50 protein-coding genes and 1 pseudogene (1 of these 51 cut by a window edge) are annotated in these 57,671 nt (G+C 63.8%); 32 read left to right on the plus strand and 19 right to left on the minus strand.

The genetic code is table 11. The features are described from left to right. Positions 1 to 530 carry the 5' portion of a Maf family protein gene (locus EDD25_RS11785; protein WP_134173440.1) on the minus strand. The gene continues 151 nt to the left of window position 1, outside the view, so the window shows 530 of its 681 coding nt (coding positions 1–530); its start codon is at positions 528 to 530; the stop codon falls past the left edge of the window. A gap of 91 nt (positions 531 to 621) precedes the next feature. On the opposite strand from EDD25_RS11785, the gene EDD25_RS11790 reads away from it, so the two are divergent. The 4 genes from EDD25_RS11790 to EDD25_RS11805 are packed head-to-tail and all read left to right on the plus strand — an operon-like array spanning position 622 to position 5,105. After that, entirely contained in the window at positions 622 to 1,938 is a 1,317-nt protein-coding gene (locus EDD25_RS11790) for a class I SAM-dependent RNA methyltransferase (protein WP_134173441.1), read from the plus strand. 35 nt (positions 1,939 to 1,973) lie between these two features. Further along, complete coding sequence (locus EDD25_RS11795) at positions 1,974 to 2,675, plus strand: response regulator transcription factor (protein WP_134173442.1); 702 nt, start codon at positions 1,974 to 1,976, stop codon at positions 2,673 to 2,675. Then, a complete protein-coding gene (locus EDD25_RS11800; protein ID WP_134173443.1) occupies positions 2,668 to 4,074 on the plus strand; it encodes a sensor histidine kinase in 1,407 nt (468 codons plus the stop codon). Before EDD25_RS11795 ends, EDD25_RS11800 begins: the two co-directional genes overlap by 8 nt. After that, positions 4,071 to 5,105, plus strand: coding sequence for a hypothetical protein (locus tag EDD25_RS11805; protein WP_134173444.1), 1,035 nt, complete (start codon positions 4,071 to 4,073; stop codon positions 5,103 to 5,105). Before EDD25_RS11800 ends, EDD25_RS11805 begins: the two co-directional genes overlap by 4 nt. Positions 5,106 to 5,329: 224 nt before the next feature. Here EDD25_RS11805 and EDD25_RS11810 read toward each other — a convergent pair whose 3' ends face one another. Together EDD25_RS11810 and EDD25_RS11815 are read right to left on the minus strand one after the other, a co-directional pair. Further along, positions 5,330 to 5,614: a hypothetical protein gene (locus tag EDD25_RS11810; protein ID WP_134173445.1), complete on the minus strand. Its 285-nt coding sequence runs from the start codon at positions 5,612 to 5,614 to the stop codon at positions 5,330 to 5,332. 6 nt (positions 5,615 to 5,620) lie between these two features. Beyond that, positions 5,621 to 7,225 (minus strand): acyl-CoA carboxylase subunit beta, encoded by a 1,605-nt coding sequence (locus EDD25_RS11815; RefSeq protein WP_134173446.1) that lies wholly within the window; start codon positions 7,223 to 7,225, stop codon positions 5,621 to 5,623. A gap of 225 nt (positions 7,226 to 7,450) precedes the next feature. On the opposite strand from EDD25_RS11815, the gene EDD25_RS11820 reads away from it, so the two are divergent. After that, positions 7,451 to 8,308 (plus strand): biotin--[acetyl-CoA-carboxylase] ligase, encoded by an 858-nt coding sequence (locus EDD25_RS11820; protein WP_134173447.1) that lies wholly within the window; start codon positions 7,451 to 7,453, stop codon positions 8,306 to 8,308. A 7-nt stretch (positions 8,309 to 8,315) separates the two neighbouring features. Then, positions 8,316 to 8,882 (plus strand): PH domain-containing protein, encoded by a 567-nt coding sequence (locus EDD25_RS11825; RefSeq protein ID WP_241986468.1) that lies wholly within the window; start codon positions 8,316 to 8,318, stop codon positions 8,880 to 8,882. Between the two features lie 16 nt (positions 8,883 to 8,898). Here EDD25_RS11825 and EDD25_RS11830 read toward each other — a convergent pair whose 3' ends face one another. Beyond that, positions 8,899 to 9,462: a GtrA family protein gene (locus tag EDD25_RS11830; protein WP_241986470.1), complete on the minus strand. Its 564-nt coding sequence runs from the start codon at positions 9,460 to 9,462 to the stop codon at positions 8,899 to 8,901. A 129-nt stretch (positions 9,463 to 9,591) separates the two neighbouring features. Here EDD25_RS11830 and EDD25_RS11835 point away from each other — a divergent pair, with 129 nt between their 5' ends. The 3 genes from EDD25_RS11835 (at position 9,592) to EDD25_RS11845 (ending at position 12,646) form a co-directional block, all read left to right on the plus strand. After that, complete coding sequence (locus EDD25_RS11835) at positions 9,592 to 10,728, plus strand: 5-(carboxyamino)imidazole ribonucleotide synthase (protein WP_134173449.1); 1,137 nt, start codon at positions 9,592 to 9,594, stop codon at positions 10,726 to 10,728. 95 nt (positions 10,729 to 10,823) lie between these two features. Continuing rightward, entirely contained in the window at positions 10,824 to 11,291 is a 468-nt protein-coding gene (gene purE, locus EDD25_RS11840; protein ID WP_134175426.1) for a 5-(carboxyamino)imidazole ribonucleotide mutase, read from the plus strand. A gap of 50 nt (positions 11,292 to 11,341) precedes the next feature. After that, complete coding sequence (locus tag EDD25_RS11845; RefSeq protein WP_134173450.1) at positions 11,342 to 12,646, plus strand: LCP family protein; 1,305 nt, start codon at positions 11,342 to 11,344, stop codon at positions 12,644 to 12,646. A 35-nt stretch (positions 12,647 to 12,681) separates the two neighbouring features. Here EDD25_RS11845 and EDD25_RS11850 read toward each other — a convergent pair whose 3' ends face one another. The 3 genes from EDD25_RS11850 to rfbB form a co-directional block, all read right to left on the minus strand. Beyond that, positions 12,682 to 13,824 carry a glycosyltransferase family 4 protein gene (locus EDD25_RS11850; protein ID WP_134173451.1) on the minus strand — a complete coding sequence of 381 codons (1,143 nt, stop codon included), beginning with the start codon at positions 13,822 to 13,824 and terminating at the stop codon, positions 12,682 to 12,684. Then, complete coding sequence (rfbD, locus tag EDD25_RS11855; RefSeq protein WP_134173452.1) at positions 13,821 to 14,672, minus strand: dTDP-4-dehydrorhamnose reductase; 852 nt, start codon at positions 14,670 to 14,672, stop codon at positions 13,821 to 13,823. The genes EDD25_RS11850 and rfbD overlap by 4 nt, the downstream gene beginning before the upstream one ends. A gap of 74 nt (positions 14,673 to 14,746) precedes the next feature. Beyond that, on the minus strand, positions 14,747 to 15,736 hold the full coding sequence (gene rfbB, locus EDD25_RS11860) for a dTDP-glucose 4,6-dehydratase (RefSeq protein ID WP_134173453.1): 990 nt from the start codon (positions 15,734 to 15,736) through the stop codon (positions 14,747 to 14,749). Between the two features lie 70 nt (positions 15,737 to 15,806). On the opposite strand from rfbB, the gene EDD25_RS11865 reads away from it, so the two are divergent. From EDD25_RS11865 to EDD25_RS11880, 4 genes are all read left to right on the plus strand, one after another. Beyond that, entirely contained in the window at positions 15,807 to 16,415 is a 609-nt protein-coding gene (locus EDD25_RS11865; RefSeq protein ID WP_134173454.1) for a dTDP-4-dehydrorhamnose 3,5-epimerase family protein, read from the plus strand. A 4-nt stretch (positions 16,416 to 16,419) separates the two neighbouring features. Continuing rightward, complete coding sequence (gene rfbA / locus EDD25_RS11870; protein WP_134173455.1) at positions 16,420 to 17,280, plus strand: glucose-1-phosphate thymidylyltransferase RfbA; 861 nt, start codon at positions 16,420 to 16,422, stop codon at positions 17,278 to 17,280. A gap of 126 nt (positions 17,281 to 17,406) precedes the next feature. Then, positions 17,407 to 18,573 carry a polysaccharide pyruvyl transferase family protein gene (locus tag EDD25_RS11875; protein WP_166671288.1) on the plus strand — a complete coding sequence of 389 codons (1,167 nt, stop codon included), beginning with the start codon at positions 17,407 to 17,409 and terminating at the stop codon, positions 18,571 to 18,573. Continuing rightward, complete coding sequence (locus tag EDD25_RS11880) at positions 18,570 to 18,881, plus strand: hypothetical protein (RefSeq protein WP_134173457.1); 312 nt, start codon at positions 18,570 to 18,572, stop codon at positions 18,879 to 18,881. The genes EDD25_RS11875 and EDD25_RS11880 overlap by 4 nt, the downstream gene beginning before the upstream one ends. A 13-nt stretch (positions 18,882 to 18,894) precedes the next feature. On the opposite strand, the gene EDD25_RS11885 is transcribed toward EDD25_RS11880, so the two are convergent. After that, entirely contained in the window at positions 18,895 to 19,779 is an 885-nt protein-coding gene (locus tag EDD25_RS11885; protein ID WP_134173458.1) for a glycosyltransferase family 2 protein, read from the minus strand. Between the two features lie 203 nt (positions 19,780 to 19,982). On the opposite strand from EDD25_RS11885, the gene EDD25_RS11890 reads away from it, so the two are divergent. Genes EDD25_RS11890 through EDD25_RS11900 form a run of 3 tightly spaced genes read left to right on the plus strand, consistent with a single transcriptional unit; the run spans position 19,983 to position 23,164 of the window. Next, positions 19,983 to 21,272 carry a rhamnosyltransferase WsaF family glycosyltransferase gene (locus EDD25_RS11890; RefSeq protein WP_134173459.1) on the plus strand — a complete coding sequence of 430 codons (1,290 nt, stop codon included), beginning with the start codon at positions 19,983 to 19,985 and terminating at the stop codon, positions 21,270 to 21,272. Continuing rightward, a complete protein-coding gene (locus EDD25_RS11895; RefSeq protein ID WP_134173460.1) occupies positions 21,265 to 22,194 on the plus strand; it encodes an NAD-dependent epimerase/dehydratase family protein in 930 nt (309 codons plus the stop codon). Before EDD25_RS11890 ends, EDD25_RS11895 begins: the two co-directional genes overlap by 8 nt. Beyond that, a complete protein-coding gene (locus EDD25_RS11900) occupies positions 22,187 to 23,164 on the plus strand; it encodes a glycosyltransferase family 2 protein (protein ID WP_166671289.1) in 978 nt (325 codons plus the stop codon). The genes EDD25_RS11895 and EDD25_RS11900 overlap by 8 nt, the downstream gene beginning before the upstream one ends. Positions 23,165 to 23,239: 75 nt before the next feature. On the opposite strand, the gene EDD25_RS11905 is transcribed toward EDD25_RS11900, so the two are convergent. Both EDD25_RS11905 and EDD25_RS11910 read right to left on the minus strand, forming a co-directional pair. Next, complete coding sequence (locus EDD25_RS11905; protein WP_134173461.1) at positions 23,240 to 24,433, minus strand: ABC transporter ATP-binding protein; 1,194 nt, start codon at positions 24,431 to 24,433, stop codon at positions 23,240 to 23,242. A gap of 6 nt (positions 24,434 to 24,439) precedes the next feature. Next, entirely contained in the window at positions 24,440 to 25,360 is a 921-nt protein-coding gene (locus EDD25_RS11910) for an ABC transporter permease (RefSeq protein ID WP_134173462.1), read from the minus strand. A gap of 601 nt (positions 25,361 to 25,961) precedes the next feature. Between EDD25_RS11910 and EDD25_RS11915 the strand changes: the two genes are divergently transcribed. Continuing rightward, positions 25,962 to 28,244 (plus strand): hypothetical protein, encoded by a 2,283-nt coding sequence (locus tag EDD25_RS11915; RefSeq protein WP_134173463.1) that lies wholly within the window; start codon positions 25,962 to 25,964, stop codon positions 28,242 to 28,244. A gap of 67 nt (positions 28,245 to 28,311) precedes the next feature. Here the strand turns inward: EDD25_RS11915 and EDD25_RS11920 are convergent. Next, positions 28,312 to 29,259, minus strand: a pseudogene (locus tag EDD25_RS11920) (transposase); the annotation flags it as partial. A 237-nt stretch (positions 29,260 to 29,496) separates the two neighbouring features. Between EDD25_RS11920 and istA the strand changes: the two are divergent. After that, positions 29,497 to 31,086, plus strand: coding sequence for an IS21 family transposase (gene istA / locus EDD25_RS11925; protein WP_134173465.1), 1,590 nt, complete (start codon positions 29,497 to 29,499; stop codon positions 31,084 to 31,086). Beyond that, positions 31,083 to 31,853, plus strand: a complete 771-nt coding sequence (locus EDD25_RS11930; RefSeq protein WP_134172691.1) for an ATP-binding protein — start codon at positions 31,083 to 31,085, stop codon at positions 31,851 to 31,853. Before istA ends, EDD25_RS11930 begins: the two co-directional genes overlap by 4 nt. Positions 31,854 to 32,182: 329 nt before the next feature. On the opposite strand, the gene EDD25_RS11935 is transcribed toward EDD25_RS11930, so the two are convergent. The 3 genes from EDD25_RS11935 to EDD25_RS11945 all read right to left on the minus strand — a co-directional run bounded on the left by EDD25_RS11935 (position 32,183) and on the right by EDD25_RS11945 (position 34,994). Continuing rightward, positions 32,183 to 33,754, minus strand: a complete 1,572-nt coding sequence (locus EDD25_RS11935; RefSeq protein WP_134173466.1) for a DUF2142 domain-containing protein — start codon at positions 33,752 to 33,754, stop codon at positions 32,183 to 32,185. Positions 33,755 to 33,885: 131 nt separating this feature from the next. Continuing rightward, positions 33,886 to 34,260 carry a DUF2304 domain-containing protein gene (locus EDD25_RS11940; protein ID WP_134173467.1) on the minus strand — a complete coding sequence of 125 codons (375 nt, stop codon included), beginning with the start codon at positions 34,258 to 34,260 and terminating at the stop codon, positions 33,886 to 33,888. Further along, the gene (locus EDD25_RS11945; RefSeq protein WP_134173468.1) at positions 34,257 to 34,994 is read right to left on the minus strand and encodes a glycosyltransferase family 2 protein; all 738 of its coding nucleotides are present in this window, start codon (positions 34,992 to 34,994) and stop codon (positions 34,257 to 34,259) included. Before EDD25_RS11945 ends, EDD25_RS11940 begins: the two co-directional genes overlap by 4 nt. Positions 34,995 to 35,050: 56 nt before the next feature. On the opposite strand from EDD25_RS11945, the gene EDD25_RS11950 reads away from it, so the two are divergent. The 6 genes from EDD25_RS11950 (at position 35,051) to EDD25_RS11975 (ending at position 41,076) form a co-directional block, all read left to right on the plus strand. After that, entirely contained in the window at positions 35,051 to 36,049 is a 999-nt protein-coding gene (locus EDD25_RS11950; protein WP_241986500.1) for a glycosyltransferase family 2 protein, read from the plus strand. Between the two features lie 59 nt (positions 36,050 to 36,108). Next, a complete protein-coding gene (locus EDD25_RS11955; protein WP_134173469.1) occupies positions 36,109 to 37,374 on the plus strand; it encodes a lipopolysaccharide biosynthesis protein in 1,266 nt (421 codons plus the stop codon). A 123-nt stretch (positions 37,375 to 37,497) separates the two neighbouring features. Continuing rightward, positions 37,498 to 38,268 carry a glycosyltransferase gene (locus EDD25_RS11960; RefSeq protein WP_134173470.1) on the plus strand — a complete coding sequence of 257 codons (771 nt, stop codon included), beginning with the start codon at positions 37,498 to 37,500 and terminating at the stop codon, positions 38,266 to 38,268. Positions 38,269 to 38,788: 520 nt separating this feature from the next. After that, positions 38,789 to 39,820 (plus strand): GDP-mannose 4,6-dehydratase, encoded by a 1,032-nt coding sequence (gene gmd / locus EDD25_RS11965; RefSeq protein WP_134173471.1) that lies wholly within the window; start codon positions 38,789 to 38,791, stop codon positions 39,818 to 39,820. A gap of 2 nt (positions 39,821 to 39,822) precedes the next feature. Next, positions 39,823 to 40,812, plus strand: a complete 990-nt coding sequence (locus EDD25_RS11970; RefSeq protein ID WP_134173472.1) for a GDP-L-fucose synthase family protein — start codon at positions 39,823 to 39,825, stop codon at positions 40,810 to 40,812. Positions 40,813 to 40,842: 30 nt separating this feature from the next. Beyond that, positions 40,843 to 41,076 carry a hypothetical protein gene (locus EDD25_RS11975; protein WP_134173473.1) on the plus strand — a complete coding sequence of 78 codons (234 nt, stop codon included), beginning with the start codon at positions 40,843 to 40,845 and terminating at the stop codon, positions 41,074 to 41,076. Positions 41,077 to 41,141: 65 nt separating this feature from the next. Here the strand turns inward: EDD25_RS11975 and EDD25_RS11980 are convergent, their stop codons facing one another. From EDD25_RS11980 to EDD25_RS11995, 4 genes are all read right to left on the minus strand, one after another. After that, the gene (locus tag EDD25_RS11980) at positions 41,142 to 42,440 is read right to left on the minus strand and encodes an O-antigen ligase family protein (protein ID WP_134173474.1); all 1,299 of its coding nucleotides are present in this window, start codon (positions 42,438 to 42,440) and stop codon (positions 41,142 to 41,144) included. A gap of 30 nt (positions 42,441 to 42,470) precedes the next feature. Then, on the minus strand, positions 42,471 to 43,772 hold the full coding sequence (locus tag EDD25_RS11985) for an O-antigen ligase family protein (RefSeq protein WP_166671290.1): 1,302 nt from the start codon (positions 43,770 to 43,772) through the stop codon (positions 42,471 to 42,473). A 104-nt stretch (positions 43,773 to 43,876) separates the two neighbouring features. Further along, positions 43,877 to 45,349 carry a phytoene desaturase family protein gene (locus EDD25_RS11990; RefSeq protein ID WP_134173476.1) on the minus strand — a complete coding sequence of 491 codons (1,473 nt, stop codon included), beginning with the start codon at positions 45,347 to 45,349 and terminating at the stop codon, positions 43,877 to 43,879. Between the two features lie 256 nt (positions 45,350 to 45,605). Continuing rightward, positions 45,606 to 46,772, minus strand: a complete 1,167-nt coding sequence (locus EDD25_RS11995) for an acyl-CoA dehydrogenase family protein (protein WP_134173477.1) — start codon at positions 46,770 to 46,772, stop codon at positions 45,606 to 45,608. 143 nt (positions 46,773 to 46,915) lie between these two features. Between EDD25_RS11995 and manA the strand changes: the two genes are divergently transcribed. From manA to EDD25_RS12030, 7 genes are all read left to right on the plus strand, one after another. Then, positions 46,916 to 48,250, plus strand: a complete 1,335-nt coding sequence (manA, locus tag EDD25_RS12000) for a mannose-6-phosphate isomerase, class I (protein WP_134173478.1) — start codon at positions 46,916 to 46,918, stop codon at positions 48,248 to 48,250. A gap of 100 nt (positions 48,251 to 48,350) precedes the next feature. After that, on the plus strand, positions 48,351 to 49,373 hold the full coding sequence (gene galE / locus EDD25_RS12005; RefSeq protein ID WP_134173479.1) for a UDP-glucose 4-epimerase GalE: 1,023 nt from the start codon (positions 48,351 to 48,353) through the stop codon (positions 49,371 to 49,373). Positions 49,374 to 49,527: 154 nt separating this feature from the next. After that, positions 49,528 to 49,845 carry a WhiB family transcriptional regulator gene (locus tag EDD25_RS12010; RefSeq protein ID WP_134175432.1) on the plus strand — a complete coding sequence of 106 codons (318 nt, stop codon included), beginning with the start codon at positions 49,528 to 49,530 and terminating at the stop codon, positions 49,843 to 49,845. A 93-nt stretch (positions 49,846 to 49,938) separates the two neighbouring features. Further along, positions 49,939 to 53,532 carry a glycosyltransferase gene (locus EDD25_RS12015; protein ID WP_134173480.1) on the plus strand — a complete coding sequence of 1,198 codons (3,594 nt, stop codon included), beginning with the start codon at positions 49,939 to 49,941 and terminating at the stop codon, positions 53,530 to 53,532. Beyond that, positions 53,522 to 54,991 carry a DUF5719 family protein gene (locus tag EDD25_RS12020; protein ID WP_134173481.1) on the plus strand — a complete coding sequence of 490 codons (1,470 nt, stop codon included), beginning with the start codon at positions 53,522 to 53,524 and terminating at the stop codon, positions 54,989 to 54,991. The genes EDD25_RS12015 and EDD25_RS12020 overlap by 11 nt, the downstream gene beginning before the upstream one ends. Positions 54,992 to 55,262: 271 nt before the next feature. Next, entirely contained in the window at positions 55,263 to 55,829 is a 567-nt protein-coding gene (locus EDD25_RS12025) for a hypothetical protein (RefSeq protein ID WP_134173482.1), read from the plus strand. Positions 55,830 to 56,212: 383 nt separating this feature from the next. After that, entirely contained in the window at positions 56,213 to 56,686 is a 474-nt protein-coding gene (locus tag EDD25_RS12030; RefSeq protein ID WP_134173483.1) for a hypothetical protein, read from the plus strand. Positions 56,687 to 56,689: 3 nt separating this feature from the next. Here the strand turns inward: EDD25_RS12030 and EDD25_RS12035 are convergent, their stop codons facing one another. Beyond that, complete coding sequence (locus EDD25_RS12035) at positions 56,690 to 57,643, minus strand: DNA-3-methyladenine glycosylase family protein (RefSeq protein ID WP_241986497.1); 954 nt, start codon at positions 57,641 to 57,643, stop codon at positions 56,690 to 56,692. Positions 57,644 to 57,671: the final 28 nt, after the last annotated feature.

Consider the following 57,671-nt stretch of genomic DNA (forward strand, 5'->3'; position numbering starts at 1 on the left):
AAGGCGCCCGCAACGAAGAGCGGCTCGCCAGTGCCGATATAGGCGTCGAGTTCGGCATCCGTGATGTCGTCAGCGAAGCTCACCTCTGACACCGCCACCGCGCCAACGGCCCGACCGGGCACGCCGTCCACGAGTTCAATCAGCCAGTGCCCGGAGTACAACATGCCCGTGCGGCCGCGCTGCAGCTGCCAGCGCTCGCGTGCCTTCTGGGCGGTGTGCGGCTTGCCATAGATCACGCCGTCGAGCACGAAGACCGAGTCGCCACCGAGAATCAAGGAGGTAACGGATGCCCCGGTGTCGGCTGTACCCGCGTCGGTCGCCGCCACGTGGAGCGCTGCCGCAGCTTCGGCCTTGGCCCTGGCCAGAAGCTCCACGACGTCGTGCGCGCCGAGGGGCGCCCCGGCGCGGGCGTTCGCCTCGGCGGTAACGGCATCTTCATCGACGCCGGGGGACACGAGAGCCGGCTCGATTCCGGCCGCCCGCAGCAGTGCCAGTCGGGCAGGCGAGGTGGAAGCCAAAATGAGGTGCATGGTTCACTTTCTCATCCGTAAGTGAGTGCCGCCCGTTACAGAGTCCGGCGAGAAGGCCTCACTTTGGGGGGTGATGTGGGATTATCGAGGAATGGGCATCAGTAATCACACGCAGTCGGACAACCGCAGCACGGCAGAGGCACCGGTGGGCACCGAGATCGAGCTCGACATCACCAACGTAGCTCACGGTGGAATCTTCGTGGCCCGACACGAGGGCCGCGTGGTCTTCGTCAGCGACACCCTGCCGGGCGAACGCGTCCGCGCCCGCCTCACCGAGGCCAACCACAAGAGCTTCTGGCGCGCAGAAACGGTCGCCGTTATCAACGAGGCGCCCGAGCGTCAGCCGCATGTGTGGGCATCCGCTGCCCTCGATCGGGCCCCGGCAGACCGCGCGGGCGGCGCCGAATTCGGCCACATCGACCTGACTTTCCAGCGTGAACTCAAGCGCCGCGTACTCGCCGACGCCCTGCAGCGCATGGCCGGCATTGAAAGCCCCGTCACGGTCGAGGCGGTGGCTGCTGGGGAGAACGCGAGCCCCGGAGACTCCATGGACGGCACCGGCTGGCGCACGCGAATCAGCCTGCACGTTGACGAGCATGGAACGGTCGGGCCCTACGCCGCCCGCTCGCACCGCGTGATCCCGGTGAACGATCTCCCGCTCGCCGTGCATGCGATCGAGGAAGTCGCGCCCCTCGACACGCTGTTCCACAACGCCGCGACCGTGAATCTCGTCGCGCCCTCCGAAGGGCCTGTGCGCGTGCTCGTCGCAGAGAAGGACAAGGTCGGCAAGCCGCGCCGGGCGGAGCGCAGCGTCATTCGTGAGCGCGTGGGTGATCGTGAGTTCGAGCTGGACGTCTCCGGGTTCTGGCAGGTGCATTCCCGTGCCGCAGAAACGCTGTTCACGGCCGTGCAGGATGCCATTGACCCCGAACTCTTCGACCCGCGCGCCACCAACCTCGACCTCTACGGCGGTGTCGGCCTGCTCGCCGCGGCCGTGGGTGATCGTTTCGGCAGGACCGTGCGCATCACCTCGGTGGAGAGCGACCCGGAGGCCGTCAACTTCGCCGCCACCAACCTCAAGGAGTGGGTCGGCGCGACGGCTGAAACCGACCGCGTCGACCGTTACCTGCAGCGCGTCATCAGGGAAGCGGATGCCGCTCAGCGCTCCCGTCTGCAGGCCGCCACGGTCGTGCTCGACCCGCCGCGTTCGGGAGCCGGTAAGGTCGTTGTCGACCAGCTCGGTGCCCTCTCGCCGGCCCAGATCGTTTACGTGGCCTGCGATCCCGTGGCGCTCGCCCGCGACGTGGCCCTGTTTGCCGGGTATGGCTACGAGCTCAAGGAGCTTCGCGCATTTGACCTCTTCCCGAATACTCACCATGTCGAAGCCGTCGCCGTGCTGGCCAAATAGCTGTCGTTGAATTCAGACCCAGGAAAGCAGAAACCGTGACGCAGGAAGCAACCGAGACACCGGCATCCGATCAGAAGCAGATTCGTGTCGCCATCGTGGACGACCATGAATCGGTTCAACTGGGCCTCAAGGGGGCCTGCGAGAACTCCGGATACACCGTGATTTTCACCGCGGCAACCGTGCGCGACCTGGTGACGGGGCTCGCCGGCCGCGTGTGCGACGTGATCGTGCTCGACCTCGCCCTCGGTGATGGCTCGGTCGTGACCGACAACGTGAAGCTCGCCCAGAGCACCGGTTCCGCCGTGCTCGTGCACAGCATCGCCGACCGCGTCGCGTCCGTGAGGGAGGCGCTCGCGGCCGGGGCTGCCGGAGTCATCCCCAAGTCCTCGCCCACGGCCACAGTGATGGCTGCTGTGGCCGCTGTGGCGCATGGCGACGTGCTCAACAACCTTGAGTGGGCAACGGCGATCGATGCTGACCGGGACTTTGCCAAGGCTCAGCTCGGCCGCCGTGAACGCGACGTGCTGCACCTCTACGCCTCGGGGCTTCCCTTGAAGATGGTTGCGCTGCAGCTCGGCATCGCTCACTCGACCGCCAGGGAATACCTCGACCGCATTCGGGTGAAATACGTGGAGGTCGGCCGCCCGGCTCCCACGAAGGTTGATCTCCTGCGCCGCGCGGTCGAAGATGGCATTCTGCCCGGACTCGATACCGACGCGGCTGACGGCCGTGTCTAAACGCACGGCGGCCGACGCCCGCCCCAGCCTGGTCACACTGCGCCCACGCCAGACGAATGCGGCGAGCGAGAACCTGCTCGGGGAGGGATCACGTCCCCGTAACCCGCTGAGCCGGGCCCAGATCGAAACCGTGCTCTCCCGCTCCGTGGCCGGGATCTCCGTGATCTTCGCGCTACAGAGCATGCCGACGGTGCTGCAGCAGTACGACGAACATCAGGCTGTGGGCGCGGCGGCGATGGCGATAGCCCTTGGCCTCGCGATCGCGTTCGTGGTCGTGGCGACCGTGTGCAAGGTCTGGGTGCGCGTCAGTACGAGCATCGTCGCGGTGTTCTACCTGATCGCGATCGCAGTCTGGCCAGTGGCGATCGGGCATGTTCCGGTGGACGTGAGCGACAAACCATGGCTCTGGTATCTCTGCACGGTCGCCACGTCGTGCGCCGCGATCGGCTTCCGCCTGCGCTGGGCCGCCATCTATACGGTCGTCGCACCGGTCGCGTACGGCGTCGTGCGCATGCACCCCTCCGGGGGCGGAGCCGACCTTTTACTCGCGTCGCTCGATGTGCTCTACGCCGTGCTGCTCGGGCAGGTGGTGCTCATCATCATCACCATGCTGCGCACCGCGTCGAGCAATGTCGATCTGGCCCAGAGCAACGCCCTCACGCAATACCTGTACTCGGTACGCCAGCACGCCACCGAGGTTGAGCGCGTCGAGGTGGACTCGATCGTTCACGACAGCGTGCTCGCGACGCTTCTGTCGGCCGCTGGCGCGCGCACCGACAAGGGTGCAGAACTGGCAGCCACGATGGCCGCGAACGCCGTCGCCCGTCTGCTGGAAGCCAGCACGGCACGGCCCGACGACGAGGCGCTCGTCCCGTTCGCCCGCCTCTGCGAGCGCCTGCGGCATGAGGTTGCGGCGTCCCCTGTCCCGTTTTCGTTCGTCGACCGCAGCGAACCCAGGTTCACCTTGCCGGAGCAGGTCAGTGAGGCCCTGTTCGCTGCCGCACTGCAGGCCATGGTCAACAGTGTGCAGCACGCTGGCGGAACGGAGTCCCGCGTGTCACGGGCCCTCGCCCTCACCGCGTCGGCGGCAGACGGGTGTCGCGTCGAGATCGCCGATTCGGGCGTGGGCTTTGACGCCAGCCTCGTGCCGGAGGAACGGCTCGGGCTGCGCGTCTCGATTCAGGAGCGGGTAGCGAGCGTTGGCGGATTCGTGTGCGTGCGCACGAATGTCGGCCAGGGCACGATCATCACACTGAGCTGGCCGCGCCCCGCAGAGCAGCTGCCCATTGAGGTTGAAGCGGCCGCGGGTTTCCCGTCACTCGGTCTGCAGGACGACCCACCTCCGCCTGCCGTGCAAAACGACCCGGCGCAGCCAGCGGTATCGGGAGACGCCTCATGATGAGCCATTCTCGCCCGCTCATCCTCGGGCTGGCCGCCCTCTTCTCCGGCTATCACATTCTGCTCGGGATTTATTCGATCAACGTGCCGCGGTCTGCGGCGCCCATTATCGCGGCGATGATGCTGTATGGCGTGGCGAGTATTGCGAGCCTGTGGCCGACGAGCCCGACGAGGATGTCACTGGGCCTCGCGCTTTTCAACGTGGCTGTGTGTGGGGCGCTGCCGCTCGTCGTGGGCAGTCAGCTCGATGGGTCCCTCAATAATGGTTACGCCACGTGGTACGTGGCAGCGGTGGGCACCCTGCTGACGATCACGGCCACCCGCAAGCGGCCGCTCCTGGCCTGGATAGGGGCCGGTGTGCTCGTGGTGCACACGGTGCTCTGGGCCGGCCCGGGGGCTCTCGGATCGATGGGCGTGATCGGAAGCGTTGTCTGGGTCGCCGCGGCGGCACTGTTGTCGCGGGCCCTGGCGAAGGCGGCTCGGGATGCCCAGCAATTCTCCCGAGCCGAAAGGGAAGCCGCCCGCTGGCAGGCCGCCCAGGAGGCACACCTCGACGAGCGCCAGGTGCGACTCAGGGTCACCAACCGGCTCGCCCTCGACATGCTGCACCGTATCGTGCAGCGCGGCGGCATGCTTGACGAGGAGCAGCGCCAGGAGTGCCGCTACCTCGAGGCGGCGATTCGCGACGAGATTCGTGGGCGACGCCTGCTCAACGACGCCGTGCGTGAGCAAGTCATGCTGGCCCGTCGGAGGGGCGCCATCGTGACGCTGCTCGATGAGGGGGCCATGGACGACGTCGGGGGCGACGAACTCGAGCGGGTGCTCAATCGCCTCGCCGCGGCGATAGCCGGCACCTCAGCCGACAAGATCATCGTGCGCACCGCTGCGGATGGGTCGGACACCGCCGTCACCGTGGTGGGCCTTCGCAACCCCAATCCCACGCACGCGCACTTCGGGGAAGACGACACCGACGACGAGGTCGACCTCTGGCTGGAGATTCCCCGGTCGACCGCAGCGCTGCATCGGCCCTGACCGAAACGTGCGGGAATGCGAAAGGGACCAGCCGAGGCCGGTCCCTTTCAACATTCCGAGCAGAGGTGGCAACCCGAATGCCACCGTACTCGCCCCCACATTCTCGCCTCAATACCCTAGTCGGCGAAAACGCGGTGGTGTGACTCTTTGAGCAACACCGAGCAATTACTATTGTGTACTTTCGAAAAGAAATGCACAGTCGGCATTTAGGGGGACAGTGCCGGTCACCCGGAAAAACTGCGCCAGCGGCCCGGTCCTGGAGTGATCGGCGTGCGAATGGATCGCTGGTCCATCTGCCAGGCGCTCTGGCCGTGACCCGGTGCGGTGCGACGTTCGTCCGATTCCTCACGCAGCAGGCCGCGCAGGAGCGCGATCACCGCCGAGGCTTCGGCGGCAGTGACGCCCTGGGTGATGAAAACGATCTCCGACGGGTCGAACTCCGACGCGGGCGGCGCTGTCTGCGCCGGTTCGCGGGAACTCATGCCGTTTGCTGACTGTGTGTGTGTCATGGCGCCCTACAGCGGGATGTTCCCGTGCTTCTTGGCCGGAAGCGTCGCGCGCTTGGTGCGCAGGGCACGCAGGGCCTTGGTGACGGACACGCGGGTGGCGGCCGGTTCGATTATTCCGTCGAGCTCACCACGTTCCGCGGCAAGGAACGGGCTTGCCACGTTGTAGGTGTACTCGTTCGCGAGGCGGGTGCGCACCGCAGCCACGTCTTCACCGTCGGCTTCGGCCTGCTTGATCTCGGCACGGTAGAGGATGTTGACGGCGCCCTGTCCGCCCATGACGGCGATTTCCGCGGTGGGCCAGGCGAGATTGATGTCGGCTCCGAGCTGTTTGGAGCCCATCACGATGTACGCGCCGCCATAGGCCTTGCGCAGGATGACCGTGACGAGGGGCACGGTCGCCTCTGCATAGGCGTAGAGCAGCTTGGCGCCGCGGCGGATGATGCCGGTCCACTCCTGGTCGGTGCCGGGGAGGAATCCGGGCACGTCGACGAGGGTGAGGATCGGGATCGAGAAGGCGTCGCAGAACCGAACGAACCGGCTCGCCTTCTCGCCGGCCTCGATGTTCAGGGTCCCGGCCATGGCGCTCGGCTGGTTCGCCACGATGCCGATCGAACGGCCCTCCACGCGCGCGAAGCCCACCACAATGTTGGGGGCGAAGAGCGGCTGCGTCTCGAGGAAGTCCCCGTTGTCCACAATGTGCTCGATGACGGTTTTCACGTCGTAGGGCTGGTTGGGGGAATCGGGGATGATGAAATTGAGCTTGAGGTCGGAATCCGTCGTCTCGAGCTCAACCTCGCTGTCGAACACGGGGAGTTCGGCGAGGTTGTTGTCGGGCAGGTAGCTCAGCAAGGTGCGGGCGTAGTCGAGTGCGTCGGGTTCGTCGCTTGCGAGGTAGTGCGAGACGCCGGAAACCTTGTTGTGGGTGAGGGCGCCGCCGAGCTCTTCCATGCCGACGTCTTCACCGGTGACGGTTTTGATCACGTCGGGGCCGGTGACGAACATCTGGCTGGTCTTGTCGACCATGATGACGAAGTCGGTGAGGGCGGGGGAATACACGGCGCCACCGGCGGCGGGGCCGCAGATGATAGAAATCTGCGGGATGACACCCGAGGCTGCGGTGTTGCGGCGGAAGATCTCGCCGTACTTGCCGAGGGCCACGACGCCCTCCTGGATGCGCGCTCCGCCGGAGTCGAGAATGCCGACGATGGGGACGCCGATTCTCAGGGCGAGGTCCATCACCTTGATGATCTTCTCTCCGGCCACCTCCCCGAGCGATCCGCCGAAGATGGTGAAGTCCTGCGAGTACACGGCTACCTGGCGGCCGTGGATGGTTCCGGTGCCGGTGACGACCGCGTCGCCGTAGGGACGCTTCTTCTCCATGCCGAAGGCCACCGTGCGGTGGCGCACAAACTCGTCGAGTTCCACAAATGAGCCGTGGTCGAGCAGTTGGTCTATGCGCTCCCTCGCCGTCATCTTTCCCTTGGCGTGTTGTTTCTCCACGGCGGCGGCCCCACTCGCGGTCACGGCCTCGTGATAGCGATGCTTGAGGTCGGCGAGCTTTCCAGCCGTCGTGTACAGGTCGGGGCCCGGTGAGGGCGTCTTGTCAGTCACGCGTTTTACTCTACCGGCCAGCCCCGTTAGCCGAGCGTTGACGATTCTGAACAAAGAACCGCGGTTTCGCTGGTTGGTTCCGACCCCTCGCTCGCCAATTGCGGAGTTTCGCGCCAAACGCGCCCCCAAACACGTGCCGGCGGGTGGTTTCGGGAGAATATCCTGAACTAGCGACGCGGAAAGCCACACAGCTGATCTCTTCTCGCCACAAGCTAAGGAGTGCGCATGGAATTTCCGCTCAGCCAATCGGTTGTCGCCCGCTTCGAGTTTCTCGCCGAGGCCGGGTCAACCAACGACGTTCTGGTCGAGCACGCCGGGGGAGCGGATGCCGCCGACTGGCCCGACCTCTCGGTGGTGGTCACCGACAACCAGACTCGTGGCCGCGGCCGGCTGGGGCGCACCTGGCTCGCTCCGACAGGAAAGTCGCTCGCCATCTCGGTGTTGCTGCGTCCCCGGCTTCCTGGTGGCGTTGCCCTGCCGCCGCATCGTCTCGGCTGGTTCCCGCTGCTCGCCGGGGCGGCCATGACCAAGGCCGTGCGCGACAGTGTGTACGCGGGCGTCGCAGCCCACGGGAAAGGCACCGACGCTTTGCCGGAGGAGCAGCCGCCCCGCCACGAGGTAGCGCTCAAATGGCCCAATGACGTGCTCATCGACGGCTACAAGGTGTCCGGTGTCCTGAGCGAGCTGCTGCCCGACGCGCGCGGTGTGGTCATCGGAACCGGCCTCAACCTCTCACTCTCCGAGCACGACCTGCCCACGCTCACCTCCACGTCCCTGCTTCTGGTGACGGGCACGCCGCCGATCATGGACGTGGTGCTGGCCAGCTACCTCACGCATTTCACCGCGCTGTACCGTGCGTTTCTCGCGGCGAACGGTGATCCGCAGGCGAGCGGCCTGCATGACACCGTGAACGAACTGTGCGGAACCCTCGGTTCGACTGTGCGCGTGGAGCTGCCCGGAGGAACCGACATCATCGGAACCGCCCAGCGGATCGATGACGACGGTCGCCTCGTGGTGCAGAACCATGCGGATGATGAAGTTCAGGCTGTCGCCGCCGGCGATGTCACCCACCTGAGGTATTAATAGATATATGGGCAAGAAGAAGACCGCCGCCGCCGCACCGATAACCGCTCACGCTGCACTGCCGGAACGCGTTGTGGCGCGGGTGCGTCCGCACGCGCGCGTGCTTTTCTGGCCCACCGTGCTGCTCTTCATCATGTGTGGCGCTACGGGGTACTACGCGGGCAACCTGCCCGAGCCGTGGCAGAACTCCATGCTTATCGTCGCCGCCGTGCTGCTGGCTGTGGTGGGCTGGCTGCTGCCGCTCGCGTTCTGGCTCACTCACCGTTACACGATCACGACCCGGCGCATCATCTTTCGCCGGGGCTTCTTCGTGCGCACGCGTCAAGAACTCGTGCACAGCCGCGGTTATGAGGTGACCGTTCGCCAGACCTGGCTGCAATCGTTGTGGCGGTCGGGCACGGTCAGCATCAATACCGGCCTCGAGCATCCGCTGCTGGCGAAAGACATTCCCAACGCTGAGCTCGTGCAGCAGGTGCTCCACGACCTCATGCACGAATCGCGCAGCATGATCGGAACAAGTCGTCAGGAACAGTGGGCACTCGCGCCCGAGACCAGCGGCTGGGGTCGAGGGTAGCCAGCGGTTCCGACGACTAATTCGTCCGGGGTGCCTTGCGGCGAACGGCGTGCAGCTCCAGAGCGTCGAGCTCCAGGGGAGTGGGCCCCGATGCAGCCAGGTCGGACTCAAGCCCGTCCAGGGCTCCGCGTCGGCTGGGTGAAAACACCCAGTAGCGGTACAGCACGAAGCGAAAGATGGATCCGAGCGCAAGACCGATCACGTTCGAGGAGATGTTGTCGGCCATGACGCTCGTGTAGCCGAGCACGTAGTGGCTCATCCACAGGCAGGCGAGGCCGATCCCCATGCCCGCGAGGCTCACGGCCAGGAATTCGAGGCCTTCGCGCAGGGCGCGGCTCTGCCGGTGTTCGCCGAAGGTCCAGTAGCGGTTGCCGATCCAGTTGGCGATGATCGCCAACGAGGTGGAGACAATTTTGGCGTAGATCGGGCCGGCATGGATGTTCTCCGGTGTGAAGACGGTCGTGCGCAGCAGCAGGAAGACGCTCATGTCGACGACAAAACCGACGAGTCCGACCGCGCCAAACTTACCGACCTGAGTCGTGAGACTCAGGAGGCGGCTACGGTTGATCGAGACTGTCACACGCATCCGTCCGTCGATCGTAAAATTACAGTCGCTGTGCAAGCAGCTCGCAGTCTATGTCGAGCGCGATTGCGCAACCTGAGAAGTAACCTGTTTATCTGAGCGTCTGCACAAAGGAATGGTGAACACATGGCTTTGACCGTTGGTGTGATTGGCGGTGGCCAGCTGGCCCGAATGATGATTCCCGCTGCCGTGGCGCTGGGGATCGACCTGCGGGTGCTCGCCGAGCACGAGGGCATGTCCGCCGCACTGGCTGCGACCGGCGTGGGCGACTACCGCGACCTTGACACGGTGGTGGCCTTTGCTGACACCGTCGACGTGATCACCTTCGACCACGAGCACGTTCCGCAGGAGATTCTGCGCGAGCTCGTGCGGCGCGGAGTTCCGGTGCATCCGGGCCCCGACGCCCTCCTCTACGCGCAGGACAAACTGCTGATGCGGGAACGACTCACCGAGCTGGGGCTCCCTGTTCCTGACTGGGCTCGGATCGAGAACTCCGAGCAACTCGGCGCTTTTCTCGCCGAGCACGGCGGCCGGGCCGTGGTGAAGACCGCTCGCGGTGGATACGACGGCAAGGGTGTGCGCGTAGTGGCGCACGAACACGAGGCCGACGACTGGTTCGCCGCGCTCGCCGAAGACGCCAACGGTGGCGCGCTGCTCGTGGAAGAACTCGTGGAATTTCGTCGTGAGCTCGCCCAGGTGGTGGCGCGCCGCCCCTCCGGAGAGACCGCGCTCTGGCCGGTCGTCGAGACGGTGCAACGCGGGGGAGTGTGCGCCGAGGTCATCGCCCCGGCCCCCAGCTCGGTCGGACGCGTCGCCGACGTGGCCGCCGATATCGCCGTCGCCGTTGCCGAGGGCATCGGTGTCACGGGCGTGCTCGCTGTGGAACTCTTCGAGACAACGGATGACCGTTTGCTTGTGAACGAGCTGGCCATGCGTCCTCATAACAGCGGCCACTGGTCCATTGACGGGGCAACGACGAGCCAGTTCGAGCAGCATCTGCGTGCCGTGCTCGACCTGCCGCTGGGTGCGACGAGGGCCAGGGACACCTGGTCGGTCATGGTGAACGTTTTTGGGGGACCAGCCGACGGCACTCTTGGCGACCGGTACGGTCAGGCCCTCGCGGCGCATCCGATGGTCAAAGTGCACAACTACGGCAAGGCGAGCCGCCCCGGTCGCAAGGTGGGGCACGTGACGACCGGCGGCGAGGATCTCGACGACGTCATGTACCGTGCGCGCGCCACTGCGGCGTTCTTGCAGGACTGAGTCATAAGATCGTCTCCGTGCTAGACAACTCCGCGTCAGACCTGCCCGCGACCGCTGTTCCCACCTCTTCGGCGCCCCCACTCGTGGGCGTGGTGATGGGCTCTGACTCGGACTTCACCGTGATGAGTGCCGCCGTGCAGGTGCTGCGTGACTTCGGCGTGCCCTGCGAGGTTCAGGTCGTGTCGGCGCACCGCACGCCACACGAGATGATCGCCTATGGAGAGACCGCTCACGAGCGTGGCCTCCGCGTGATCATTGCCGGTGCCGGTGGGGCCGCGCACCTGCCCGGAATGCTCGCCTCCGTGACGACGCTGCCCGTTGTGGGCGTTCCCGTGCCGCTCGGGCTGCTCGACGGCATGGACTCGCTGCTCTCCATTGTGCAGATGCCGGCCGGCGTGCCGGTGGCGACCGTGTCTATCGGGGGCGCGCGCAACGCCGGGCTGTTGGCGGTGAAAATCCTCGCCACGAGCGACGACTCGCTGCGGGTCAAGCTGGAGGAGTTCATTCGCGGCCTCGGCGAGCAGGCCAAGCAGAAGAACCGCGACTTGCAGGCGCGCCTATGAGCCAAATAACGAACCCTATTCGTTACCCGGACGCCGGGTCGACACAGACAATGACCAAACGGGCCTGGTGGCTCGTTGTACTCAACGTGGCCCTGCCCGGCTCGGTGCAGGTGCTCGCCGGTAATCGCCGCCTCGGCCGATTCGGTCTCGGTGCCACGATCGCCTTCGCCCTGCTCGCCGCGGTGACGGTGGCCGTGTATGTGCTGTGGCCGGAGATTTTTCTCACGATTTTCACCAACACCTACGGTCTCTGGGCGGCGGCCCTCGCCCTCGCGTTCTACGGCGTGGTGTGGCTGATACTCACGCTCGACACCTTGCGACTCGTGCGGCTGGTGCGCGCCGGACCAAGAGCACGACCGACTATTGCGCTGCTGACGACCGCCGTGATGGTGCTCGTGAGCGGCACAGCGGGGTATGGCGCGTATGTCGCCATGACCGCCAGCGGGTTTCTCTCCTCGGTGTTCGTCGCCGGGCCCACGGAGCCGCCCATCGACGGCCGGTACAACGTGCTGCTGCTTGGTGGCGATGCCGGGGCCGACCGCGACGGGCTCCGCCCCGACAGCATCTCGGTGGTCAGCGTTGACGCGACGACCGGCCAGGCGACGACGATCAGCCTGCCGCGCAACCTGCAGAACGTGCCGTTCTCCGCCGGGTCGGCGCTCGGCGAACTGTACCCGGAGGGATACGGTGCCATTGACGGCTGTGACACGGATGCCTGCCAGTTCAACTCCATTTATACCGAAGCGGAGGTGAAGCGGTCATTCCTGTACCCCGACGCCGCCGCCCAGGGGAGTAGCCCCGGTATCCAGGCGACGATTGAGGCGGCGCAGGGCATCACCGGGTTGACGATCCAGTACTTTGTGCTGATTGACATGCAGGGTTTCTCCGACCTGATCGACGCGCTCGGCGGGATCGATATCGACGTGCAGAACCGGGTACCGGTACACACCGATGAGACCTTCACGAAGGTGTTGTTCTGGTTCGAGCCGGGCGAGCAGCACATGGACGGGTATCACGCGCTGTGGTTTGCCCGCTCCCGGCACGGCACGAGCGATTACGATCGCATGCAGCGCCAGACGCAGATGCAGGAGGCGTTGCTCGCCCAGGCGAACCCGGCGAACGTTCTGACGAAATTCCAGGCCGTGGCGAAGGCCGGCAAACAGGTGGTGAAAACGGATGTCCCGCAGGGCATGCTGGGGTACTTCGTGAATCTGGCGGCGAAGACGAAGACCCTGCCGATCAACGCGGTCCCGCTCATCCCGGAGAACGGGGTGGACCCCGAGAACCCCGACTACGCCGCCATCAAGGTTCTCATCGACGCTGCGCTGGCCCCGGTGCCCACTCCCACGCCGTAGCAGCCGGTGGGGGCGGTCGCGGGGTGGTCGGGCGCTTACAGGTCCGCGTGTAGCTGCCAGACGAGTTCGGCGGAGTCTCGCCAGCTGAACGCCTTGGCGCGGTCGCTGCCGTAGATGCGCAGGCGCTGCTCCAGCTCGGTCTCGGTCAGTACCCGCGACAACGCCGCAGCCAACCGCTCCGAGTATCCCTCGGCATCCGCTCTCGCCACGACCAACCCGGCATCGCCGGCCGCCTCGACGAGCGCGGGGGCGTCGGAGTGCACGACGGGTGTCCCCAGGTGGAACGCCTCAATGATGGGCAGCGCGAAACCCTCCTCCAGGCTCGGGTACACGAAGACGGCGGCGCGAGCAATGACAATCGCGAGATCCTCATCGCTGAGTCCCGACACTGCCCGCACCCGGCCGGGCTCGAGCCCCGCCTCGTCGGCGACCGACGCGATGTCGAGTTCGCCCCACGAGTCCGGGCCGATCACGACCAGCGGCAGGTCCGGCGCTCCGGGGAGTCCCAGCGCCGTAATCAGCGCGGTGATGCCCTTGCGCGGGTCGAGCGTTCCCGTCGCTGCAATGTACGCCGACGGAAGCCCCAAGGCGGCCACGCGGCCGGACACGAGTGAGCCCGAGGGAAGAACCAGTCCGCTGCCCACCGCGCTGCCAATCACGCGCACGCGGTCGCCGAAGTCCATGATCTCGGTGAGCTGGGTGGCGACGGCATGGCTCGGCACCACGATGGCGTCGGCGTACTTGCGGGCACGCTTCGCCATGGTCTTCGTCCATGCCACCGTCGTGGGTGTGAGCGACTCCGGATGCGTCCAGGCCATCACGTCGTGAATGGTCACGGCCACCTGCGTGCCGTCGCTCAGCCGGTCGTGGCGACGCAGCGGCGCGAGCAGCGACGGCGCATGGATCATGCCAGAGCCGGATGACGCTGTCACGCCCAGGCTCCACGCCACGGCGAGTTCCCGCCGCGCGAGCGTGGTCTTCGTGAGCGAGACCAGGCCGGGCAGCGCGGCCTCGATCTTCTCGTACTGGTCGACGGGGGACGACGAGACAATGCCCTGCACCTCGCACCCGGCCGGTGCCGTCTCGATGAGCGCGCGGGTCAGTTCCTCGGTATAGCGGCCGACGCTACCGGGAACGGGCGCGACCATCTGATCGACGACAACACGGAGGGTGATCATTCGGTGCGGAACGCTCCTTCGGCGGCGGCCTCGGTGAGGGCCTCCTCCCATGGGCGCATCGGCTCGAGGCCGGCCGCGCGCCAGGCGTCGTGGCCGAGCACGGAGTACGCCGGCCGGGGCGCGGGACGCACGAAGGCGGAGCTGTCCGTGGGCAGCACGCGCGCGGGGTCGAGTCCGGCCGACACGAAGACGGCTCGGGCGAAGTCGAACCAGGTGGTCTTGCCGGAGTTGGTGCCGTGATAAACGCCGGCCGGGGCATCCGCGTCGAGCAGATAGACGATTTGTGCGGCGAGGTCGCTGGTCCAGGTGGGCTGGCCGAACTGGTCGTTCACCACGCTCACCGTGTCGTGCGTCTCGGCCAGACGCAGCATCGTCTTGGCGAAGTTGGGGCCGTGCTGGCCGTAGAGCCAGGCGGTGCGCACGATGTACGAAGCGGGCGCGTTCTTGGCGAGCACAAACTCCTCGCCGGCGGCCTTCGTGCGCCCATACGCGCTGATCGGGTCGAGCGGCGTGTTTTCGGCGTACGGGGTGGTGGCACTGCCGTTGAACACGTAGTCCGTCGACACTTGAACGAGACGCACACCGGCAACGGATGACGCGACCGCCAGGTTCTTGGCACCCACGGCGTTCACGGCATAGGCCGCATCTTCGTTCGTTTCGGCGTCGTCCACCTTCGTGTAGGCCGCCGCGTTGATCACCACGTCGTGGCCCTCAACCGCGGCTGTGACAGCGTCGAGGTCGGTCACATCGAGGTTCTCGCGCGTCAGCGCGGTCACGGTGTGGCCGGCCAGCGCCGCCTGCAGATCGCGGCCAAGCATGCCGGATGCGCCGGTGATCAAATACTTCATAGAGCTCCTCTAAACAATGAAAAGTTGGATCTACCCCGTTCGAAAGTACCGTGAAATCGGAGTTGACGGTGGGGCTAGTTGTCGAGAGCGGCGCGAGCCTTGAGGGGCTCCCACCAGCTGCGGTTGTCGCGGTACCACTGCACGGTGTCGGCGAGGCCCTGCTCGAAGGGAACCTCGGGCGCGTAGCCCAGCTCGGCCTGGATCTTCCCGATGTCTACCGAATAGCGCAGGTCGTGGCCGAGACGGTCGGCGACGCGGTCGACGTACGACCAGTCCTTGCCGGTGGAGTCGAGCAGCATCTGGGTGAGTTCCTTGTTGGTGAGCTCGGTGCCGCCGCCGATGTTGTAGATCTCGCCGGCACGGCCGTTCACGAGCACCATGGCGATGGCGCGGGTGTGGTCGTCGACGTGCAGCCAGTCGCGAATGTTGTTGCCCTCGCCGTAGAGCGGAACGTGCAGGTCGTCGATCAGGTTGCTAACGAACAGAGGGATGACCTTCTCCGGGAAGTGGTACGGGCCGTAGTTGTTCGAGCAACGCGTGATCGACACGTTGAGGCCGTGGGTGCGGTGGTAGCTGCGGGCGAGCAGGTCGCTGCCGGCTTTCGACGCCGAGTAAGGGGAATTGGGCTCGAGGGCGCGCTCTTCGTTCCACGAACCCTCGGCGATGGAGCCGTAGACCTCGTCGGTGGAGACGTGCACAAAACGCTTCAGGTTGTTGCGCAGGGCGGCGTCGAGGAGCTGCTGCGTGCCGAGCACGTTGGTCTCCACGAAAATGGACGCGTCGCGCACCGAGCGGTCCACGTGAGACTCGGCGGCGAAGTGCACGACCGCGTCAATGTCAGGGAACAGGGTGTCGAGCAGGGCGCCGTCGCGGATGTCTCCGTGTACGAACGAGTAGCGCGGAGAGTCGGCGACCGGAGCCAGATTCTCGAGGTTGCCCGAATATGTGAGTGCATCCAGCACCACGACCTCGGCGCCTTCGAGGCCCGGGTACTTGTCTTCAATCGTGCGTCGGACAAAGTTGGAGCCGATGAAACCGGCGCCGCCGGTGACGAGGATCTTCATGTAGAGGTACCGTTCCGTTCGCTGAGTGGCCCCCGCGATTCTACCGGAAGCGCTTGGTAGACTCCCACTCGTGCAGATCCGCGAACTCTCCATCCCAGACTCTTACGAAATCACCCCGAAGCAATTCGGCGACGACCGGGGAATATTCCTCGAGTGGTACCGCTTCGACAAGCTTGAGGCCACTATCGGGCACTCGCTGAGCCTCGCGCAGGCCAACACGTCGGTGTCGAAGCGTGGGTCCGTGCGGGGCATTCACTTCGCCGACATCCCGCCCAGCCAGGCGAAGTACGTCACCGCCGTGCACGGCGCCGTTCTCGACTACATCGTCGACATTCGGGTGGGCTCGCCCACCTTCGGTCAGTGGGACAGCGTGCTGCTCGACGACACCGATCGGCGGGCCGTCTACATTTCCGAGGGAATCGGCCACTGCTTTGTGGCCCTCACTGACAACGCCACGGTGAGCTACCTCGTGAACAGCACCTTCAGCCCCGGGCGCGAGCACGGCATCAACCCACTTGACGAAGAGGTCGGACTCGTCTTCCCGCCCGAGGCCGGCGAGCTCTTGCTGTCCCCCAAGGACACGGATGCCCCCGGCCTTTCTGCTGCGGTGGCCGCCGGTCTCCTGCCCACCTGGGATGCGGCCCGCGCCTACTACGACTCAATCAACGACAGGAATTAGCGACATGCGCGGAATCATTCTCGCCGGCGGTTCGGGCACACGCCTGTGGCCGATCACCAAGGGCATTTCAAAGCAGCTCATGCCCATTTACGACAAGCCGATGATCTACTACCCCCTGTCGACGCTGATGATGGCGGACATCAAAGAGATCCTGATCATCACCACGCCCGAGTACAACGAACAGTTTCGTGCGCTGCTCGGTGACGGGTCAGAGCTGGGCATCCGCATCGAGTATGCCGTGCAGCCGTCGCCCGATGGGCTGGCGCAGGCCTTCATCATCGGTGAGGAGTTCATTGGTGACGACAGCGTTGCCCTCGTCCTCGGCGATAACATCTTCCACGGCGCAGGCCTCGGCTCTGCCCTCCGTGGCAACCGCGACATCGAGGGCGCCCGCATCTTTGCATATCACGTCAGCAATCCCACGTCGTATGGTGTCGTGGAGTTCGACGAGAGCATGACCGCGATCTCCATTGAGGAGAAGCCGTCGACGCCGAAGAGCAACTACGCGGTTCCGGGGCTGTACTTCTACGACAACTCCGTCATTGAGATCGCAAAGACCATCGAGCCGAGCGCCCGTGGAGAGCTGGAAATCAGCACGATCAACGAGCGGTACCTGGAACAGGGCACCCTGCACGTGCAGGTTCTTGACCGCGGAACCGCATGGCTCGACACGGGAACGTTCGAGTCGATGATGCAGGCCTCCGAGTACGTGCGGGTGATCGAGGACCGCCAGGGTTTCAAGGTGGGCTGCATCGAGGAGATCGCGTGGCGTGCTGGCTGGATCACCGACGCACAACTCGCGGCGTTGGCCGCACCGTTACTCAAAAGCGGCTACGGGCGCTATCTGGCGGGGCTTGTCGCCTAGGCGGTCTGAGCGCAAGGGGCGAACTCGCCCCGCAATGGTTGCCGCCATCAATCGCCCCATTCGGAGTGAGACGCGCTAGTGTTGGAACGCTATTTTCAGATGTGACTGAGAGGAACGCGTAGTTACTTGTCTAGAACGAACGCCGAAGTACTTCTGATCGGTGCTTATGAAAGAGATAATTTCGGAGACCTGCTGTTCTTTCAGCTGACGAAGGAATATCTCGCCGGTCACCAGGTCGTGGCTGGCTCCATCATTGGCGCTGACATGACTGCCTTGCTCGGCACAACTGTCCACGCGCACAATCCGCTTCTCGCTCAACGCGCATGGGATGCTGTGTGGGTCGTCGGGGGTGAGGTGGGCGGCGTCACTACCGAAAACGCCCTGGCGATGTCTCTCGGCTCGGACGAAGGGGATATCTTCGATAGCGTTAGTGCGCACGGCCGGGAAGTTGTCTCGGAATATTTGGCAGACGCCTCGGCGCTTGCCCCCGCGTACCTCCCGGAATTGAAACGATTCCCGCTCAATTTGGATACTCCTCTCGTTATTAATTCGGTGGGCTTGGGCACGATGTCCCCGGTTGGCAGCTCCCCCGGTGCGAACGCCGCCATTTCCGCGCTTCGCAGTTCAAGGTCGCTGAGCGTCCGCGACCCGTCTTCTCTTCGGTTCGCGCTGGCCTCTGGACTCAATGCAACTCTGTCGCCTGATATGGTTCATGCAATTCCAATCCTGTATCCGGAACTTGCAGAAGGAATTGGGCGGCACGAAGCCCCCTATTTCCTCTTTCAATCCAACGCCCACCTCGTCGAGAAATACGGCGCCGAAGCGATTGCCAAGTCTCTCGCGGGGATCGCACTAGCCACAGGGTGGCGTCCAGTCCTCTTCTTGGCGGGAATAGCGCGGCATCACGACCGTGCAGATCAGTATGATGAGGTCATCTCCATGCTCACAGCCATTGCGCCAAACCTGAATCCCACGGTCATCGCGACGCGTGCCCCCCTGGAGCTGGCTGCCTGGATCGCCGGGTCTGAGATGTGGATAGGCTCATCGCTCCACGGACGTATCATTGCTGGGTCGTTCCTTAAGCCGCGGGTCAGTCTCGTGAACTTGAAAGTTGCTACGTATGCGTCCCATTGGGACAGCGAATTCCCAGCAGAGGTCGAGGTCGGGGACTTGGGCGATGCCGCTAGCGTGGCGATTTCCGCGGCGCAGGCTCCAGCGGCCATCTCGCAATCCCGGGAACTTTCGCGCGCGGCGGACCGCGCAACGCGGCAGCTGGTAGAGGAGAACGTGTGACCGAGTCGAAATCCCTCGACATTGAGGCTGAAGAGGTTCGACGTCGTCGGGCGGTCTTGTTCCAGGCTGTCGCAGACTATGAGCACGCCCAGAAAGACGCTGCCCGTCGCATTGCGCGTCTGGTGGCCGAAATGGAGCAGGAGCGCGAGCAGGCCGTACAGCTACGTGAAACTATCGCACATCACGAAGTCGACATCGCCGATCTTGCCCAAAGTATCGTTCAAATCCGTGCGAGCGCCTCGTGGCGTTTCACACTTCCACTCCGGGCCGTCGGTCGCGTCATCAGACGCATAGCGGGGCGCTCGTAGCCCGTCGCGAGGTCTAGTGGGCGCGCCGTTCCTCAACGCGCGCTCGCAGGCCCAGCCCAATTTTGAGAACGACGCGCACCGGCCACATGTGGGCACCGGAGTACTTCTTAGACAAGAACTTGGTTGCGCTGTCATGGTGCGCTCGAATCATCTCGGCAGCGTTCTCCTGGGTTGAATGCGCTCCGGTGTGAACTACGACCGCGGCGGGTTCGTAGACGTTGCGTAGGCCCAGTTTGCCGATGCGATATCCGAGGTCAACGTCCTCGAAGTACATGAAGTAACTTTCGTCAAAGCCGTGCAGTTCCAGCAGAACGTTCCGGCGCACCAAGAGGCAAGCTCCGGAAAGCCAGCCAGCGTCGCGCCGCAGGAGGCTGGCACCGGCGTCGGGACGATATGTTCGAGTCCAGGGGTTCCGCGGCCAGAAATTCGCGAAGAGTGCGTGACCTACGCCTGAACGGAGGGAAGGAATGGTGCGCGCTGAGGGGTAAACTTCCCCGTTCGAGGAGAGGATGCGCGGGCCGATCGCGCCCACGGTCGGGTCATCGTCGACTGCGTTGATCAGCGTGTCTATGGTGCCAGCACTTAGTGTGACGTCGGGATTGCTAATCAAGACCCACTCGACATCAGGCCGAAGTCCTTTGACCGCCGCATTGATTGCGTGCCCGTAGCCTCGGTTGGAGGCGAGAGGCAGGTAGCACGCACCCGCCGCCGCCGCCATCATCGCAATGTCGTTCACTCCGGTGGACGGTTTGTTGTCAGCGACGACGATGTCCACGGCACCTTGGGAGGCACCCGGGATAGTGGCAAGAAATGGGCCAAGCACGTCGGCTGACCCGTAACTTACGGTCACCACAGCAACACGCGTGGGGGTTGTCTCGTGGAGGCTGATGGTGACCATTCGATTCATAATCGTAATCGTTGTCGTGCAGTGGATGTAGTTCTAGGTTAGGTCAAATTGCTGATACCGGCCCAATGTGTGATTGCGGCCCGCATATGGGTGTCGTGCCCATGGTACCTACAGCGTCCCTTGCTAGACTGAATGTATATGGCTAGATACAATCAGGATCAGCAGCCGATAAGGGTCGAGGAAAACTTTTGAGCATGTTTAACAGGAGTTTTCGCATCATTCGCGAACACGGTCTGAGAACGTACATCGGCAAAGTGCTGCACATTGCACTTCGCCCGGGGCGCATTTTGCGTGCGGAGGGCCCCCGAGCTTTCGCGGCACGAAGCTTTCGGAAGGCCGGCGCCAAGCTGACTCGCCACGTGCCGATCATGCTGGTCGCGAGCGACGATGCTGCTCGGTTGGATTGGACTCAAAATCCCGATTGGCTGGGACAGATGACGACGGTTGAGGATGGCCCAGTCAATATCGGCTGGATCATGTCTCCTCCCGGGCCAGAAAGCGGCGGTCACCAGAACCTTTTTCGGTTTATCGACATCGCCGAAAAGGCGGGCCACCGTTGCTCAATCTATCTCTACACAACGGGCGCGCAAGATGTAAGCATTACGGACATACGGGCCATGCTTAAGTCCTCTTCCGCGTACCCGGAGGTCGCAGCGAGTATCGCGATGTACGACCCCGCACTGGGAGTCGCCCGTGACACTCAGGCGCTGTTCGCCACCGGCTGGGAAACGGCCTACCCAGTATTCCTGGACAAGACCAAGGCCCGACGATTCTACTTTGTGCAGGATTACGAAGCCAGTTTCTATCCCCTAGGCAGTGAGTCGCTTCTCGCAGGAAATACGTATCGCTTCGGCTTCCACGGCATTACGGCCGGGGGCTGGCTGTCCCATAAGCTCGCAACCGAGTACGGGATGACGACCGACCACTTCGACTTCGCGGTCGACAAGACTCACTACAGCGTTACCAACCTTGTGCGACGCAATGAGGTGTTCTTCTATGCGCGCCCCGTCACGCCTCGACGTGCATTCGAATTCGGGTTGCTTGCATTGGAAGAGTTCGCTCGAATTAAACCCGATGTGAAAATCAACCTTGCAGGTTGGGATGTGTCCAACTGGGTGATCCCGTTTGAGTACACGAATCTCTCAAGCCTGGATATATCCGAGCTCAACGCCGTCTATAATCGCTGCGCGGCGGGGCTAGTCATGTCGCTCTCAAATATGTCGCTACTTCCTTTGGAATTGCTGTCGAGCGGTGTGACTCCGGTCGTCAACGACGGCCCGAACAACCGGCTTGTGTCGGACAATCCGTTCATCGAGTACGTGCCGGCTTCTCCGAAGGCTATCGCTCGCAAGATGGCCGAGGTCTTTGACCACCCAGATGCCGTCGCTCGTTCGGTGGCGATGTCGGAGTCCGTTGCCAACATCAACTGGTCAGATTCGGGAAGCCAATTTCTAAGTGCATTTGAGGGAGCCATGCGTGGCTAAGGTTGTCGTAATCGGGGCCAACGGCTTTATTGGATCTCATCTGGTAGATGCGTTGGTGCTCGCGGGACACGAGGTCTCCGCGTTCGACCGATACAGCACAAGCCGTCCCACCTTCGTTGCAGCAGGTGTGCGCGTCATTCAGGGTGAGTTTCTCAGCCGCGCTGATTTGGAAAGCGCGGTGTCCGGGCAGGAGTATGTCTTCCATTTCCTGTCGACCACGAGCCCCGCGACAGCGGAGGCAGATCCCACACTAGATATACGCACGAACATTGCTCAGACCGTGGAATTGCTCGAATCGTGTGTCGCGGCCGGCGTGAAGAGATTTTATTACGCGTCAACAGGTGGTGCCATCTACGGCCCCCAGAACAAAGCCGAGTATTCGGAGACCGACCGCGCCCTTCCTATTTCTCCTTATGGTATCGGGAAGCTGTCTATCGAACATTATCTCCACTACTTCCGCACGAAGCACGGACTCGAATCCACGTCGCTGCGCATCTCCAATCCCTATGGAACGAGACAGAAACCCAACAAGAAGCAGGGCCTGATTCCGATAGCCCTGAGGCAGATTGTTTTGGGCCGGCCTGTAATTCGTCTAGGCAGCGGCTCCATGGTGCGCGACTATGTGTATGTCGAAGATCTCGTCCGGATGGTCATCCCCATGGTCGGTGTTGAAACAGGGCACGACTTGTACAACTTGGGGAGCGGTCAGGGACATTCGGTGAGTGACATAATCGAGTCTCTTCGTCGTGTCACGGGACTTGATTTTGACGTAATAGAGAGGCCCAAGCCCCCAACCTTTATTGATCGAGTCGTGCTCAACATCGAGCGCTACCGATCCGAATTCGGACCGGCTGACCTCACGGCCCTCGACGAGGGGGTTCGCATGACCTACCAAGAGATTAGGGGTCAGTCCATTGACTGAGCAGCCACTGGTGACCGTAGCCATCCTCACCTACAACGGTGAGGTCTACCTAGAGCAGATATTGAGGGAGGTGTCGGCACAAGACGTTGCTGGCGATATCGAAGTCCTTGTGATCGATTCCGGTTCGACGGATTCGACATTAGACATCGTCGGACGCTTTCCGAACGTGAAGCTGCACGAAATTCCGAACTCGGAGTTTGGACATGGTAAGACGAGAAATTTGGCCGCGCAGCTCGGGACCGGCGAGTACATCGCGTTCCTCACGCACGACGCCATTCCGGTGTCAAGAGAGTGGCTTCGCGAGCTCCTCGCGCCCTTTGAGTTCGATGAGAGCATCGTTGCGGTCATGGGCAAGCAGATTCCTCGAAGGGGCTGCTTCCCGCTCCTCAAGTACGAAATCAACGGCGTCTTCGCGGGTTTCGGACCAGACTTCGGAACGTCGATCTTCTACAAGGATCAATTCGTTCAGAGCGAGGGCGTTCTCAACGCCATCAGTTTCTACTCGGACGTGAATTCTGCGGCGCGGCGTGATTTTCTCGTCAACACGCTGCCGTATCGGGACGTACGTTACGCGGAAGATCAGCTGTTCGGAAAGGACCTGATCGAGGCAGGATACAAGAAGGCATATGCGGGACGTGCCGCCGTTGAGCACTCTAACGACCTTACGCGGGACGAATACCGCCGTCGCATCTTCGATGAAACGGTCGGACTGCGGCAGATTGGATTCCCGATCCCGGTGCTGAGCGAGAAGGGGCAGATTAGGCTCACCCTCCGTGGCATCGCGGGGGACACCGTGCGGATTCTGCGTGACGGAGACTTCGGCTGGAAGCGCAAGCTGTACTGGCTGGCACTTAATCCCACCTACCAGATTGTCAAGTGGAAGAGTTATCGTGCGTCCACCCTTGTTGATCTGGGCGATGCTGAAGCTGTGAAGTCAGGCTCGCTCGAGCACAGTCGTAAGTCGCGCTGACCGAGCCGCCACCCCGGCACTGACACTGCGAGAAGTGTATGGGGCACCAGGTCAGCAGATCTGGTGCCCGTGACGTCAGATTGCCTTGATGGCCGGATCCACTTGCCAGTTCGGACGAATCCGGAGCAGCCCCGTGGAAAACTCGTCGTTCGGCATGTCAAAGGCAGCCGCGTTGGGCCGACGGTCCACGGTCTCTCGCGAGGCCAAGGCGACGCCGACGCTTACGAGATACTTGCCGGCTCCGAGCCTGACATCCGGAAGGACCACCTGAATAGTGTGACGCCCGATGCTCGTGGGCATTGCGTGCTTGAGAGCAAAGGTATCCGAAGAGTAGATGCGCATGCCCAAGGTGGTCTCGATGGCGATACCCATGCCCCAGCCAGGAGTCGCTTCCTGAACATCTACGGTCACAAGCACCACAACGTCAACTGAGCCGTCACCGATAACGGTGTGACTGGTCACATCCTCAATCGAGATTCGTGAGGCCTGAGGCTCAACTTCCCGTGCGAGCTGAAGGTCGCTCATTCTGTCCGCTTCATAGCCGTCGCGCAGCACGCGGATACCCTCTGCCGGGTCACCATCATGGATCATCGAACCTGATTGCATTACCACCACGCGGTCGCAAAGGCGCCCGACCTGGTCCGACGAATGACTGACGAGAACGATCGTGCGGCCCTCAGCCTGGAACTCGGCAATTTTGTCCATACATTTGCGCTGGAACGGTTCATCACCGACCGCAAGCACTTCATCCACCAAAAGGAGATCAGGGTCGACGTGCACTGCCACGGAAAAGGCCAGCCGCACGTACATGCCAGAACTGTAAAACTTCACTTGGGTGTCGATGAAATCTTCGATCCCTGAAAACTCAACGATCGCATCGAAATGACGGTCTGTTTCCTGATGGCTCAGGCCCAGAATGGCGGCATTGAGGTAGACGTTTTCACGACCGGACAGGTCAGGGTGGAATCCTGCTCCCAGCTCAAGAAGGGCGGCCATCCGTCCGCGGCGAACGACCGAGCCGCTCGTCGGCTGGATGATGCCGCCGATGACCTTGAGCAGGGTTGACTTGCCCGAGCCGTTGTGGCCAACCAAACCGACCGTGGAGCCGGTAGCGATGTCCATTGAAACGTCCTGCAGAGCCCAGAAATCTTCCACCCGCTTGCGGGCGCGACCAAGGAACATTACTCGTTCCTTAAGGGACTTGTCCTTGTGCAGTAGGAACCGTTTTGATACGTCCTCTACTTGGACGATGCTCGGGAAATCGTTCATGGTCAGTTACAGCTCCTGTGCAAAGTTGCCTTGAAGGCGTGAAAAGACACGTTGGGCCACCCAGAGCAAGACAATGCTGATGCCAAGGGAGACCCACAGTCTCAGTGCAAGTTCCGGCGGAAAGTTTACTTGGGCGGACTCGGTTGATCCAGCCAGCCAGAGGGCTTTTTGCATGCCCAGCACGCTGAGTGTGACGGGATTCGCTAGGTACACCTGTTCGAGCCAGGTTCCACCGATGGCCTTGTTTACAAAACTGAACGAGTAGACCACGGGGGAAGCCCAGAAAAGCACGGTCAGCACCACTTCGATCAGGTGCTGCAGGTCCCGCAGATACACGGTCACCGCTGCCAGGACCATGCCGATCGCTGCCGCGAAGACGACGATATTGGCCAGAGCGAGGGGTGCCAACGCCAAATCTCGGCTGAGCGGTATCTGGCCGCCAACTATGGTCGCGGTGATCAGAATTATTAGCTGCAGAGCGAAGTTGAAGAGTCCGCCACCCACGGCCGCCAGTGGGAATATTTCCCGTGGCAGGTAGACCTTCTTTACTAGGCCGGCATTGTTAACGATTGACATCGTTCCGCTGGACACGATTTCGGTGAACAATCCCCACACGGTCAGCCCGACAAAAACGAAGATGGCGAAACTTGGGATGTTCCGGGCTACTCCGAGAATCTGGCCGATCGCAAAGTAGTAGACGAGAAGCTGAGCCAGAGGTTTGACCAGGCTCCAGACGAGCCCCAGGGAGCTGTCCTTGTACCGCGCCTTGATTTCCCGACGCACGAGAAGCCCGAGGAGCTCCCTATGTTCCAAGGTCTCCTTTATTGATGACCACGTGCCCGTGATAAAACCGGTTGACTGTCCAACCGGCAGCAGCGGTTCCTGAGCGATTCGCAGGGCTCGTTCTTCGGCATTCAGGCTGGGCATAGATCACTTTCGATCGTGGCGGAGGGACATCAGGAGTCTAGGTGAAAACTCTGGGAGGACCCGAGTCGAGAATTCTGGCCAAATGGGGGGTATACTAACATTCTTGTCTGGCAAAACGATGGGTGCTCTCTAACGTGAATCAAGCAACGCATGGTGTAGCGCGTTCGTGGGCGCCCCTCCTTCTCGTCACCATTTTCATGGGGACGATGACTGCTTGCAGCCCGGGGAACATTCCGGTTAATGGATCTACATCATCATCGTCGCCGGTGCCATCCGACAAACCGAGTGCGACGCCCGTGTCAACGCCGGCAAGTGAAGCCGTGATCTCTGTGGCGGGCGTGGACGTGGACGGACTCAACGTCTCGGCTTCTGGATACGTTTCAGGAACCATTGAAGACGCCGGCATATGCACCTTCACCTTCACTGGGCTTGAGAGCGAGACCTCTGCCACGAGTACAGGGAGAGCCAATGCGTCAACGACTTCCTGCGGCTTCGTCCAGGTTTCGATGAGTGATCTGGCTCGGGGTTCCTGGCAAGTTGTTCTCGCCTATTCTTCTGAAACCCTGACCGTTTCGTCGCAGCCTATGACCCTGGAGATCCCGTGAACATCAAGAAAGTACTCGGGACGGCCCTGGCTGTCACGCTTGCCGCAACGCTACTCGTGGCAGTGTCGCCCGCGACGCAGGCGGAGGCCGCCAACGCTTCCTTCTTTGATCCGGGGAACATCATTAGTGACGCGGTGTTCTTCGACGGAGGGTCCATGAGTGCGGGTTCCGTGCAGACGTTTCTCAGCGACCGCGTGACCACCTGTCGCAGCGGTTACACCTGTCTCAAGGACTACCGGCAGGACACTCCTACAAAGTCAGCCATTGCTGGACGATGTGCAGAGTACTCCGGGCGCACCAGCGAGAGCGCAGCGGACATCATTGCCAAAGTGGGAGTGGCGTGTGGAATCAGCCAGAAAGCCATACTCGTGCTGCTTGAAAAGGAGCAGGGACTTGTCTCGGATACCTGGCCGACAAGTCGCCAGTATCGGAGTGCCACCGGTTACGGCTGCCCTGACACTGCGGATTGCGACGCAAACTACTACGGATTCTTCAACCAGGTCTATGCAGCGGCATTGCAGTTTCAGTATTACGCGGCGAACCCGACTCGCTGGAACCACGTTCCTGGCCGTGTAAACTCCGTTCGCTTCCACCCCAACTCGGCATGCGGTTCGAGTTCCGTCTTCATCCAGAACCAGGCGACCGCCGGATTATATAACTACACGCCGTACCAGCCGAACCGCGCCGCACTCTCAAATCTCTATGGGACCGGAGATTCGTGCAGTTCCTACGGAAACCGCAATTTTTGGCGGATGTTTAGCGACTGGTTTGGGGACCCCACGACCGGGACAAGCCTCCTGAGAACAAACGCGGACGCAACCGTCTATCTGATTTCAGGACAGAACAAGTATCCGGTCACGAGCGCGAGCGTTCTGACTGCACTCGCGCCTCTAGGGAAGCTCGGCTACGTGTCGCAGTCCTACTTGGATCGTTACACCACCGCACACGTCGTTGGACGGGCAATTCGCAGTAATGCGGGAACGATCTATTTCTACGACGGTGGAGTCAAACTGCCGTTTTCGTCGTGCGGGCAAGCCGTCGATTATGGTGCGTCATGCGCGAGTGATGGGTACGTTCAGCTCACGGATGAACAGATCAACGCCTTCCAGAGTGGCCCCGTGCTCAGCTCGATCCTCGGGACCGTCGAAGGCAGTCGCTACCACATCAAGGGTGGCAAGAAGGCTGAGATTCTTGACGACGAGTCTCAGAGCTTGGCGGGGATCTCCGGTTCGATGAACGTGCTGACGGAGAACGCCGTTGCTGCGCTTCCTCTTACGATGCCGATAATTCGAGATGGCGCCTTCGTAAGGTCCCGCTCGACGGGGAGCTCATACCTGCTCTCGGGCGGACTCCGATATGGAGTCAAGGCAGGATCTGAATCATCGCTCGGCGTGACACCTCGCACCTTTGGGTCATTGGTCTCAGCGAGCCTGTTGATGGTTCCGGCGGCGCCAGCGAATTTTGGCGGCCTAGTTCGAGCTGCCGGAACGGGGCCGATCACGGCTGTGAGCTCCGAGGGGCGGTACGAACTCGCTGCTGGCGGAGTCAAAGCATTGACAGTGCCCGTTCCGCAGGCGCTGATTGATAGTTACGAGTCCAGGGGTACGGTAGCTGCCGGTTCCTTCGTCAAGTCGCCGAACGAGGCAAGCGTCTATGTTGTGATGCCGTCAGACATCCGTCCGATCAGCGGATGGGATGCTCTTCTCGCTCTGACCCCGGACGGTAATCCGGTCATCACTACCGTCCGGTCCGATGTGATCGCTGCTTTCGCCGTGGGGCCGGTTGCTCTTCGTGCGGGTACGTTGGTTCGCTCACCGGAGGACGCCACGGTCTTCTTCGTGAATGGCGTAACCAGCCGGATCGCGCTGTCGAGCTTTCAATTTCCCACCGAAGCGGGGTTCACTGACTTCACCTATTCCACGCAGGAGCGCATCCTGGCGTATCCTCTCAGCGACAAGCTCATGACATTCGGGCTCGCCTGTGGAACAGCGAAATTCGTGGCGGCGGGCGGTCAGGTGCACGCTGTGGATACGACCCAAGAAGGGCTCTATCCGTTCGTGTACGTGCCTATGGATCAGTTCACATGCGGGCAGCTCAACAGGGGTTCCGCCGCATCGAATCTCATCAGAACGCCTGACGGCTCCGTGTACCTGTTGGAAGCAGGCAAGAAGCGGCCTATCTCCTCTATGGCACGCTTGGGCGAACTCAGCGTAAACGCGACGTGGTTAGAAGTAAAACCGGCATTCGCGGCGGCCATCCCGACGGGAGCGAACGCTTAGGAGCGTGGGGCGGTAGTCGCGCAATCGGTTTTGTGTCTCATTGTGTAGCGGCCATGCGGCACCGGGGCGGCCTGACCTGTTCAACATCCACGCCAATGTTCGTCAACGTCGTGGCGACGATGACTTGGTGATCCTGATCAACGATGGCCTGCGCGTTATAGGCGTAATGAAACGATCCGTCGGCGGTCTTCATGATCCGGGCATCCGGATCGGTGAAGTTGCGTTGCGCCTTCGGAGCGACGACCGCGTTCGTCGCCGCATCCTCCCCCTGCTTCGCGACCGTCTCGTCGTCGTCGCCTTTCTCGCGGGCCTTCTTCTCCGCATCTTTCCGCGCCCGTGCGGCCGCGTCAGCTTCTAACGCGGCCCGCGCTTCGGCGAGTTTAATCAGGCGGGATTCCCGCCGCGCCAGTTCCGGGGGCAACTCGTCGCCGCGTTTATCCTTCCCGAACCGGGCGTCCTCGGCCTCATCTGTCGCGTCCGCGTCAGCGAGTAGCGCGGACACTTCATCCGCGAGGACTTTCTGCTTCTCCGTCAGGCGCGCGTAACTCATCGCTTTGCGCCGGGAGGCGTTCGCACGCACCTTCGTTCCATCGAGGGCGACCTGCCCCAGCGACACCATCCCGGCCGCTCGGCACAGTTCCAACGCTTGCAGGAACACGTTCCCCAGCGCCGAGAGGTGCCGTTTTCGAAACCGGGCAATGGAACGAAAATCGGGTGCTTGCTGCGCGGCCAACCAGCGAAAAGCGACCACATCCACACACACCCGCTCCAACTCGCGGGAGGAGCGCACCCCCACGCAATACCCATAGAGAAGAACACGGACCATCAACCGCGGGTCATACGGCGGTTGGCCTTTCGTCTTCGCATACGACGCATCGAACTTCCGCAGGTCGAGCTGAGTTTCGACGATGTCCGCAATGAACCGCGACAGATGATTCTGCGGCAACCACTCATCCAGTGACGGCGGCACCAGCATCACCGCGGCCGGCTCAAACGCCCGGAACCGCTTATTCATGCCCGCCCCGGCCTCCACCCCACCCTCGACGGGGTCGACGTGCTCAAGCTCAGCCGCGGGAAACAAGCCATCCGAATCGCTCATAACCAATTTTTGGCGAGTAGCCCTTGAAGGTAGCACTAGTCCGACGACACGGTAGCAAGATTCCGGGAACACGGTAGCGCTGATGCTGCCAATCTGCTCTGCTGTGGAAGGACAACGCGCAAGGCGTTGTCCTTCCATTGTTAAGGGCGGGTCATGGCGGATTATCGGAAAATATTGGGGTTGCTGCTCGAGGGGCGCAGCTACCGCGACGTCGTCGAGATCGTGGGGTGCTCGCATCGCGACGTGGCTCGGGTGCGGCAGGAGGTCGAGGCTCGGGGCCTGACCGCGACCGTTACGGTGAGTGATACCGAGTTGGCGGAATGGTTCCCCGACGGGCGTCGGAAAGTCTCAGACGAGTACGACCAACCCGACCTGGCACGGGTGCTGGCGGCGATGAAAGCAAACCGGCACTTCACGTTGCTGCTGGCCTGGCGCCGCTACGTCGACACCACAGATGCGGGCAAGAAGTACGGGTACTCGCAGTTCTGCGCCCTGTTCACCGGTTATCTTCGCACCCACGATCTCGTCGCGGTGCTCCGCCACGAGCCGGGACGGGCGATGTTGGTGGACTGGGCCGGCGACACGATGGACATCGTCGACACCATCACCGGTGAAGTGGTCCGGGCCATCTTGTTCGTCGCGGTGCTGCCGTTTTCGGGTCTGATGTTCTGCCGCGCCTACGCGGATATGAAATCCCCCGCCTGGCTCGACGCCCACGTTCACGCATTCGCGTTCTTTGGAGGCGTCACGCAGATCATCGTGCCGGACAACCCGACGACGTCGACCCACCGAACCCACCAAGGCGATGCGGAGCGGGTCGTGAACGCCCGATATCAGCAACTCGCTGACCACTATCAGACAGCAATTGTCCCGGCCAGACCGAAAAAGCCGCGCGACAAGGCATCAGCCGAGAATGCGGTGAACGTCGTCAACAAACGCGTCATCGGCTATCTCGAAGACGATGTCTTCACGACCCTGAGCGAATTGAACACCGCAATCGAGGAACGGGTGCGAGAGATCAACCACGACATTCGCCGCGCCGACGACACCACCCGGTGGGAACGCTTCGACACCGAAGAGCGCGAGCTTTTGGGCTCGCTGCCTGATATCGGGTTCGAGGACGTCGAGTGGAAAGAGTTGAAAGCTGCCCGGAACTACCACGTCACCGCGGACACGCAACGCTATTCCGTGCCCTTTGCCCTAGCGGGCAAGCTGCTGCGGGTCCGGGTGACATCGTCTCGGGTGACGATCTTCGACGGCAACGACAGCATCTGCGAACACCCAAGGCTGACAGGTCGGAAGGGCCAGTACTCGACTCTTCCCGAGCATGTTCCGCCGCAGCACCGCGATATCGACGGGTTGTGGTCTAGGCGCTGGTTCATTGACCGGGCGCGCAGCGCCGGGCCGGCGACCGTCACGGTGATCGAGCAGATCCTCGACAGCCAAGCAATCGAAGCGCAAGGATACCTGTCCTGCCAGAACATCCTCGACGGCCTCGGCAAGAACAACCGAGAACGCTTGGAGGCCGCCTGCCAAGACCTCGTCAACCGCAAAGCCCATCCGACGTATTCCACTCTGAAACGGTTGATGGCGGCCATTGATAGTGACGTGAAAAAGCCCCGACCGGTGACCCCGGCGGCCTCGACACGCAAACGCAGCAGCACTGTCATGTTCCGCGACACCGTCACGGACGTCTATGTCCGTGACGCCTCCCACTACGCCCGAAACGAGGACGGAAAGTGACGTTCACCAGCGTTGACTATGACAAGTTCCGCGCACTGCGCGTAACCCACGTCGCGACCCGGCTGGAGGAACTCATCCAAGACGAAGCCAACGACACCCTCACGCCAGAGCAGCTGTTCCTCACTGCGGTCGATGACGCGTTGGAATCCCGACGCGTCAGCCGGGTCGACAAACTCATCCGCCAGGCAGCCCTCCCCATCCCTGGCGCCACCGTCGCTGAGGTCGACTACCGCGAGGGACGCGGCATCACCGCCGTCAGAATGCGGCGCTATGCCGCCCATGACTGGCGCTTGGATGCGACCAACCTGCTCATCATCTCGCCTACCGGTGGCGGGAAAACCTACCTCGCCTGCGCGCTGGCCATCGGCGCTTGCCACAGTGAGCACTCCGTTCTCTACTCCCGGATGGACGACCTCGCCCGGAGACTCGTCATCGCTCGCGGCGACGGCATCGCGCATCAGAAACTGTTGAACGAGCTCTCCAACATCGATTTGCTGATCATTGACGATTTCCTGACCGTCGGTGTTGACAGCGACGCAGCCAGCGACTTGTTCGCGATCCTCGCGAACCGGGAGCACCGACTGCCGACGATGATCGCCTCGCAGACCGGACCCGCGCATTGGGTCGCCGAGCTGCCCGACCGCGTCGCGGCGGACTCAATCGTGAACCGCCTCGCCAACAACGCCCGCATCATCAACCTCGGCCAGATCGACATGCGTCAGCACCGAAACGACCAAGCCCGCGCCGAGAAGAGCTACTGGGAGTAACACCGGAGCGGCTCGGGCGCCAAGCTCGGGCCGCTACCCCCTCGTCAGAACAGCGCTACCACGTGCTCGGACGTGCGCTACCGCCAGGGGCTACTCGTCACAATTTTCCCAGACCCACGCTCGAAGCCCGGGAAATCGGGCGGCGTTTTAAACTTTGCCGTTACTGACCCACGCTCCTAGTGCTTCCGGCGACGGCAGCAACATCGCGGTGGAAATCCGGCGCCAGAGCCTGGGCCTGATGATTGTCCCCCTGTGAATCGGAATCCTCACGGCGTTGGAGTCAGGAGACCGTTAGCAGTCTCAGGAAGCACGCTAGCGGAGCTGTTTGCCTACTTTGCCTTCGTCTCAACGATGTTGGTTCCTGCAGCTAGCGACCCCACAGGGAGTGGCGTCGCTGCCCGACGGTACGTTAGCCAGACGGCCGCTCCGACGGCAACTGCCATGAGAGCAGTCAGTGCCTGCCAGCTCAGAGGTGGCTGCCATTGCGGCTCCAAGAGCATTTCGCGCAGTCCGCCAGTGACGCTGACGACGTAACGGCGTAACGTCGTCAGGAGACTGAACACGTGGCCGAATGCGAGGAGAACCAGCATGCCCATGAGCGCGCGTTTGAGCGCTAGCGGCAACACTGGTAAGCGATCGCTATCGTCAATGACAATCCCGCAGGCCACCAAGAGGCAAAGGAGCAGGGCGAGCATGTAGCGGCCTTGCCAGATGTAACCTGTGCTGGATATCAGGACCACTTGAGTGATGGCGGGTATGAAGATCATCAACAGAGCCAAGGCGAGCACGGTGAGGCGTCCGCGAGCAGTTCCCAATACCAAGGCCGCCGCAATCGTTGCCACGATTGCGAAGCTCCAAGCAATCACGCTGAAACTCGGCGACGGCGTGTCCACCCACCCGAACAAACCGACATAGCCGTCGGCGAAATCCAGAGTGCGGCTGAGCATCTCAACGAATGCGACACGAGGGCTGGTTCCGGCACCCTGGAACTGCTGGGGACTAAGTCCAGCCGGGTGCAAGTACCAATACGCAGTACCTGCAGCGAACAGGGCCGAGAGTCCCACCGCAGTCCAGGCCGCTGGCTTGCGCAGAAGCTGACGCACAATTGTCTTGTCGCCCAAGGCGAAGGCCGCCGCAATGATGAGGAGGACCCACAACATGGCAATGCTTCGCGTGCTGAGCAACAAAGCCGCAGAGACCACGACGAATCCCGCGCGCTCCCATAACCCAGCGCGGCTGGACGGAATTCGAAATGTGGCTGTCAGAGTGACAAGAAGCGCTCCGGCGGCGGCGATCTCCAGTCCATTCGGATTTATTGCACCACCGAGGTAGATGACCATGGGGGTGACCGCAATATAGGTCGCCACCAACGCCCATCGAGATCGGCGGAGCAGGGTCAATTGCATGATCATGAGGGCCAGGGTTGCGGCCGTCAAGACCGCGTTGACACCGCGCATTGCGTAGAGCGCAGGCGTGCCGTCCAGGACCAACGTGGGAATTCCGACGATGGCGTAGTATGCGGGGCTGTTCGTTCCCGCTGAGTGCCCGGTTGTCACAATCTTGAGAGGATCGCCGGCCACCGGGCGCATGCAACCGGCCGAGATCGTGGGATCGAACGCGTAGCAAGTCAGCTCGTGAGCGTGCGCAACGTAGCGCGGCACGTCGGCTCGGGCGAGTTGCGTGTTCTCGGACCACGGCACGCTGGATATCTCGCCACGCACGACTGCAGCGGCGCGGATTGCGTGGGATGGCTCGTCCGGGACGGACATGAGGGGAGACGCAAGAGTCCAAAGCAACATCGGCATGAGAATGGCCGTGAATGCGACGATGAAGACTTTCCAGCGCCCGCGATGGGCCACATTGCTGGCGTCGGATTCAATTGACAAGCTCTTGGGGCTCACAGCGTAATGCTCATGCACATTTGGTTCAGCTTTCTAAGCAGGTGCCGTCGGGCCGAAATGACGGCGGTTCTTTCCCGAGACTCCTCGGATTCACGCCAGGACCAAATGGTGCGGCAGAGAACCACAACAGCCTAGTCGGTGTGGCGAATCTCGATGAGGGCTCGCTCCATCTCGTCGATGCGGGCGTGTTGCAGCGCAGAATTCTCAGCCAATACTCGAGTCTTGTCCTCCAAGTCCGTAAGTTCGCCGCTGTGCTGAATGCAGACAAGAAAGAGAATGAGCAGGCTCAGGAAGAAGACCAAGTTGGTGGGAATCTCAACCCCGACAAGGGTCGACGCCCAGACAAGGGTTTGCGGAAAGATTCCAACGACCAGAGCAAAAACGCCAGCGAGAATCCACCACACGGCGTGGCGCTCGCGCAGTCGACGACGACGCAGCATTTCGACAATTACGGTAAGCGCGAGAACTGCTGCCACGATTCCGAACACGTAACTGGCGACGTTCACGAGGCGCTCCGCCCGTCCGTCAATGGAACCCTCGGGCGCATAAGGGCAATCAGGAGAGCCATACCCGCCCTGCCGAGGTACGCGGCGGCCTTGAAGGGGGCGTGCGAGGGTACCCCGCCAGCGCGTGGACGCATTGCGACAGGAAGTTGTCGGATCGTGCACCCGGCGCGAGCAGCGATGACCAACGACTCGATGGTGTCGCCCAGATATTCTGCGGGATAGTGTTCCGCGAAGAGACGAACCGCTCGCGGGCCCGTGGCACGAAATCCTGAGGTAGTGTCCGTGAGTTTCGTTGCGGCCAGTCGACTGATGATTCGCGCCAATACGAGCATCGCCCACTTTCGGGGACCGGTGACGAGATAGTCTCCTTCGCCGGCAAACCGAGCACCCAGCACAAGGTCTGCGGAATCGAGCCCGGCCAGCAGTTCCGGCACTCCGGAAGGGTCGTGCTGGCCGTCGGAATCAACCTGTACGACGTTCTGAAAATCGTGCAGCATGGCGTATTTAAAGCCTGCCCGCATCGCGCCGCCAACACCCAAGTTGAACGGCAGGCTGATGACGGTCGCGCCGGCACTTCGCGCCTCCGCGACCGTTCGGTCGGTGGAGCCATCATCTACGACGAGGACGCTGATGCCGGGAAGCTTGGTGAAAACTTCGGTGACGACGGCGGCGACCGACTCCTCCTCGTTGAATGCAGGCATCACTATTAGCGTGGCCTTGAGAGAGCTAGTCATACTGGGAATCCTACCAAGTGAGTAATCAACTCCCGGTTCTTCGGTAGGCTCGTCTGGTGGAAATTCCAGCAGCTAAGACGCCCCGCCCGATGGTTTCGGTCGCCCTGTGTACTCATAACGGTGCTGAATTTCTTGGCGCTCAGCTACACAGCATTTTGAACCAAACGAGAGTCCCCGATGAAATTGTCATCAGTGACGATGCGTCTACCGACGCGACTCTTTCTCTGGCCCTCGAGATTTTTGGGGACCGTACCGCGCCTGCGCTCACCGTGATGCAAAATTCCACGGCACTTGGTGTCACGGCGAATTTTGCGCAGGCCTTGGCAGCCTGTTCCGGTGATCTCTTGGCGCTTTGCGATCAGGACGATGTGTGGAGCCCCGTCAAGATGGAACAGATGCTCGCCGAATTTGCGGGCCGGCCAGGACTGCTTCTCCTTCACTCGGACGCACGACTGGTGGGGCAGGACGGGGAACCAATGGGGGCAACGCTCTTCGGGGCGCTGTCCCTGTCCGCCGAAGAGAAACGCTCTGTCCACCAGGGCATCGCGTTTTCCGTTCTCCTTCGACGTAATATCGTGACAGGAGCCACAGCCATGTTGCGCCGAGAGCTTCTGGAGCGAGCGGAACCATTTCCCGCCTCTTGGGTGCACGATGAGTGGCTGGCCATGATCGCTGCAGCTACGGGAGAAATGGACATGCTCGAGGCCCCGCTCATCGACTACCGTCAGCACGGCAGAAACGAGATCGGTGTCAGCAGCCTGACGTTGCGCATCGGCATCAATCGATTACGCGTGTCACGTGCTGATCGCAACGCGCGCTTGTTGAACCGGGCCCAGTCCCTCGCCGACCGGGTTGAGTCCTCGGGCTTCGCTTTAACCGAGTCAGATGCTCAAGCGATCGAGGAGAAACTTTGTCACGAGCGTATTCGCAGCGGGCTACCAGCCAGTCGCGCGAGGCGCCTTCGGCCCGTCGTAGCAGAATGGAGCACGGGTCGTTACGCGCGGTATGGGCTCGGTCTGCAAGATATCGTGCGCGATCTCACCCAGCCCGCGTAGTTGCCAGCCGTGGACCCCTCGGAGGTGACGCCCGTACAAGCGTCGTTAGGATGAATTCCGTGAACAAACCCGAGCTCAAGCGGCTTCCCAGAGCGAAGGTGTCTGGCTTCACTCTCATCTTGGGAGCGACCGGGATTGCGGGTGTCGCGTCGTACCTGGTCATGTGGATTGTTCCGAACCAAATCGGCCTCGCGGGCTACGCTGTCTTCGCCTCCCTCTGGTCATTTCTCTACCTCGTCGTGGGCACGCTCGGCGGCGTCCAGCAGGAGGTGACGCGAGCGACACTTCCCATCGAGAGGATGCCTGGAGGGCGCGCGAGCAAGGCCCGCAACTTCGGTTTGTGGGCTGGGCTCCTGGTCTTTCTCGTCATCGTGTGTACTTCGCCGCTTTGGGTCGGGTTTGTCTTCCCAGCGGACGGCTGGAAACTTGTGTGGCCGTTGGCTGTTGGTGCATCGGCATCCGTAATGGTTGCGGTGCTGGCCGGCACACTGTACGGCGCTTCGAAATGGAAGGCCGTGGCTCTCATGGTTAGCGTTGACGCGGTCATGCGACTTGTGGCTGTGTCCGTTGTGCTCATCTGGACAGACGATGTCGTGGCTCTGGCATGGGCCGTCGCGCTGCCCTTCCCTTTGACTCTGTTGATCCTCTGGCCGTTCTTCCGGAATTCGATTGTAGGACGCACCCAGCTGGATGTGGGATACCGAGCGCTCACATGGAATGTGTCGCGAACCATGGTTGCAGCAGCTGGGACCGGAATTATGGTCAGCGGATTCCCTCTGGTTTTGGGTGTCAGCTCGGCGGGCGAAGCCCCGGAACTTCTTGGTCTCTTCATCCTGACCATTACGTTGACACGTGCGCCCTTGATCATTGTCGCGATGTCGCTTCAGAGCTATTTCCTCATCATGTTTCGCGACAATGTGGAGAGCTTCTGGAAGCGGTTTCTCAGCATCCAGGCCCTTGTATTCGGCGCCGCCATCGTACTGGCCGGCGCTGGGTGGTTGATTGGCCCAGCCGTTTTCGGTTTCCTTTTCCCAGGGCAGCTCCAGCCGGAAGGATGGTTCATCGCTGTGCTGGTTTTCTCCTCAGCCTTTGTCGGCGCGATGTGCATTAGCGCCCCGGCGGTTCTGGCTCGGTCCCAACATTTTGTCTACACATCAGGCTGGGTCGTGGCAGCCATGGTTACGGTGTTGGCGCTTCTCATGCCGCTCGACTTCACGGCACGCACGTGCCTGGCCTTGGTGGCGGGTCCGGTTGCTGGGCTACTGATCCATGGGATCTTTCTCGCAACATCTCGGCGGTCCCGGCCGCGCCTCATTACTCAATAAGCACCGGTAGACTCCTCTCGGCTTCACCTATGCGCGGTCGCGCGCGATTCGGGGGTTACCCGGGTGAGGTGTGAAGAATCCTCAGTCCACCACACGTGAAAGGCACGCGGTTTCCGCAAGCTCATGAGCAGTTCAGACATCCTCGTCGTATTACCGACACTCGGTGACAGGCTCGACAGCCTTCGCGAGACGCTTGAAACGGTGAAGCACCAGCGTCAAGAAGTTGCACTCACGCTCGCAGTTGTAGCTCCGCTAGGCGCAATCGAAGCGCGCGCCATAGCCGTCGAGTACGGTGCCACTGTGATCGACGACCCCAAGACCGGTATTTCTGCGGCTATCAACTGCGGCCTGGCCGCACGCACCAACGAGCGCTACTACGCATGGATCGGCGACGACGACCTATTCCGCCCCGGGGGCCTCAAACGACTACAGGCCATGCTCGACAATGACGCGTCGGCAGTGCTGTCATTCGGGGGCTGTGAATACATCGACCCCACGGGCAAGAAGCTCGCTCTCAGCAATGCCGGAGCTCTGGCCACGTTCCTGTTGGCATGGGGCCCCGACCTCATCCCGCACCCCGGGACCATGATTCGTCTCGATGCGCTGGAAGCGATCGGCGGATTCGACGTAGGGCTGAAGTACGCCATGGACCTCGACGCGTTCTTGAAGCTGCGCAAGTACGGCAAGTTTATTTCGACGCGAGTGCCTGTCTCAGCCTTCCGTTGGCACCCAGACTCCCTCACCGTGGCCAACCGATTGAACTCCAGCGTCGAATCCGAAGCCGTCAAGCGCCGACACCTTCCAGCCGGCCTGCGCCCACTTAGCCCGATATGGAACTACCCGATTCGCTGGGCATCGGCGTTCGCCGCACGGCAAGTCAGCGCCCAGGCCTGAGCTGCGGCCGCCCCGCGGCGATGGCTTCCGTGCGGCGTCATTGTCACCGCGCTCAGGTCAGACGGCACTGACGTCTCTACTAGGGGTTCGGATTGTAGCCGCTCGAACCCATGGCGTCGCGTGCCTAGCCCCAGTATCAATGTTTCATCATTGCCCACAGTCGCCGGGACGCTGGTTTGCAGCTCGGTCTCCGCGGCCCTGAGGGCATCGCGGAGCGGATCGTTGCGTCTGTGACCCCTAGTAATCGGCTGCCCGGGCCGGGCTGCGGCCGGTGAGGAGGAAGACGGTTTGGGAGCGTGTGGTGACATCCAGCGTGATGGTAGATGCGAGCAGCCAGGACTGCCCTCATCCATTTCGACCGGTTCGTGACTCTCAAAGACGAGGCGTATTCATGGTCGGGGTGTCGTCTCCGGGGCAGCCGGTGCTGGATTGATCGGTAAGCTCTATGGGTCGAGGGTTCGGCTGCAGTGGGTGACCGCGTGCACGGCCGAGCCTTTCCAGCCACATAGTAGGGAACTTCATGGCCAAGCGCGCACTAATCACCGGAATTACCGGACAAGACGGTTCATACCTCGCTGAGCTTCTGCTCGGCAAGGGCTACGAGGTTCACGGCCTGATCCGGCGGGCGTCTACGTTCAATACGTCTCGTATCGATCACCTCTACGTTGACCCGCACGATACCGGCGCGAAGCTGTACCTGCACTACGGCGACCTGAGCGACGGGTCACGTCTGTCGACGTTGCTGGCGGAGATCAAGCCTGACGAGGTCTACAACCTGGCCGCGCAGTCGCACGTGCGCGTGTCGTTCGATGAGCCCGAGCACACGGCTGACACGACGGGCATGGGAACCATTCGCCTGCTCGAGGCCGTGCGGATGTCGGGCATCCACTGCCGTTTCTACCAGGCCTCCAGCTCGGAGATGTTCGGCGCGACGCCGCCGCCGCAGAACGAGGACACCCCGTTCTACCCGCGCTCCCCGTATGGGGCCGCGAAGGTGTATTCCTACTGGATCACGAAGAACTACCGCGAGGCCTACGGCATGTTCGCCGTCAACGGCATCCTCTTCAACCACGAGTCGCCGCGCCGTGGTGAAACGTTCGTGACGCGCAAGATCACCCGCGCTGTGGCCGCGATCAAGGCTGGCACGCAGAGCCACGTGTATCTCGGTAACCTCGACTCCATCCGCGACTGGGGCTACGCGGCCGAGTATGTGGAAGGCATGTGGCGCATGTTGCAGGTGGATGAGCCCGAAGACTTCGTACTCGCCACCGGTGGCAACTTCACGGTGCGTGACTTCGTGCAGACGGCGTTCGAGCATGCGGGCCTGGACTGGGAGAAGCACGTCCGCTTCGACGAGCGTTACCTGCGCCCCACCGAGGTGGATGCACTCGTGGGCGACGCCTCGAAGGCGGAGGTCAAGCTGGGCTGGAAGGCCACCGTTGACACGGCAGAGCTCGCCCGCATCATGGTTGACGCCGACATTACCGCGCTCAGCCATGCCGGTGGGCGTTGGATTGATGAGGTCAAACTCGCCAGCTGGGGGACCAAGTGACGATGACCGAGAGTGATGAACGCGACCACGTGGACTTCACCCCCGGCTCCTTGGACCGCACCGGCACGTTCTACGTGGCTGGGCACCGCGGCCTCGTCGGCTCCGCCATTTGGCGCCGCCTGCAGTCCGAGGGGTTCACGGACCTCGTCGGCAGGTCGTCGGCTGAGCTTGATTTGAAGGACCGCGACGCGGTTTTCGCGTTCTTTGCCGTGACGAAACCGCGCTTCGTGGTTCTTGCTGCGGCGAAGGTCGGTGGGATCCTGGCCAACAACACGTACCCGGTTGACTTCCTGAGCGACAACCTGCGCATTCAGGTGAACGTGCTCGACGCCGCGTTGAAGCACGGCGTGGAGCGACTCTTGTTCCTCGGGTCGAGCTGCATCTATCCGCGGCTCGCGCCCCAGCCGATCCGGGAAGACTCTCTGCTCACTGGGCACCTAGAGCCGACGAACGACGCCTATGCGATCGCGAAGATCGCCGGAATCTTGCAGATCCAGGCCGTGCGGCGCCAGTACGGGCTGCCGTGGATCTCGGCGATGCCGACGAACCTTTACGGCCCGGGCGACAACTTCTCCCCGGCGGGGTCTCACGTTCTGCCAGCTTTGATTCGCCGCTACGACGACGCCGCGAAGTCTGGTGCGACGTCCGTGACGAATTGGGGCACCGGAACTCCGCGCCGCGAATTCTTGCATGTCGATGACATGGCTGAGGCGTGTCTGCACCTGCTGGAGCACTACGACGGCCCGGAGCAGGTGAATGTCGGAACTGGTCGCGACGTGACGATCAAGGAGATCGCCGAGACGATCGCCCGTGTCGTTGGCTTCGCCGGCACCACAGAGTGGGACACAGGCAAGCCGGACGGAACTCCGCAGAAACTCCTCGACGTCTCCAAACTTGCCAACGCCGGCTGGACAGCCCGCATCGGCCTTGAAGCGGGTCTGCGCTCCACGGTGGACTGGTACCGCGATCACGCCGACACCCTTCGGCAGTAGGCTTGTGGCGCGCTCTCGGAGGGATTAACCATGCTCGACAATCAGCCAGCGCGCCGCAAGCCGATGGCGGACGATCAGGCTCGTCGTCGCAGGCTGCGCATCGGCGTCGTCGTGGCCGGCAGCGCCTTCGTTCTCGTCGGCATCGCCCTGATCGTGACCGTACTCATCGTCAGCACCGCGCAGCGCGAGACCGACCGAGAGTCCTCCGGCATCCCGGCGGCCCACAGCAGCGTCGCGCTGAACGGCTTCAGCTCCGAGTCTTAGACGCGGGTGTGTCGGACTCGCGCGCCCTGTGTGGGCGGCTGTGCGAAGCATCCGTTGGAGAGTGGCTAGCTGGCGTCGCTCTTGAAGGGGAGCGCGCTGCGCCAGCTCAGGCCCTGCGCGGCTTTGACCGAGCTGATGCACAGCAGGAGCCATCCGGACTCCACGAGAAGGGTGCTTTCGGCGGTGCCGTTCACGAGCAACGCCACGAGGATGAGGGCGGGCCACACATATACGAGTGAGCGTTTGTTGCTGGCGAGCAGCCACGAGCGCACCAGGGCGAGCGTGACGAGCACGAGGAAGGCCAGGAAGCCGATGACGCCCACCTGGAAATACACGTCGACGTAGGCGTTGAGGCCCGAGGTGTGCGCGACGCCGGTCGTGAAGTCGAGCCAACCGTAGGGGCTGACGTTGCTGGGCCAGATTCCCGCCCAACCCCACCCTTCGAGCGGATGCAGCTTCACGAGCCGCCACATCTCGGTCCAGAGCCCGTAGCGCACCTCGAACTCGCTTCCGGCGTTGAGCTGGGTGATGAGCACACTGCGGCCGAACCAGACGGCCAGGAGGGCGAAGAGCATTGCCGCGAGCAGGCCCAGCTGCAGACGCCAGCGCGCGGCCACGGACGTGCGGCGCAACCACATGAGCGCGAGGGCGGCCAGGACCACCACGACACCCACCACCACGATCACCGGCGAGCGGGTGAACAGCAGGCACACCGCCGCAAGCCACAGCGACGCGATGCCCTTGCCGCGTGGGATCGACCGGGCCCGGAGCTCAACGGCGAACGTGATGAGCGCGATGAGGGCCATGAGACCCAAGACATTCCGGGAGCCGAATACGCCCTGCATGGGGCCGAGCTCGGCGATATCGCCTTGGATCCCGAGGAACGTGATCGGCAGGTCGAGCAGCAACCCGGAGAGCACTTCAAGCCCAATCGACAGTCCGAGCAGCACCCGGAGTACGTCACCCGAAGCCCGAACAACCTGGAACGTGTCGCGCACGAGCGCCACGTAGATCGCGAGGAAGCCGAACGCTATCTGGTAGCCCACACCGGCGAGGGTGTGCAGCGGGTACCCGCTCCACACCAGAGAAATCGCGCACCAGGCCACGAACACGATGATGGAGATGGGCAGCAGGCCGTGCCACTCCACAATGGGTCGACGCGCCAGGAGCGAGAGCGTGGCGAGTAACACGAGCCCCACAATGATGCCGTCGAGTCCGGCCCAGCCCATCATGCTGCGGAGCAGGTGCGTGGAGAATGCCACCCCGAGAATGACCAGGGTCATGGACGCCGCGAATTTGGGCGACGCGAGCACACGTTTGATCGCCTCGAGGAGGACGGGGGGAGTGGTGCGTGGCGACGTCATGGATTTCCAATTTATCTGTGTCGGGCGGCGCTACGGCATTGGCGCGGGCGTGCCCTGTTGTCGCTTGGTCATTACGGCCATGACCACGAGCAGCAGCCACCCGTATTCGATCAGCAGGCGACTCTCCGCCACGCTTTGCGCAATCAGTGCGGCCATGATCAACAGCGGCAGCAGAGCGGATGCCCGAAAAGGTGCGGTATCCGCAACGCCGAGCCGCGGGCGATCGATCGCCAGAAACCACGCACGCCACATGGTGGCGAACACAAGCGCCGCAAACAGGATGAGGCCCACGATTCCGAGCTGCAGCCACACATCCAGCCAGGCGTTGTGAGCCTGCAGGTAGGTGACTCCCTTGCGCACGGCGAGCCCCTGGAACGGCTCGACCCACGGTGCCCAATACCCCACCCAGCCCCAGCCGAACCCGGGACGTTCGCTCGCCAGCTCGGTGACGCTGTACCAAATATCGAAGCGACCCGTGAGGTCAGGACTTCTGCCGAACAGCTGTGTCAACAGGGGGAAAAAAGCCAGCGACGCGGCCACGCCAGCCACAACGGATGCCGCGGCAACGACATAGACCGGCCGCCGGGACTGGTGGTGCACGCTTCTCGCCCAGAGAACGAAGCCGAGCACCACAAGCACGACGAGGGTCGCAACGGTGACGGTGGCCGACCGGGTGAGCAGGAGCATCGCGACGGCAAGTGCCAGCCAGGCCACGCCCCAGCCGCGCTTGACGGTGCGCGCGGCCAACTGCACGGCGAACACGATCACGGCGATCAGTGCCAGAAAGCCGAGGAGGTTGCGGTTGGCGACGATGCCCTCGATGGGTCCGCCCTCGAGCAGCAGCCCTCGGGACCAGTAGAACGCCAGCGGTATCTTGCCTTCGTACTCCACGAAGAAGGGGAGCACGGGCTGCTGAATCACGACGATGACGAAGAGTTCGAAGGTGAGGGAGAGCGCGAGGATCCACCGGAGGGCGACCCCGAGGGTGCGCAACAGCTCTGACCAGGTCAGGATGAGGGCCACGAAGAGGGCCGCGAAGGTGGTGCACCACTGCAGCGCGACGCCGAGGAGGCTTACCCCCTGGTAGAACGACCACAGGATCGACAGGGTCGCGAGCAGCATGAAGAGGATCAGGGATCGGGGGAACCGGCGCCATTTCCAGTCGGGCTTCTCAAGGATCAGGCCCACCACGCTCCCGGCAACCACGATCAGGGCGATGGCGCCGAAACCCCACCAGCCGCCCAGGTTGCGCCAGAATTGGCCGGCCAGCACCGTGAACAACACAAACGTCGCAAAGGTGCGAACGACGAAACGACTGCGAACGGCGGACATGGTCATAAGGTTACCGGCCCGGGCCGGTGTGACTGGGCTCGCCGCGGCATCCGTCTGCGGTCTGTGCACGCGCGTGGGGCCGACAAGCGTGTGATGGCGCCGGTTCAGGGAGTGGATGCCGCCGGGCCGTCTGTGGGCGCGAGCGACGGGGGTTGGCGTATTCCGTATTCGTGATGGAGGGCGCTGAGGGCGGCGCGGTATCCGGCGAGGCCGTGCACGCCGGGTCCGGGCGGCGTCGACGAGGAGCAGAGGTAGACGCCGGGCAGGGGAGTGCGCCACGGGTCGGTTGACAGCACGGGCCGCGCGATCAGCTGGCCGATCGAGACCGAGCCGGCCGCGATGTCGCCGCCCACGTAGTTGGGATTGTGGTTCTCCAGATCAACGGCCGTTCGGCTCGCCGAGGCGAGAATCGTGTCGCGGAACCCGGGCGCGAACCGTTCGATCTGGCGGGTGATGCTTTCGGTCTGGTCTTCGGTGGAACCGCGCGGAACGTGCGTGTAGGCCCACAGCACGTGCTGGCCGGCGGGGGCGCGCGTGGAATCCATAACGCTCGGCTGCGAGACGAGAACGTAGGGCTCCGCGGCGTGCCGTCCGCGCGATACGGTGTTCTCCGCGCGCGCGATCTCGGCCCGGGTGCCGCCCACATGTAGGGTCGGCGCGTCACGCAGCTCGGGCGCGCTCCACGGCACCGGTCCGGAGAGCGCATAGTCCACCTTCGCCACGGCGTTGCCGTAGCTGAAGCGCGCGAGCTGCCGCGCGTAGGCGGGCGGTAGGTCGGCCATCTGCGCGAGCGCCCGCGGGGCCACGTCGAGCAGCACAATCTTGGCCGGCGGCAGGTCGGCGAGGCGCCGCACGAAGGTGTCCGTCACGATCTCGCCGCCGTGTGCGATCAGGTCGTCCACAAGGGCGCCCACGATGGTGCCACTGCCGCCCACCGGAATCGGCCAGCCGCGAGCGTGGCCGTGCAGGGCAAGAATGAGTCCGGCTCCCGCGGTCGAGAGGCTCGGGAGTTTCTGAATCGCGTGGGCGAACGCGCCGGTGAGCAGCGCGGGGGCCGCGTCATGGCGAAACCGGAGGTTCCAGGCACCGGTTCCCTGCTCGAGCACGCGCAACCCGAACCGGGTGACCGTGAGCGGATGCCGCGGCACGCGCAAGAGCTGATTCCCGGTGAACTCGGCTACGGCATCCACGTCGCGCAGTAGCGGACGGAAGAGGTCGAGCCAGGCGCGCCCGTCGACGGGGCCGAGGGTCGCGGCGGTGCGTTCGAGGTCGCGGTAGGCGATGCCGGCGCGGCCGCCCGCGAGCGGATGGCCGTAGGAGATGTCGGGGACGAGCATCTTGACGCGGTCGGTGATGCCGAAGCGCTGGAAGAACTCCGAGGCGAGGGCCATGGGGTGCACGGCGGAGCCGATGTCGTGGTGGAAGCCGGGGAGGGTGAGCTCCGCGGTGCTCGCGCCGCCGCCGGGGATCGAGTTCTTCTCGTAGACGCGCACGGAGAGCCCGGCGCGGGCCAAGGTGACGGCGGCGGCGAGTCCGTTCGGGCCCGAGCCCACGACGATCGCGTCGACCTCGCTCAACGGATGCCCCGGTCGGACGGTGCGCGCCTACCCACGTGTGTCATACCGCGAAGGTAGCGCGCGCACATCCACTGCTGCAAGCCGCGTACCCGCCCGGCCCGACCCCACCCGCCCACGCAGGCCCTCCACAAAACCGGACATTCTGAGACACGCCGGACCGATCTGCCGTCAAACGCGGCGTGGCGCGAGAATCACCGGTTTTGCGGGGAGGAGGGAGGAGGACAGAGGGAGGGGAAGGAGGACGGAGGGGGAGAGGCTAGATGAAGGCGGCCTTTCCGGTGATCGTGCGGCCCACGATGAGGGTGTTCATCTCCTGGGTACCCTCGTAGGAGTAGAGCGCTTCGGCATCGGCGAAGTGCCGGGCCACGTTGTATTCCAGTGCGATGCCGTTGCCGCCGAACAGTTCACGGCACCAGGCCACGGTCTCGCGCATGCGACTGGTCGTGTACGTCTTCGCGAGGGCCGAGTGCTCGTCGCGCTGGGTGCCCTCGTCGAGCAGCTGCGAGACCCGCACGACCATTCCGAGGCTCGCGGTGATGTTGCCGAGGCTTTTGACCAGAAGATCCTGCACCAGCTGGTGGCCACCAATCGGCTTGCCGAACTGTATCCGCGACTTGGAGTAGGCAACGGCCGCATCGTAGGCTCCGACCGCGTTGCCCACGGAAGACCATGACACCTCGGCGCGGGTGAGGCGCAGAACCTTTGCGGTGTCTTTGAAGGAGTTCGCGTTCTGCAGGCGCATGCTCTCGGGAACCTCAACGTTCTCCAGCGTGATGTCGGCATTCTGCACGGTACGCAGGCTGATCTTGCCCTCAATCTTTGTGGCCGTGTAGCCGGGGGTGTCGGTGAGCACCATGAAGCCCTTCACCTGGTCGTCGGCCTCGTCGCGCGCCCAGATGATGGTGACGTCGGAGAACGTGCCGTTGCCGATCCAGCGCTTGGCGCCGTTGAGCACCCAGGTGTCGCCCTCGCGCCGAGCCGTGGTCTGAAGGCCGCGCGCCGCGTCACTTCCCGACAGCGGTTCGGTGAGGCCGAACGCGCCGACCAGCTCGCCCGACGTGATCTTCGGCAGCCACTCCGCGCGCTGCTCCGGCGAACCGCAGACCGCGATAGAGCCCGCGACCAGGCCGGTCTGCACCCCCGCGAAGGTGGCCATGGATGCGTCGACGCGCGACAACTCGAGCGCCACGAATCCGCGAAACACCGCCGAGTTCTCGAACGGAGCCAGCTCAGGCCATGAGTAGGAATACACTCCCAGCTGAGCGAGAGGCTTGATGACCTGCATGGGGAATTCGGCACGCTCCCAGCATCCGTTGACGATCGGGCGCACCTCGGCGTCGAGGTAGGCGCGCAGTTCGCTGAGGGCGGCCTGCTCGCGGTCGGTCAGCAGATCCTGATAACCCAAGAAGTCGCTCGTGGTCATATGGTGCTCCGTCCGTCGGGTTCGCCGCTGCCGCCCAGGGTTGGGCGAATCACGCTGGCAAATGCGTGCGAGCCTAGGGGGAGGTAGAAGCGTCGACAAACTGGTTGGTAGTTTGATCCAAACCCCGAGGGAAAGAGTCAGTCATGTTTGTGGGCATCACCAATACACCTCGAAATTACGCCTGGGGATCGGCCATGGCCATTGCCGATCTGATGGGCCATGAGCCCTCGGGTCAGCCCGAGGCCGAGCTGTGGCTTGGTGCGCACGCCGGATCGCCCTCGAAGATTGAAGACCCGGGCCAGGTGGGTGGTGCCACGAACCTTGCCGAGTGGATCGCCGCAGCGCCCGAGGTGGCGCTGGGCGCAGCGCTCGCCGGAGCCAGCTCTGTGGGCGCTGCGGGCTCCGCCCCCCTCGCCGGTGGAGCCGGCGCCACGGCGGCGTCGCCGCGCCTGCCGTTCTTGCTCAAGATTCTCGCCGCAGACCGCCCGCTCTCCCTGCAGGCACACCCCACATCGGAGCGCGCGCTCGAGGGCTTCGAGCTGGAGAACGCCTCGGATGTGCCCGTGGACGCCGGCACCCGCAACTATCGCGACCCGTTTCACAAGCCCGAGCTTATTTTTGCGCTCAGCGAGACGTTCGAGGCGCTGAGCGGATTCCGCGACCTGGGCGAGGTGCGGCGCATCATCGACGAGCTGCGCGCGCTCGACGTGGCGACCGACGACCCGCAGGCCGGCGCACTCGACGCGCTCGAGAGCCGACTGACCGGTCCCGACGCGGTGCGCGACACCGTCGACTGGCTGCTGCGCGATGGCCGCGGCGGCGACTCGGGCGAGGTGAAGTGGCTCGTGGAGCGCGTGGTGGTGCTCGCCGAGCACGCGGTGTTCCTCGCCGGTGGCGGTGCGGTGATCACCTTCGCGCGGGAGCTCGCCACCGTGCAATCTCTTGCTGCCGAGTACCCCGGCGACCCGGGCATCGTGATAGCCCTGCTCGTTAACCGGGTGTCGTTGAAGCGTGGCGAGGCGCTGTATCTGCCGGCCGGCAATATTCACGCCTACCTCTCCGGTCTCGGCATCGAAGTGATGGCCGCATCCGACAACGTGCTCCGCGGCGGACTCACCCCCAAGCACATCGACATTGACGAGCTGCTCGCCGTGCTCGACTTCACGCCCGTGGCTCCGCCGTACCTGGTACCCACCGTCGATTCGCACGGTGTCTCGGTCTTTCGTCCCGACGTGCCCGACTTCCAGCTCGTGCACATTGTGGCCGAGGCGGCTGCGGCTGCGGCGGTTCCGGTGATGCGGCAGTTCACGCTCACGGGCCCCGGGATCGCGATCTGCACGGCCGGTGGGTTCCTGGTGGCGGGAGCGCAGGCATCCGTGCAGCTCAAGCGCGGCCAGTCGGTGTACGTGACGCCCGACGAGGGCACACTTACCTTTGCGGGCACCGGCGAAGTTTTTCTCGCCACGACGGGCACCTGACTCCCGCAGGTGCGGCGGCTCCGTGCCCGAGTCGGAGCCGAGAGATAGTCTGAAGGGGCGTCAGCACCGGGCTGCGCTTGAGTCGGTTGTGAGAGTGAATATGGCCTGGTTGGTCACTGGTGGAGCCGGATACATTGGATCGCATGTCGTTCGGGCCTTTCTGGCCGAGGGAATCCCGGTAGTCGTTCTGGATGACCTGTCGAGCGGTCATGCCGAATTCGTACCTCCGATGGTGCCGTTTGTGCGCGGAGACCTGCTTGACGGCGCGCTGCTGATGGACCTTTTCGCCGACCACCAGATCGACGGTGTCGTGCACGTGGCTGGATTCAAGTACGCGGGCGTGTCCGTGCAGCGTCCGTTGCACACCTACGAGCAGAACGTCACGGCTACGGCGACGCTTCTCGCGGCCATGGAGACCGCGGGGGTCGCCCGCATCGTGTTTTCGTCCAGCGCCGCCGTCTACGGCACCCCGCACACGGATCTGGTGACGGAAGACACGTCGAAGAGCCCCGAGTCGCCGTATGGGGAGTCGAAGCTGATTGGTGAATGGCTGCTGCGCGACCAGGGTATCGCCACCGGACTGCAGCACACCTCCCTGCGCTACTTCAACGTCGTCGGCTCGGGCGCGCTCGACCTGCGCGACACGAGCCCGCACAATCTCTTCCCGCTCGTCTTCACCGCTCTCCGTGAGGGCCGCACGCCCCGCATCAACGGCAACGACTACCAAACGCCCGACGGCACGTGCGTGCGCGACTACATTCACGTGGCCGACCTGGCCACCTCGCATGTGGCTGCCGCCCGGCGACTCGCCGCGGATGAGGCGATCGCCCCGGTCTACAACCTCGGAAGCGGCGACGGGGTGTCGGTTGGCCAGATCATGACGACCGTGTCGACCGTTACCGGCATCGATTTTGAGCCCGATCTGGGTCCGCGTCGCGCCGGGGATCCCGACCGGATCGTGGCCTCAGGGGAGCTCGCCGCCCGCGATCTGGACTGGAAGATGCGTCACACACTCGAGGACATGGTGCGCAGCGCGTGGGCGTCGGAGCAGGCGTCGGCCGCCGCCGCGCCGCAGGCGAGCGCGGGGCTCGAAGACGGAGAATTCGTTCATTCGGAGGCATAACCTCCCCAACGACCGACTTTGACCCTTTGGGCGCGTCGCAACTATCGATCGAGTATTGAGGGTTTACGATAAACGACTTGACGAAATGGAACTACAACGGTGTAATTAGGGAGTGGCGCGCAACCGGGGTGTCACCTGATCGGTGGGAGACGATATGGCTGTATCCAATTATCGTTCTGGGGTTCCCGAGGACTGGTTCGTCGACCCTGTTCGGCTGGGTGTTCCCGGCGTGCGATCGGACGAGGGCGAAGGTAATCCGCTCTCCTGGCAGACGGATTCCCTCTGCGCGCAGACCGATCCCGAGGCTTTTTTCCCTGAAAAGGGCGGATCGACCCGCGACGCGAAGAAAATCTGTGCGTCGTGCGAGGTTCGCGCTCAGTGCCTGGAATACGCGCTGGCCAATGACGAGCGTTTCGGCATCTGGGGCGGTCTCTCCGAACGCGAGCGCCGCAAGCTGCGCAAACGCGCCTAATCCTTTTTCGGGCATACTTCGACGGACCTGATTTTGAGGCGCGCCCTCCCACCTGGCCCCCGTGGGTGATCCCCGACTTAGGCTGTCTACGTTATGCAACCGAGAGTCACTGCCATCCTTGTCGCCCGTAACGGTGCGAAACACCTTGAGCGAACTCTTGAGGCGCTCGCTCGCCAAACCCGTCAGCCCGACATTGTGATCACGGTTGACGGCGGGTCAACGGATGCCACAGCCAAGCTTCTCGGCGACTTCGGCCCCACCAAATTCATCGCGGCATCCGCCGGTTTGAGCTTCGGTGAGGCGATTTCTGCCGGGGTGGCCGTCATCACGCCCCCTGAGCACGACCGCGAGATGCTGTGGCTGCTCGCGCAGGACAGCGCCCCCGAGCCGGGCGCCCTCGCGGCGCTGCTGGCACAACTCGAGATCTCCCCGTCGGTGGCCGTTGCCGGACCCAAGGTGATGGAGTGGGAGGCCCGGCAATACATTCACGATTTCGGTCTCACGATGACACCCAGCGGAACCACGGTGTCGCTCGTGGAGAGCGAACTCGATCAGGGCCAGCACGACGGCCTCAGCGACGTGCTCGCCGTCAGCGCCGGCGGCATGCTTGTTCGCCACACGGTGTGGAACCAGCTTGAGGGCTTCGACGCCGCGCTGCCTGCTGTCGACGACTCCCTTGACTTCTGCGTGCGCGTTCGACTCGCCGGATTCCGAGTGTCGGTCGTCGCTGCCGCCCGGGTCGTCTCCGCCGGTGACGGCGTGGCCGGCCCCAACCAGTCCTCTCGAGGACGCTTGCGGCGACGCCGGGTGCGCGCGGAACGCGCAGCGCAGCTGCACCGACGGCTCGTGTATTCGCCCAGCTGGGCGTTGCCCATCCACTGGCTCTCCCTGATCCCCCTCGCTTTTCTGCGCTCCATCGGGCAACTCCTCCGGAAAGAACCGGGCGCGGTGCTCGGCGAATTCGCTACCGCGTTCGGTGCAGCCTTCCATCTGGGAAGAGTCGCCAGGGCGCGGCGCCGCCTCGCCGCCACGCGGACCCTCGGTTGGGCGTCTATCGCGAGCCTGCGGGTGACGAATGCCGAAATGCGACGCCGCCACGCCCTGCAGCGTGAAGCGAGTCTCGCGGGAATCCGCGGAGACCGCCCCGAGATGCGCTTCTTCGCTAGCGGCGGCGCGTGGACCCTGCTCGCCGCCGGGCTGCTGTCCGCGATCATGTTCGCGTCCCTGCTTAACGCGCGCACCCTGACCGGCGGCGGGATGCTGCCGCTGTCAGCCAATCTCACCGACCTCTGGAGGAGCGCCACGTACGGCTGGCGCGATGTGGGTCTCGGATTCGTGGGCGCCGCCGACCCCTTCAGTGCAGTGCTCGCTGTTCTGGGTTCGCTCACCGCGTGGGCACCGTCCTTCTCCATCGTTCTCGTGTACCTGCTCGCCGTGCCCCTCGCCGCCTTCGGCGCATGGATGGCGTCGACGCGCTTCACCGAACGCGGCGCGTTGCGTGCCCTCGCCGCCGTCATGTGGGTCCTGGCCCCCACGTTCCTGAGTGCGCTCTCCACCGGGCGCCCCGCCGCGATTCTCGTGCACCTCCTGCTTCCCTGGTTGTTCTTCGCCGGGTTCTCGGCTGCGCGCTCGTGGTCGGCATCGGCATCCGCTGCCCTGCTTTTTGCCGCGATTGTGGCGTGTGCCCCGTCGCTCGCGCCGGCGCTGCTCGTGATGTGGCTCATCGCCGTGGCGACCAGCGGACGCAGCATCATGCGGTTCATCGGCATTCCACTGCCGGCGCTTGCGCTCTTCGGTCCGCTGATCATCGAACAGGGCGCTCGAGGCAACTGGCTCGGCCTGCTCGCGGACCCCGGGCTGCCGGTCTCCACCTCGCCCGTGAGCGCCGCGCAGCTCGCGCTCGGGTTCCCTCTGGGCGAGCTGGGCGGATGGATTCCGATGCTGGACAGGCTCGGACTGTCGGCTGTGAACGCCGAGATCCTGGTGCCCGCGCTGCTCATCCCGCTTGCGCTGCTCGCCCTCGTCGCGCTGCTGCTCAATGGTGCGCGGAGCGGCGCGATGGCCCTGCTGCTCGGCCTGCTCGGTTTCGGCACGGCCCTCGCCGCGAACCACCTCAGTGTTGCGTCGGTCGGCTCCGAATCGATCGGTGTGTGGTCGGGTGCCGGCCTGAGCCTCTACTGGATGGGAATCGTCGGCGCCGCGATCATCGCGTTGCGCGCCCTGCGACGCGTGGCGCTGGCTCCTGGCCTCACTGTCGCCTTCGCGCTCGCCCTGGTGGCGGTCCCGCTTTTGGCCGCATATCCGCTCGGCATGTCGGTGGTCGACAAGGGACAGGGCCGCACGCAGCCTGCATTCGTCGACGCTGAGGCCCAGATCAATCCGAGGGTCGGCACGCTGCAGATCACGCCGCAGGCCGACGGCGGTATTCAGGCCGTGGTGGTGCGGGGAACCGGCGCGGTTCTCAACCAGCAGTCCACGCTGGAGAGCACCGACCAGACCCCCACTGCGAATCAGCGGGAACTCGCGGTCCTCGCCGGCAACCTCGCCTCCCGCAGCGGCCTGGACTCGGCTCAGGGACTGGCCGACTTCGGCATCCGTTTTGTGGTGTTGCAGGTCGAAGCGGCGCCCGAGAACGGCGTGGTGGCCACTTTGAGCCCCGCGGCTGCGGCCACGGCAATTCGCACGGAAACCGCCCTCGACGGCAACGCGGCGCTCGCGCCGGTTGGGGACACGAGCTTCGGGCGACTGTGGCAGCACGAGGCAACGTCCGAGGAGCCTGCGTTCGCGGAGATTCCGTCGAACGCCGGCGGTCTCTATGGTCTGCTTGCCACACTCGCTGTACTCGTTGTGATCGGCATCACCGTGCTGCTCTCCGTTCCTACCGGCGCCGGACGTGAAGCCGTTCGCCAGGCCAACCGCGAAGCGATCCGCCGCGCCGCGCGCGAGAACGCCAAACCCAAGCGACGCATTGGCCGCACCAAGGCTGCGACACCGGATGTCCCGGTGCCCTCAGCCGCACAGGCCGCGGCCACGGGCGCCTCGGCTGAACCGGCCGATTCCGCGCCGGGCACACTGCCGGCGGACGCACCGAAGAAGGTCTCTCGCGCCGCGTTGAAAGCGGCGGCCAGCACTGCGAAGTCCGACGCCACCGCGGCCAGGGCCGCGGCCAGGGCCGCGGCCAGGGCCGCGGCCAAAACTGACGCCAGCGCTGCGAAGGTCGCCGCGAAGGACGACGCCAGCGCTGCGAAGGTCGCCGCGAAGGACGACGCCACGGCCGCGAAAACCGCCGCGAAGGACGATGCGACCGCGGCCAAAGCCGCATCAAAGGCGGACGCCAGCGCTGCCAAGGCCGCGCCCAGTCGGGACGCGTCGACGGATACGGCTGACGCGGCCACGCGGGCAGCAGAAGAAGCGCCGCGCAAGGCTGATTCGGCCACGCTGAACGCTGAGAGGTGGGCGCCCCCAGCCCCCGAGGCGCCCAGCGCCGACGAGCCAGTGCCGACCGCTGGCCCGCGCCGATCGACCTTCGAATCACCCGCTGACAGGCTCGAACGTAAACGCCAGCAGGCATTCGCCCCGCGTCAGCAGTCGCCCGACGCCGAAACGGACGCAAGACCACGCCAGGAACCCGCGGCCGGCCCCGACAGCACCCCGACGAAGCCCGAGGTGGCCGACAATGCCCAGTAACTCCGCACCGGCGCGCATCGGTAAGCGCGCACTCACCGTCACCGTCGGCCTTGCAGGGGTCGCTCTCACCGTCGGGATCGTGGGTGGCGGCGTCACGCTGCCGTGGCCGACGATCACCGCGTCCCCAGCGTCCCCAGCGTCCCAGGTCGTCGCGCCCATGCCGAGTGAGCAGCAACGGGTATGCCCTGGTCCCGTTTTGAACTTGGCGGAAGATTCGAGTCAAGCGCAAGCCGCAACATCCGTTGGGCAAGCCGAAGCCGTGCACATCGCACGTTCCACGGCCGCGAGCGACACCGCTCTCCCAATCACCGAGCGGGACCTCACAGGTGTCGATGACTCCTCCGGGGCGGCGGCACCGCTGGTGCTGAGCCTGCTCGCCGAGCCCGGGGCGACCGAGGCGCCGCTGATCGCCGGAAGTCAGTCGCAGACCCTGGCGACCGAGACTCTGGCCGGATTCACCGCTGCGGCGTGCGCCGAGGCCACGAGCGACGCGTGGCTCGTGGGCGGCTCGACCGATGTCGGCCGCACGAGCCTCGTGCTGCTGAGCAACCCCACGACCGTGCTCGCCACGGTTGATATCAGCGTTTTTGGTGAGGCCGGCATTGTGGATGCTCCGGGAGCGACCGGCATTCTCGTGCAGCCCGGCGAGCAGCGCATCGTCTCGCTCGCGGGACTCGCCCCCAACCTCATGTCTCCGGTCGTGCACGTGCAGTCGAGTGGCGGACAGACGTCGGCCACGCTTGAGCAGAGCAGCATTCGCGGTATTGAACCGGATGGCCTCGAGCTCATTGCGTCGTCGGCCCGCCCGGACTTCAGGCAGGTCATCGCGGGGGTGCGGCTCTTGTCGTCGCCCGCGGCAGATGCGAACGGCACAGACGCCGGATTGCCTGAGGGTACGCCGAGCGTGCGCGTTCTCGTCACGGGCACGGAGCCGGCCACGGTGCAGGTCGGCGTCGTCAGCACGACCGCGGGCACGGCGGGAACGTCAAGGGAGGTCGAGCTGGAGCCGGGCATCGCCACGGATATTCCGCTGCCCGATCTCACCGAAGGAACCTTCTCGATCGAGGTCACATCCGACCAGCCCGTCGTGGCCGCCGCGCGCACCGAGACGACGGGCACCGCGAACAAGGACTTCTCGTGGTTCACCGCCTCGGAGGCACTCACCGATGACTTCCTCGTGAGCGTTGCACCCGGCCCCGGCCCCGTGCTGCACCTCGTGAATACCGCCACAACGGATGCCCGCATCTCACTGGCACCCGAGGGTGGGACCCGCGTGACGATTGCCGTGCCCGCGGGGGCCCCGGTGGACGTGCCGCTCATCGCAGGCACGAACTACGCGGTAACCGGAGCTGAGGCCATCGTCGCCGCGGTCGGGTATTCCGGCGACGGCGCGCTCTCCTCGTTCGCAGTGCGGCCGGCGGGTCCGCTCGCGGCGCCCATCACCGTCTACGTGCACTGACCCGCGTCGCTCGCTGATTCGGATCGGCAGCCGCCAACCCTACTCAGCGCGAGGAAGTGGCGGCGTGTGGCGCGGTTCACGTGCCCCGGCAGCGGATGCCGTCACGGCACGCATTAGTTTCCGCGGCACTCGATAGGTCGAGTGCCGCGGGTTTCAAGGAGTGCCGAGACCGTGATTCTCGCGCCGGGCCACGTCACGAACGCGACTGGTGGGCGGGACATGACCCTGTGGATAACTCCACAGAAGTTCCGATGTGTTCTACATTGACCGCATGCGCACTCCTACTCGAGGGTTTCTAGCCGCTTCGATGGTGGTCGCGGCGACGACCCTGGCCGGATGCTCCGCGCCCCTCGTTCCCGCGTGGACCAACAGCCCCGACCCCGTGGTCGAGCCGGTCTTCGCCTCGAACGACGAGGCCCTCGCCGCTGCAATCACGTCGTATGAGGCCTACGCGACGATGTCGAACCAAATCACGAATGAGGGCGGCGCAGATTCTGAGCGCATCACTGAGTATGTGAGCAGCGGATACCGAGCAGAGGTGATCGCTGCGTTTGCGAAACTCGAAGAGTCTGGACGTATTGGTTCTGGCGCATCCACCATCGATACCGTCTCGCTGGTGCGTTATCACGATGTTGCCGTGGGCTCTGCTTCCGTGCGCGCGTATATGTGCGTGGACGTAACCGATGTCCTCATGCGAGACGAGGAGGGGGCCGTGACCACGACGGCGAGTCGACCGAACCGCATTCCTCTGCAAGTCTCGTTTGTGTCAGGCCCGAGGGAATCCACCAGGCTCATCGTGGAAAAGGAGGATCTGTGGTCCGGTACAGATTTTTGCTAGTGGGTTTGACGGTTATGGTCCTTGTGGCAGCACCGCTTGCGCTCCCTGCAGCATTCGCATGCTCGCTCACTCAAATCAGCGACGGACTGTGCGGCGCCAGCAGCAACGATACGAGGGTTGACCTGTTTGCAGAGGGGAGCACGTCGACCCCGGGGTCGACGGGCGGCGGCAGTGGCGGGTCCAACGGGAGTGGCGGCGGGAGGAACGCCGCGGGGAACGCCGGGGGGAACGCCTCGGCTCCCTCACCCGTCTTTGTCCCCGCGAAGTTTGGGATGGGGGGTTCTTTTGGCAAGCCGGAGCCGGAGCTGGTGCTGGTGCCGGTTCCAGTGGCGGTGACGCCGGTGCCGGGGTGTGCCACGTGCACGGCGCCGACGATCACGAGCGTGAGTGATCTTGTTGGATTTGCCCCGTTTGCACCGACACAGTCGATGGAACCCAATGGTTTGGCTCTTGTGGGGTTGGCAGCCAATTTTGTGGGTGCGGCATCGGTTCATGTGGTGTCGGGCACGTTGCTGGGCAGCACGGCTGAGGTCCGGTTCACTCCGGTCGCTTTTCATTGGGATTTCGGTGATGGTGGCGGGCGTACGTCGGGGTCGGGTGGGGCGTCGTGGGAAGACCTGGGCGTTCCGGAGTTCTCGGATACGGACACGAGCCACATTTATGATGTGCGCGGTGATTTCGTGGCTGGCGTCACCGTGGAGTACTCGGCGGAGTATCGAGTGGGTGGTGGCGCATGGACTGCGGTGTCGGGCACGTTGTCTGTGGCGGCAAACCCTCTGCCGGTGGCGGTGCGGCACATCAAGACGGTGCTCGTGGCACACGATTGTCTTCAGAACCCCGCCGGTGTCGGCTGCTAGTGCTCAGTGGCGGCGGTGGTCAACGAAGGACATTTTGGGACCGTGCCGGGGCTTCTGTGCGGTACCGCTCGCTTCGAGCAGCCGCACGACGCGATAGCGGTGCGGTCGCCATTTCTCCATCGCCTCCACCATCTGCTCGTCGGTGAGGGGCCGCCCAAAGAGGGAATGTCCGATGATGCCGGCCAAATGGAAGTCACCCACCGCCAGGGCGTCAGCATCCCCGAATGCTCGCTGCGCAACCTCAGCGGCGGTCCACGCGCCAATGCCGGGCACGACGCGCAGGCGAGCGGATGCATCCGCTGTGCTCAGCAGCGTGGCGGCCTCGAGCTGGCGGGCGAGGCCGAGACACACCTGCACAATGCCGGCGCGGCGCGGATCGACGCCGGCCTTGTGCCATTCCCACGAGGGGATGAGCTGCCACGCTCGAGTGGAGGGGACGACCCTCATGTTCAGTGGCGCCGGACCCGGAGCCGGCGTGCCGTAGGCGTTAACGAGCCGACGCCAGGACGCAGTCGCCTGCACGCTGATCACCTTTTGCTCGAGCACTGCGGGGATGAGCGACTCCAGGACCCGGCCGGTGCGCGGGATGCGCAATCCCGGCCACCGTCGGTGCGCGTCGCTCAGCCGTGCATCACCGGGCAGGAAACTCGAGGGATCGTCGAGGGCACCGACCATCTCCGGCGCGGCATCCACCGCGGCATGGGCGCCGAGGCCCCATGACTCACACCGGATTGTGTGTAATCCCGTCTGGGTGAAGCGCAGCGAAGCGGGGCCGTCGTTTGTGAGGGACGTGCGCCACAGCGCGCCGTCCGCGGCCACACCGTGAGTGGGGTCGAACGCGCCGTGGCGCAGGCTCGAGAGGGTGAGGGCGAGACTTGTCGCAAACGGTGCCTCCCAGGTGGAGGAGGCGTCCGGGCGCTGAGCCGACTTGTCGGGGTGTGGCGGGGAGGCAGCCATGATGTCCTTCGAATCTTCCCTTCAAGGA

This window comes from Cryobacterium psychrophilum, assembly GCF_004365915.1.
GTDB lineage: Bacteria > Actinomycetota > Actinomycetes > Actinomycetales > Microbacteriaceae > Cryobacterium > Cryobacterium psychrophilum.

What these genes read in the sequence shown, in the direction of transcription:
- rfbA (WP_134173455.1), top strand. Translation starts at nt 16,420, where the DNA reads ATGCGCGGAATCATTCTCGCCGGCGGTTCGGGCACACGCCTGTGGCCG.
- EDD25_RS11890 (WP_134173459.1), top strand. Translation starts at nt 19,983, where the DNA reads ATGTTTAACAGGAGTTTTCGCATCATTCGCGAACACGGTCTGAGAACG.
- EDD25_RS12020 (WP_134173481.1), top strand. Translation starts at nt 53,522, where the DNA reads ATGCCCAGTAACTCCGCACCGGCGCGCATCGGTAAGCGCGCACTCACC.
- EDD25_RS11885 (WP_134173458.1), bottom strand. Translation starts at nt 19,779, where the DNA reads ATGGTCACCATCAGCCTCCACGAGACAACCCCCACGCGTGTTGCTGTG.
- EDD25_RS12010 (WP_134175432.1), top strand. Translation starts at nt 49,528, where the DNA reads ATGGCTGTATCCAATTATCGTTCTGGGGTTCCCGAGGACTGGTTCGTC.
- gmd (WP_134173471.1), top strand. Translation starts at nt 38,789, where the DNA reads ATGGCCAAGCGCGCACTAATCACCGGAATTACCGGACAAGACGGTTCA.
- EDD25_RS11825 (WP_241986468.1), top strand. Translation starts at nt 8,316, where the DNA reads ATGGGCAAGAAGAAGACCGCCGCCGCCGCACCGATAACCGCTCACGCT.
- purE (WP_134175426.1), top strand. Translation starts at nt 10,824, where the DNA reads ATGGGCTCTGACTCGGACTTCACCGTGATGAGTGCCGCCGTGCAGGTG.
- galE (WP_134173479.1), top strand. Translation starts at nt 48,351, where the DNA reads ATGGCCTGGTTGGTCACTGGTGGAGCCGGATACATTGGATCGCATGTC.
- EDD25_RS11790 (WP_134173441.1), top strand. Translation starts at nt 622, where the DNA reads ATGGGCATCAGTAATCACACGCAGTCGGACAACCGCAGCACGGCAGAG.
- EDD25_RS11805 (WP_134173444.1), top strand. Translation starts at nt 4,071, where the DNA reads ATGATGAGCCATTCTCGCCCGCTCATCCTCGGGCTGGCCGCCCTCTTC.
- EDD25_RS12025 (WP_134173482.1), top strand. Translation starts at nt 55,263, where the DNA reads ATGCGCACTCCTACTCGAGGGTTTCTAGCCGCTTCGATGGTGGTCGCG.
- EDD25_RS11810 (WP_134173445.1), bottom strand. Translation starts at nt 5,614, where the DNA reads ATGACACACACACAGTCAGCAAACGGCATGAGTTCCCGCGAACCGGCG.
- EDD25_RS11995 (WP_134173477.1), bottom strand. Translation starts at nt 46,772, where the DNA reads ATGACCACGAGCGACTTCTTGGGTTATCAGGATCTGCTGACCGACCGC.
- EDD25_RS11905 (WP_134173461.1), bottom strand. Translation starts at nt 24,433, where the DNA reads ATGAACGATTTCCCGAGCATCGTCCAAGTAGAGGACGTATCAAAACGG.
- EDD25_RS11820 (WP_134173447.1), top strand. Translation starts at nt 7,451, where the DNA reads ATGGAATTTCCGCTCAGCCAATCGGTTGTCGCCCGCTTCGAGTTTCTC.
- rfbB (WP_134173453.1), bottom strand. Translation starts at nt 15,736, where the DNA reads ATGAAGATCCTCGTCACCGGCGGCGCCGGTTTCATCGGCTCCAACTTT.
- istA (WP_134173465.1), top strand. Translation starts at nt 29,497, where the DNA reads ATGGCGGATTATCGGAAAATATTGGGGTTGCTGCTCGAGGGGCGCAGC.
- manA (WP_134173478.1), top strand. Translation starts at nt 46,916, where the DNA reads ATGTTTGTGGGCATCACCAATACACCTCGAAATTACGCCTGGGGATCG.
- EDD25_RS11985 (WP_166671290.1), bottom strand. Translation starts at nt 43,772, where the DNA reads ATGTCCGCCGTTCGCAGTCGTTTCGTCGTTCGCACCTTTGCGACGTTT.
- EDD25_RS11945 (WP_134173468.1), bottom strand. Translation starts at nt 34,994, where the DNA reads ATGACTAGCTCTCTCAAGGCCACGCTAATAGTGATGCCTGCATTCAAC.
- EDD25_RS11960 (WP_134173470.1), top strand. Translation starts at nt 37,498, where the DNA reads ATGAGCAGTTCAGACATCCTCGTCGTATTACCGACACTCGGTGACAGG.
- EDD25_RS11910 (WP_134173462.1), bottom strand. Translation starts at nt 25,360, where the DNA reads ATGCCCAGCCTGAATGCCGAAGAACGAGCCCTGCGAATCGCTCAGGAA.
- EDD25_RS11975 (WP_134173473.1), top strand. Translation starts at nt 40,843, where the DNA reads ATGCTCGACAATCAGCCAGCGCGCCGCAAGCCGATGGCGGACGATCAG.
- rfbD (WP_134173452.1), bottom strand. Translation starts at nt 14,672, where the DNA reads ATGAAGTATTTGATCACCGGCGCATCCGGCATGCTTGGCCGCGATCTG.
- EDD25_RS11835 (WP_134173449.1), top strand. Translation starts at nt 9,592, where the DNA reads ATGGCTTTGACCGTTGGTGTGATTGGCGGTGGCCAGCTGGCCCGAATG.
- EDD25_RS11970 (WP_134173472.1), top strand. Translation starts at nt 39,823, where the DNA reads ATGACCGAGAGTGATGAACGCGACCACGTGGACTTCACCCCCGGCTCC.
- EDD25_RS12035 (WP_241986497.1), bottom strand. Translation starts at nt 57,643, where the DNA reads ATGGCTGCCTCCCCGCCACACCCCGACAAGTCGGCTCAGCGCCCGGAC.
- EDD25_RS11845 (WP_134173450.1), top strand. Translation starts at nt 11,342, where the DNA reads ATGACCAAACGGGCCTGGTGGCTCGTTGTACTCAACGTGGCCCTGCCC.
- EDD25_RS11980 (WP_134173474.1), bottom strand. Translation starts at nt 42,440, where the DNA reads ATGACGTCGCCACGCACCACTCCCCCCGTCCTCCTCGAGGCGATCAAA.
- EDD25_RS11850 (WP_134173451.1), bottom strand. Translation starts at nt 13,824, where the DNA reads ATGATCACCCTCCGTGTTGTCGTCGATCAGATGGTCGCGCCCGTTCCC.
- EDD25_RS12015 (WP_134173480.1), top strand. Translation starts at nt 49,939, where the DNA reads ATGCAACCGAGAGTCACTGCCATCCTTGTCGCCCGTAACGGTGCGAAA.